This window comes from Arthrobacter sp. fls2-241-R2A-200, assembly GCF_030209745.1.
Taxonomy (GTDB): Bacteria; Actinomycetota; Actinomycetes; order Actinomycetales; family Micrococcaceae; genus Arthrobacter.
Map to the genome: position 1 here is coordinate 56,689 of NZ_JARVRJ010000006.1, position 57,671 is coordinate 114,359.

Genomic DNA, 57,671 nt, shown 5'->3' on the forward strand with positions numbered 1-57,671 from the left:
CTCCTGGGCTTGGCCGTCCTCGCTTCGATGAGCAACCTGTCCCGCAAGCTGGGACCGATCACCGTTACCGGGCCCGAAAGCACGTGGTGGCTTCCGCTCCCCCTCGACCGGCGTCCGATGGTTGGTCCCCGGTTCCTCCGCAAAGTAGCCCTTACCACCGTGGGCTCAGCACTCGCTTACCTCTTGTTCAGCGTGATGACTTCCCTCGGCCGCAGCCCCGGGGAGCATCTCATCGCATCGGTTGCGTTTGGTGCGGCCGGCATGATTGCAGTGCTATTGGCAGCGACGCAACAGCTCGGCATCCTCCGAGGACGGCTCGGACGATTCGTTGCCGCACTGGTACTGCTCCTGAGTGCTGTTGTGCCTGCCCTTGCGCCCGGGCCCCTACCCGTAGCGGGGCTGTGCGTGGCCGCCGTCGGGCTCTTGATACTCGTCGCACCCAGAGCCGGGCTGGTGAGCGCCGAAGAGCTGACTCGGGGAGGAGCGCTGGCCAGCCAGGCCAGTGCGTCGCTGTTCGCAATGGACTCCAATGAGGTGTTGCGCGCGCTGGGCAGTGGGAAACTGCCGTCCAAGAACGACGGCGGTCGGGCGGCTGCTTTCTATGGCAAGCCTGTCCGCGGGCCTGCCGCGGCCTTGATCCGTGCCGACATAGTGGCCTTCCTGCGTTTGCACCCACCCCTGCTTCCGCCCTTCGTTTGGCTCGGAGCGTGCGTGGCTTCGCTGCTGGTGGAAGGGGGGCTGCCGGAATTCGTACAGCTGGCAATCATCGTCATTGCCGGTTGCGCCACCGCCGCAGGGATGGGCAGCATTGCCCGACGTGCCGCACTGGTACCGGAACTTGATGCTCTGCTGCCGTTGAACGGGGCAGTGGTCCGGACCAGTAGGATACTAATGCCTGCAGCTGCCATGGCTCTTTGGATGACGGTTCTCAGCGCACTATTGGTGTTGCTCGGCGCCGCTGATCCTGCCCTCGTCCCCTAGGGAGCCTTGGCAGGTGTCGGGATGGGCGCCGGGACGCTCCGCGCGGCCACGAGACCAGGGGCGGACTGGTCGATACCACCGATTGAAACGCCTTTCGGACCGGTTCCCCGGGCTCAGCTCACATCAGTTATGCGGGGACTGGATGTGACCATCCTGGCGATGATTCCCGTGGTCTTCTCCCTGTACTTGGGACGTGTCCTGTTGCCGGTCATGGCGGTCCAGGCGGTGTTCAGCGCGGGTATCTTCCTGGTGGTTGTTCTCTCACGTCCGCGCCGTAGCCAGGGCGGGGTTTAGTCCGTTCCCAGAGCAGTACTGCATCAGAGCATGACGGTGCCCTCGATGCACGTGCTCGACGCTCCGCCGACCCACACCACCCCATCCACGGCCTGGACGTGAATCCGGCCTGCCCGGCCCAGCACCGTGCCCTGCGCCGCGACGTACTCTTGGGGCGCACGGCCACTGCCGGTCAACCACTGTGCCGCCCCGGCATTGAAGCTGCCGGTCACCGGGTCCTCCGTCATGGCATCCCCGGGGATGAACGTCCGGACCTCAAAATCGACGCCGGTTCCAGCCCGATGCGGTCCGATCACGCCTACTTTGAGCTCGCCCATCTGCGCAAGGTCCGGGTCGATGGCGAGCACTTCTTCAGCTGAACCCAGGAGTACTCCGATCCACTCGGGTCCGTTGACTAACCAGGCAGCGTCGAGCATGGATTTTGCAGGAATCCGCAGACTTGCAGCCAACCTGTCCCGCAGCGCGTCGCTTACTGCCTCAAAACGTGTCAGTGGGGGCGCCGCAAACGCCAGCCGCCCGGCGTCGTGCTTGATCCGCACCAAACCGGCGGCGCATTCCTGGACCACCACCCCGTCGGCCTTGGGCGTACCGCCTGCACGGAGCCAGGTGTGCGCCGAACCCAGTGTGGGGTGGCCTGCGAACGGGAACTCCTCGCTGCCAGTGAAGATCCGCACCTTGTAATCCGCGGTAGGGTCTGTGGGCGGCAGCAGGAACGTCGTTTCCGAAAGGTTGGTCCAGTTGGCAAAGTGCTGCATCGTTGCACTACTCAGCCCCTCGGCGTCGACGACGACGGCCAGCGGGTTCCCGAGGTATGGCACCTCTGAGAAGACATCGACTTGGTGGAACGGACGGATACGTGTGGATTCTGGGCTCACTGCTGCAGGCTACCATCGGCATGGTTGGACCCGGCACGGATGGACCCAGTGCTGTTGGACCAGGCGCGCTTGGAACCGGCGCGGTTGCAGGTGACGAAAGCAAAGGACCCCCACCTCCGGAATCCGGCGGCGGGGGTCCTTTTTTGCAGTCTGGGACTACTTCCCTGCTACGACCTCAAGGTCGATCACAGCGGAGACGTCCTCGTGCAGGCGAACGTTGGCTTGGTACGAACCGACAGACTTGATGTGGTTCGGCAGTTCAACATTGCGCTTGTCGATTGCGCCGAGGCCAGCGGCCTCAACAGCAGCAGCGACGTCAGCCGGCTTGACCGTGCCGAAGAGACGACCGGACTCGCCGGCCTTCACCTCGAGCTTGACCTTCTTGGAGGACAGCGCGGAAGCCTGAGCCTGTGCAGCTTCAACCGAAGCGTGCGCACGAGCAGCACGGGCTGCCGTGATGGACTCGACCTGCTTCTCGCCACCCTTGCTCCAAGTCAGAGCGAAGCCGCGGGGCACCAGGAAGTTACGTGCGTAACCGTCCTTGACCTCGACGACGTCGCCAGCAGCACCGAGACCGGTTACTTCGTGGGTCAGAATGAGCTTTGCCATGTTAGTTACCCTTTCCCTTAGCCGCGGCCAGCGCCGGAGTAAGGCAGCAGTGCAACTTCGCGGGCGTTCTTGATTGCCTGGGCGATCTTGCGCTGTTCCTGAACGGTAACGCCAGTGACGCGACGAGCGCGGATCTTTCCGCGATCGGAGATGAACTTGCGCAGCAATGCTACGTCCTTGTAGTCGATGACAGTGATGTCAGCGGCCTTCAAGGGGTTGGACTTTGGTTTGGGCTTACGGAGTTCAGCCTTAGCCATCGTGGAGCTCCTATTCTATGGAGCCCGTGGATATTGATCCACGGGATGGTGGTGTTCGACGGCCTTCCCCGCCCGGGTGCCTTTCGGCAAACTGGCGGCATCCGGCGTCGGACGATTTCTTGGTGTTTAGAAGGGAGGTTCTGAATCCGGGCCGTTGCCCCAGCCGCCTGCATTGCTGACACCGGGCGTAGCCCAAGGGTCTTCCTGCTGTGCGGGCTGGTTGCCGCCCCAGGTTCCTCCGGAGTTGCCGCCACCCTGGTTTCCACCAGGAGCGCCGCCTCCAAAGCCACCGGAATTACCGGCGTTACCGCCACCGAAGCCACCCTGACCCCCGCCGGAGCGCTGGGTACGGTTGACCTTGGCGTTTGCGTAACGCAGGCTGGGGCCGATTTCGTCGACCTCCAGCTCGATAACTGTGCGCTTTTCGCCTTCTTTTGTTTCGTAGGAACGGCTCTTCAAACGGCCGGAAACAATGACGCGCATGCCCTTTGTGAGGGACTCGGCCACGTTCTCAGCTGCCTCACGCCACACCGATGCGCGGAGGAACAGGGTTTCCCCATCCTTCCACTCATTGGACTGGCGATCGAAGGTCCGGGGAGTAGACGCAATGGTGAAGTTCGCTACCGCCGAACCTGACGGTGTGAACCGCAGTTCGGGGTCATTGGTGAGATTACCGATGACCGTAATAGTGGTTTCGCCTGCCATCTACTGCCTCCTTGTTCGTTCCTGCGGGGTAAAGATTGAAAGCCGGGAGCTGAAATTACTCAGCTACAACCTTCTGCTCTTCGGGGCGGGTGATCTTGGTGCGCATGATGGTCTCGTTGAGACTCAGCTGGCGGTCAAGTTCCTTGGCGGTTTCAGGCTTGGCGGTGAAGTTCACCACGGCGTAGATACCTTCGGACTTCTTCTTGATGTCGTAAGCGAGGCGACGGCGGCCCCAGATGTCAACCTTTTCGATGGTTCCACCATCGGTGGTGATGACATTCAGGAACTTCTGAAGCGACGGCTCTACGGTACGCTCTTCGACCTCGGGGTCGATGATTACCATCAATTCGTAAGGACGCATATGTGAACCCACCTCCTTTGGGCTAAGCGGTTACGGCATTTCCGTAACAGGAGGTTCATTTGCGATGCTGCGCACACGCCCCCACCGAAAGACCGGCAGAGGGCGTAACACAGACTTCAACATCTTAGTGCATCTCCTGCACTCAAAGCTATTCGGCAGGATTGGGCCGTGGAAGCGGACAAGTTGTCTATGTGGATAACGGTTCGGGCCACCCGTGATACTTGGACCATGACCGTCTTGAAGTCCATCACCCTCTTCATCCTTGCTGCGGCGGCGGAAATCGGCGGGGCGTGGCTCATCTGGCAGGCCATCAGGGAGGGCAAGGCCTGGTGGTGGGCTGGCCTGGGTGTGGTTGCGCTGGGAATCTACGGGTTCTTCGCTGCCTTCCAGCCCGAGGCCCACTTTGGCCGCGTTCTCGCTGCGTACGGCGGAGTGTTCATCGCCGGGTCTCTCGCGTGGGGAATGCTGGTGGATGGTTTTCGGCCGGACCGCTGGGACGTCATTGGCGCCCTGGTCTGCATGGCTGGAGTGGCCGTGATCATGTTCGCACCCCGCGCTGGCAGTTAATCCTCACAGCTGCGGTTAATCCTCACACCGGCACGGTGTCCGAACACGACGAAACCCCCGGAAGATTGTGGATCTTCCGGGGGTTTCACACTGTGCGCGGAGGGGGACTTGAACCCCCACCCCCTTTCGAGGACTAGCACCTCAAGCTAGCGCGTCTGCCATTCCGCCACCCGCGCAGGTGGTCAGGAGAAGCGTGTTTCATTTTCTCCTCGACAGCAGCAAAGACACTAACACGAAGAGCGGCAATCCACAGATTCGGGAGTTCGGCACCCTGGGACGGGCATGGTGCGGGCAGCGCGGGGCGCGCGTATCTACCACCCCGAAATGGTTAGGGTGAATAAATGAACAACGTCAGAGAGAGACGCAGCCGGTTGCGGTTGGTCATTATGTTGGTGGCCGGAGCGGCAGCCTTCGTTGCCGCCGGAGTGTTGTGGGGCTGGGTGGACGCCCCCGCGGTGGGTTGGGCGGTGGCCGCGCTGATCTACGTAGTGTGGGTGTGGCTCGTCATCGCGCGCATGGACCCTGACGAAACCCGCCTCCACGCGACCTCCGAGGATCCGTCCCGCGCAGCTACGGACCTCCTGATACTGATAGCTAACCTTGCCAGCATTGCCGCGGCCGCCGCCGTGATCGTCAACTCACATATCGACGGCTCGAACAGCCGCGTGTACGCGGCCGTTCTGGCTTTGGTGTGTGTAGCCCTTTCCTGGATGCTCGTCCAGACGCTTTTCACGCTCCGGTACGCCGAGCTTTACTACAGTTCGAATAAAGGCACCGGCGGGAAGCCGGGCGGCATCAGCTTCAACCAGGACAGGCCACCGCAGTACACCGATTTCGCCTACCTGGCCACCAGCCTGGGCATGACCTACCAAGTGTCGGACACCAATCTGGAAAACCATCGGATCCGAGCCGAAGCCATGAAGCATGGCTTGCTGTCCTACCTCTTCGGCACGGTAATCCTCGCCGTCACCATCAACTTGGTCATCGGACTGGCCCAGTAGCCATCCGGCAAGTCCACTGACAACCAAAAACCCAGCAGCCGCCGTCGAACGTTCGACGGCGGCTGCTGGGTTAGGCGGTTGGTGCCAGGGATTACGACGTCGGCCCTGCGCCGACCCCTGCGCCCTCGGTTTCGGTGCTGCTCGCACCGGTGTCCAAGCGGCTGTTCCGGCGGCGGTACCGCACGACGCCGATGACGACCACCACGGCAGCCAGCGCCAGCGAGAGGAACAGGGATTCCCGCGTGGATTCAATAATGATCATTCCGATGATGAGCGCCACGATGCTGCCGATGGAGATCCAGGTGAGGTACGGGAAGAGCCACATCTTGAGTTCAAGTTGCTCGGCAGCGGCTCCCATTCGCCTGCGGAGGATGAGCTGGGAGGCGGCGATGACGAGCCACACGAACAGCGCAATGGCACCGGAGGTGTTCACCAGGAACAAGAACACTGTGTCCGGGGCAATGTAGTTCAGGCCCACGGTGATGAACCCAACCACGGTGGAAGCCAATACTGCTGCAGCCGGAACGCCCCGCTTGGAGATCTTCATCCACGACTTGGGCGCGTCACCGCGCTGGGAGAGGGAGAACAGCATGCGGCTGGCAGTGTAGAGACCCGAGTTCAGGCAGGAGAGCACCGAGGTCAGGACAACGATGTCCATGATGGTGCCGGCTCCCGGGATTCCGTAGAGCTCAATGACGGCCACATAGGGGCTCTTGGCAACGGAAGCGCTGTTCCACGGCAGTAGCGTCACCACAATGGCGATCGAACCGATGTAGAAGATCAGGATGCGCCAAACAGTGGACTTCACGGCCTTTTTGACGGCGTCCACGGGGTTCTCGGATTCTCCGGCCGCGATGGTGGCGATTTCCGCGCCGAAGAAGGAGAAAACCACCACGAGGATGCCGGCGAGCACCGCTCCCGGACCGCTGGGCATGAAGCCGCCCTTATCCAGGAGGTTGCTGACGCCGGGCGCCGGAACGCCTGGGATGAGGCCGAGGATGGCCGCGATCCCGGCGAGGAGGAAGATGACGATTGCCGTGACCTTGATGGAGGCGAACCAGAACTCGAACTCGCCGTAGGATTTCACGGATCCAAGGTTGGTCAGTGTCAGGAGGACCATCAGCAGCAGCGCCCAAACCCACTGATCCACGCCGGGAACCCAGCGGTGCATGATGGCCGCACCCGCAGTGGCCTCGATGCCAAGAACAATGATCCAGAACCAGGCATAGAGCCAGCCGATACTAAAACCGGCCCAGCGGCCCAGGGCTTTGTCTGCGTAGGTGGAGAATGAGCCGGTTTCCGGGTTGGCTGCAGCCATCTCGCCCAGCATGCGCATCACGAGGATGACAACCAGGCCGGCAGCGAGGTAGGCAACGAGGATCCCCGGGCCGGCTTGCTGGATGGCAGCGCCGGAGCCGACGAAAAGCCCTGCACCGATCACGCCGGCGATGGCGATCATGGAGAGGTGCCGCGGCTTCAGGGACTTGGAAAGCTGTTGGTCAGCGTGCATGGATTGGCGCCGTCCTTTAGGTTTGAGGTAGGCCACAGTGGTGTGCCACGGGCCACATGACTAGATCACGCTAACGTGCCGGGACCGAGCGGGTACTGTGCGACCAAACATTTTGCCTGTGCTCGAATTGGCACGCCCGCACAAAAAGTATGATTTTAGGAAACAGGTGTTTCATCAGGGGAATCGACATCCCCGCCCTGAAGCGAGTGCTTGATGCTTTGCCTCAGGCGCCTGCGCGGAAGAACACCTCAAGGACGTCGGTCAGGAACCGTGGATCCCGAACTCCGCAAAGTTCGCGTGCCGAATGCATCGACAGGAGCGGAACGCCGACGTCGACTGTTCGAATACCCAAACGGGTGGCGGTCAGCGGCCCGATCGTAGAGCCGCAGGGCAGATCGTTATTGGAGACGAACTCTTGGTACGGCACGCCGGCCGCTTCGCAAAGCTTGGCCCAGACAGCCGCGCCCGGGGCATCAGTGGCGTAGCGCTGGTTGGCGTTGATCTTCAGCAACGGCCCGCCGTTGAGAACCGGGCGGTTCACGGGATCGTGCCTCTCGGGATAGTTCGGATGGACAGCATGACCGGCATCCGCTGACACGCAGAACGACGCCGCAAGGGCCCGCCGCCGCTCGCTCACGGATGCACCAAGGCCGTCCGAGACGCGCGTCAAAATGTCCTCGAGAATAGGCCCGCAGGCGCCGGAGCGGGAATTCGAGCCGAGCTCCTCGTGGTCGAAAGCTGCCAGTACTGCGATGGGCCCGCTGGTTGGTTCGGTTGCGGCATGCGCGATCAAGGCGACCAGCCCGGCATGGGTCGAGGAGAGGTTGTCCAGGCGCCCGGACGCAAAGAACTCGCTGTTGGCCCCGAAAACCGCGGGGGCCTGCGTGTCTGCCACTACGACGTCGTACCCGGCGATCCGGGCCGGATCCACAGTGGCGCCTTGAACGCGATCGGCGAGCACCGCCAGCAGATCCGCCCCATCGGCACCTTCATCCCCGGCCTGGCCGAAGATGGGGTTCATGTGTTGCTGCTTTGACAGCAGCAATCCGTTGTCATTGACTCCCCGGTCCAAGTGGATGGCCAGTTGCGGGAAGCGGAGGAGCGGTCCAGTGGCGGTGAGGTGCTCGGTGCCGTCAAGTAGGACCAGGCGGCCGGCAAGCTGGAGCTCCCGGTCCAGCCACGAGTTCAGGAGTGGGCCGCCATAGACTTCGACGCCGGCCTGAAGCCAGCCGAACTTGGCAGTGGTGGGTTTGGGCTTGAGTTTGAAGGAGGGTGAATCGGTGTGGGCACCCAAAATGTTGAAACCGGTGGTTGGTCCTGCGCCTTCGGGGGTCAGCCACGCTACCAGCGCACCGTCCCGGACAATGTAGAACTTGCCGGCCCCGCCGGCCCACGGTTCCAACTCGTCCAAGCGTGTGAATCCGGCGGCATCCAGCCTGCGGGCAGCTTCGTGGACAGCGTGGAAGCTCGACGGCGACGCCGCCACATACGCGCCGAGGTCCTGGATGTGGGCATCTGCTGCGGAGGCATTCGAAGACATTCACCGAGTCTAGCCGCGCATGGTCTAAGGCACCTCAATCGTCAGGTATGTGCAGTATGAACATTTCCATATGCTTGTAATGCCCATCACAATGTGCCACGATAGCGCCAGCAGCTCATCTCGGAAGGCTCCTCATGAACATTGAACTAAAACAAGTCCGCAAGCTCCGCATCCATTGGCCCATTGAGGTTGGAACGATGACGCAGCTGGCCGGTGGCAACCTCACGGCGTTGGAAGCCGACGCCGGGATTGCTTTGCTGCTGCAAACTCTCGCGGACATCCCTGAGTTGGGCGGTTTCGGCAACTACCACCATGTTTTCGAGTCCTCCGCCGGGTTCGAAGGTTTCACCGTTGCCGAAGGCGCCAACCCCACCTTGGGGCTGGTGGGACAACGAACCATTTCGCCAACGTTCGTTTTCACAACGTACTTTGACTACGCCATGAGCGAGGCAGAGGTCCAGGACATGATCCAACAGATTGTCCGCATTCATCCATGGGAAGTTCCGGTTATCGAAATTTCCGGACCCATCAGCGTCTCCACCAGCGTTGAGGCACCGGCTTTCGGCATGCCGGCTGTCGAAAGCCGGGTGGCCTGATGCAGGGCACGTCTCCCCGGTTGTGGGCCGACTTGGCGGCGCTCTTGAAGGGCCGTACCTACACGGACCTTACCCATGCGTTCCACCCGGGCCAGCCACGGTTCGCGGCATTCCCCGATGAAACCCGCGAAGCCCTCTTCGACATAGAGAAGGGGGATGGCTTCACAGCCCATCGGTACTCGATCGTGGGTCAGTGGGGCACCCACGTCGATCCGCCGTCGCACTTCATCCGGGGCGGCTTGACCCTGGACAAGATTCCTGTCGAACAGATGCTGCTGCCGTTGGTAGTCATAGATATCAGCCAACGCGTGGACGCCAATCCTGATGCGACGCCCACCCTTGCGGACGTGCAGGGTTGGGAAGCCCGGAACGGGGACATCCCCGAGGGTTCGTTCGTGGCACTTCGCACAGGATGGAGCCGGCGGTGGCCGGACCCCGAGGCGATGGCAAACAAGGATGCAGCGGGTATCAGCCATACTCCTGGCTGGTCGCACGAGGTTCTCAAGTACTTGATCGAAACCCGGCACGTGTCCGCCGTGGGTCATGAGCAGACCGATACCGATCCCGGCATCGCGACCTCCCGGCAGGACTTCAGCCTGGAAACCTACGTGCTCGCCCAAGGAAAGTGGCAGATCGAACTCCTGGCTAATCTGGACGGTGTTCCAGAGGCAGGCGCGATCATGATCGCCACGTGGGCCAAACCGTTGGGAGGCAGCGGCTTTCCGGCCAGGGTCTTCGCGATCCACTGACGCGGGATGGGTGTGGCTAGAATCGAGCCATGTCAAAGACCTCCAGCATGGGCCGCGGGATGATGGCCATCCTCGCCCTCGGGGCCCGTCATGCGCAAGGGTACGACGGCGGTTCGGTCGCCGACATCGCGGCCCAGCTGGATAAAGACCGCAGCCAAGTGTCAAGGAGCCTCAAGGGTGCCCAGCTGGAGGGCTTCCTGGCCCGTAATGACCAGCGGAACTACAGCTTGGATTGGTCCATCCTGACGGACGCCCAGCTCGTTACGGAGCAACGGCTCCGGACCGACGGCCTCACCGCGCTGGAGGGCTTGGCCACCGAAACCAACGAGGCCTGCTTTTTGGGAGTGCTCAGCGGAAACAGCACCGTGACCATCGCTGAGCATGTTCCCGCGAGTGCCAACCTCGTGGGTTCCTGGCTGGGACGCCCCTACCCTGCCTACTGCAGCGACGCCGGCCAGGCCCTGCTATGGGATACGCCCGACCACGAGGTCCGCAAAGTCTTCGAATCCGTGGAGTTCCTGAAGCATGGACCCAACACCCCCCGCTCCGTGGATGACTTCCTGGACCGCCTCAGGACCTCCCGCGCCCGTGGCTACTCCATAGTTGACGAGGAAGCCGAACCCGGCCTGTATTCCCTCGCCGCTCCCATCCGGGATTTCAAGGGCGAGGTTGCCGCCGCGATACAGATCGTCGGCCCTAAGTCCCGCATGGAGCCACTGAGGGAGAGCCACGCCGTCGTACTGAACTCCTGGCGGGATTGGCTCGAATCAACTGTTGGGGGACCAGCAGATACCAGTCCGGATATTTTCGGGAGTTGAGCAGCGCTAGGAAGCCGGGTGCGTGAACGGAACGCGATCGAACGAAATGACGTCTGATGAGTCACCGGGATTCACGGTGACTTTCAGCCAGTCCTTGGCATTGTTGGAGCCGTCCACCGTGACCCGGGTCAGGTTCTTCGCTGCCGTGGCTTGGCCATAAAAGGACAACCACGACGAGCCGGCCGCCAAAGGGTGGTCCTGGTTATAGACGTGGCTGTCTCCATTGATCAGGTAGACCGGCCCTCCGAAGGAGTTCGATTCCTCGATCAGGGTCTGCACCAGGGGCTTGAAAGCGCCAAAGTCCGCCTGGCTCGGGGCAGCGACCGTAGGGTCGAACATATCCGCCTGAGTCATCACGACGACGGCACGGTCACCGTTGTTTCGTGCGGTGCGGAAGGTGTCCTTCAACTCCTCGATGTCGGCCCGGGTCCGCGTCTGAACCTCACTCACTTGGGCGGTGGTGGGCTGGGTTTGGCCAAGGCCCGTCCAAGGCAACATCGAGTTGTCGCTGCCGGGGATATTGACGGCTGTGAAGGCAACCTCGTGCTTGCGGAAGCTGACGTTCTCGGGGAAGCCCTCCTTGGCTTGCGACTTCACCTGCATCGGTGCGCCAAGCGTGACGCCGGGCTTGGGAAAGAAGGTTTCCCGGACCTTGGCCAGCCTTTCAAGGGGGTTGTAGGCTCCGTTGTTCGGGCGATGGCAATCTGTCCATTCGTTGTCCCCCGGAGTGTAGACAAGCGGGGCCGTGAAGCTGTCAAAGTTGCTTTTGATGGCGTCGAAGTACTGGTCTGTGCACTGGGAAGACCCGTTCTTGATGTCACCTACGTGGGCGACGAAGCTCAGTTCCTTGTGCGCGTTGAGATCCTGGATGTAGGAAGGGAACGCTTGGATTTCGGCGGCACCATACGGCACGTCCCCGATCACTCCGAAGCTGAACCCATCCGTGTTGCCTTGGTGTCCGTTCCCGTTCGGCTGTCCCGACGGGCCGCCGTCGTGGGCTGCAAGGGCGGGCGGGGCCAGCAGCGTCGCGGACAGTAGCGCGGCCCCGACCGTTGCTATGGCGACTCTAGTCATTGAACGCATGAAACTCTCCTCATCGTTGTCCGATACCGGGACGAGGCTATTGGGATGAGCTGAATGACAGGAGTCGCCCACGTGAATCTTTGCCCTTTGCCATGAAGCAAGATGTCATAACCTACGGTAGGGAAAGAGGGATTTGTGGTGATGACTGACGGAAAGGGTGCCACCTTGGAGAGCAACCGCTTGTTGCGTCGCGGGTTGGCCCTTGAATATGCCACCCTCGGCTGGAACGTGATCGGGTTGGGCATCCTGGCCGTGGCCGCCGTCGGTGCCTCCTCGCCGGCCCTGGCCGGATTCGGCCTGGATTCCCTGATCGAGGTCTTCGCCTCCGTAGTTGTGGTGTGGCAGCTTAAGGGTGTCCATGCTGACCGTGAGGCGCGGGCCATGCGGTTGATCGGAGTGGCGTTCGCGGTTCTGGCTGCATACTTAGTGGTCCAGTTGGTCATTGTGATCGCCAGTGGTGTCCGGCCTTCCGGCTCGGCCTTGGGCATTGGATGGACGGCGCTGACACTCGTAGTGATGCTGGGCTTGGCTTGGGGAAAGATCCGCACGGGCCGTGTCATGGGCAACCCGGTGCTGAGAGCGGAAGGCAAGATCACCCTGATCGATGCCTGCCTATCCGGCGCGGTCCTCATCGGGTTGGTCCTCAACGCATTGTTCGGGTGGTGGTGGGCGGACCCGCTGGCTGGGCTGGTCATCGTGTACTACGCCGTTCGCGAGGCTATGCACGCTTTGAAGCCTGAACCCGGGGCGCCCGGGGAAGCGACGGCATGAACTGGTGGGAACCGGTGATGGTTATCATCGGTGGCGTTGCGCTGATTTACGCGGTCCTACTGATCCTGCTGGCCGTTTACGCCCGGCGGCACCCGGAGACGGTAGGCATGAGGGAAGCACTCCGGTTGCTTCCCGACCTCCTCATCCTGTTGCGCCGGTTGACTGCTGATAGGACACTCCCGCGCGGCATCCGTATCCGCTTGGTCCTACTGCTGGTCTATCTCGCCTCACCGATTGACCTGGTTCCGGATTTCCTGCCCGTACTTGGATACGCCGACGACGTCGTCATCGTGGCCCTCGTGCTGCGCTCGGTCATCCGCAAAGCAGGTGCCGGACCATTGGAGAAGCACTGGCCCGGCACCCCGGCGGGTCTCGCAATGATCGAACGCGTGGCCGGCATGTCGGCGACGCCTTCTGCTGGGCCCGGGACGGATGACTCCGGGAGGCAGTAGGTTCCCGAACGCTACCCAGCACCCAGCCGTAGGGCAGCGGCGTGCAGGGCACCGGCGATGTCCACTTCGGCTTTTTCAATGCTGGTCCGCCCACCTAAAACGCTGATGGCAGCCACGACGCTGCCGGCGGGATTCCGAATCGGGACGGCGGCTTCCCATACGTCATGCTCGAATTCTTCCGCCGCCAGAACGAGTCCCCTCGGCCGATCCCGGTCCATAAGGTCACTGACCTCAGTGACTGAGTGGGCCGCCGCAGGACCGCCGACGCCGATGAAGTTGACGTCCCTGAGCAGGGAGTCGAGCTGGGCCCGGGAGTGGTCCCACAAGAGCGCACGCCCCGAGCCGGTGCACCAAACCGGCGTGACCATGCCCGGTTTGGCGAACCCGCCCAGTACTGAATTGTTGGTGGAAGAGCGCAGCAGGAGGACCCGGACACCCTCGCGAACAGAGAGCCGGGATCTCAGGCCAAAGGTAGATACCAGCGCCTCCATCTCAGCCGCTGATTCCCGGACCCAGCCGACATTGAGCGAGGCGGCCAAACTGAAAAACCGGGGGCCCGTCCGGAAAGGACCTCGCTCCACCCGTTCCAGCAGTCCCAGATCGCAAAGCTCCTGTGCCAACCGCGAAACGCGGCTCTGCTCCATGTCCAGCTCCGCCGCCAGCTGGGAAACACCTAAAAGCTGGCGTCCCTGCTTTTCGCGGTCCGTTACCATCCGAACGAGGCGAAGGCCCTGAGCCAACGAGGACGCCTCGGGTGATCCCTCCAAGAAACGGCTCCTTCCGAAAAGCGCTTCGGCCATTCTGACATGCCGCCAAACCTACGGGTGCCCAGCCAACCTACGAATGTTCAGCCAACCTGCGCCCTGCGGCCATAGCGGAAGTGGAAGAACGCATAGCACGCGCCAACGAACGGTACCCCAAAGTACAAAGCAGCTACCTGGTTTGGGTCCATGGCAATGCCTATGAGGGAGATGAAGCACAAGGCGAATGCAAGAATCGGTACCAGCGGAAAGAGTGGGGCCTTGTAGGCAAGGTCGCTGACTCGACCGCCGTTGCGGACGAACTGACGGCGATGGAAGAAGTGCGATGCGGTGATCGACATCCAAACCCCCACCACTGCGAAACCTGCAACGGAGACGAGGGCGAGGTAAACGGTTTCCGGGGCAACAATGCTGCTGATCAAGGAAGCCAACCCGCCGAGCATGCTCACGGAGAGTGCAGCCAGGGGTATTCCGCGGCGTGTCAGCTTTTTGAGGGCTTTGGGCGCTTGGCCCTCATCCGCCAAGGAGTAGAGCATGCGAGCACAGGAGAACAGGCCGCTATTGCCCGCGGACAGGAGCGCGGTGATGATGACGAAGTTCATGATGTCCCCTGCGAAAGGTATCCCCACCGAGGAGAAGACCGTCACGAAGGGACTCTCGTCCAGACCCACCTGGTCGAAAGGCACCGTAGCTGCGATCACTGCAATTGCGCCGACGAAGAAGATGAGAAGCCGAACAACGGTGCTGCGCATGGCTTTGGGAATGTTCCGCGCAGGGTCTGCCGTTTCGCCGGCTGCGACACCGATGAGCTCTGATCCGGAGAAGGCATAGAAGACAGCGAGGGTTGTTACAAGGACGCCGCTAAGGCCGTTGGGGAACAAACCGCCCGACGTGTTGAAGTTTTCGAAAAGGAACGGGTGATGGTCCGATTCCGACAGCGGGTGGAAGCCCAGGACAGCCGCTCCGCCGAACACGATGAGGGCAATAATTGCACCGACCTTGACAATCGAGAACCAGAACTCCGACTCACCGAAAAACCGTGACGACACCGCGTTGAGGCCGAAGAGAACCACAGCAAACACGGCACACCAAACCCAGACGTCCACGCCCGGAAACCAGCGTTGCATGAGCAATCCGGAGGCCGTGAATTCGGAGCCGATTGCCACGGCCCAGCACAGCCAGTAGAGCCATGCAGTGGCGAAACCGGTTGCGGGTCCAATGGAACGTGACGCGTAGATATGGAATGCTCCGGACACTGGGTAGGCAATGGCCAGCTCCCCAAGGCATGCCATCACCAGATAGACCACGAACGCCCCGATAAGGTAGGCGATGACCGCACCCAGGGGGCCGGCCTGGGAAATGGTGTATCCGGAGCTCAGGAACAATCCGGAGCCGATCACCCCGCCCATCGCGATCATCACGAGGTGGCGGGCACCCATTGACCGGCGAAGGCCGGTTTCGGGCGCCGGCGCCGCGTTGGTCGCTAGGGTGTCAGGTTCATGTTGCAGTTCCAAAGGGGCCGAAGAGGTTGAAGAATCCATGTGATGTCTCCGTTGTGTGACAGATGCTGACGGTACGCCTGGGACATCCGGGGTGTGGCTGCCTAAAAGGGCGTCTGTAGTGACGAAGGTAACACAAAGTTCTCACCCGTGGTCATTAAAGACATTTATTAATGCATATGTTGCACACGGTTACACGGAGTACGTATCCGAGCCGGACCTATCGTCAGTAGTCCGGATTGCTGGGCACCACAAGGCCTGTTTCGTAGGCGTACACCACGACCTGGACCCTATCGCGCAGTTGCAATTTGCTCAGAATCCGGCGGACATGGGTCTTCACAGTCGCCTCGGAGAGGAAGAACTTGTGCGCGATTTCCGCATTGGACAGGCCTTCAGCGATGGTCGTAAGGATCTCCGTTTCCCTCGGCGTCAGGCCATCAAGAAGGGGATCCCTGGGCGGCGTCTGCGGGTTACCCGGCACCGAACCTCCCCGGACATACGTCTCCAAGAGCCGTTGGGTCACGCGAGGGGCCACGACGGCGTCGCCACTGGCCACCACCCGCACCGCCTGCACGAGTTCGGCGGGCGCGACGTCCTTGAGCAGGAAGGCGGACGCGCCAGCCTGCAGGCCGCTGAACGCGTATTCGTCAAGGTCGAACGTGGTGAGGATGATGACCCGTGCTTCCGAGGATAAATCCGCAATTCGGCGCGTGGCCTCAATGCCGTCCATCGTTGGCATCCGGACGTCCATCAGTACGACGTCGGGCTGAAGCGACTCTACTTGGCGGACAGCTTCGGCTCCATCCGAGGCTTCCCCGACCACGGTGAGGTCTTCCTCGCCCTCAAGAATGAGGCGAAACCCCATGCGTAGCAGCGGTTGGTCATCCACCAACAACACCTTGATCCTGCTTTCGATCACGATTCCCCCTTTTCACCATTCCAGAGCAGCTCAGCGTGGACCGCCCAGCCTCCCCGTTTGCCCGGCCCGGCAGTAACCGTTCCGGCATAGATTCCAGCGCGTTCCCGCATCCCCGCGATCCCCTGCCCCGAGCCCAGGCCGCCGAGGCTAGCCATCCCGCCTGCGGGATCGGCGGACGCATCCCGGGTGCCGCGGCCGTCGTCGAGCACGTCTATGGTGACCAAATCGCCGTCGCGGGTAACGTGTACATCCACTCGGCCCAGGGACCGGCCGTACCGCAGCACGTTGGTCAGGGACTCCTGCACGATCCTGTAAACGGTCAGCTCCAATGCGGGATCCGCTGGGAGGGCCGGGCCCATGTGTGCGTAGTGCAGCGGAAGGCCTGCAGTACGGAATCCCTCCAGGAGCTTGGCCAGGTCCAGCCCCGAAGCGAGCGGGGTCAGGGGCGCGGGCTTGCCGGTATCGTCGCGCAACACCCCGAGGACCCGGCGCATGTCCGCCAAGGCTGCCCTGCCTGTCCGGGACAACTCGCCCAGAACCAGTCCGGCACGGTCCGGGTCTTTCTTGACCACAACCGCGGCGCCGTCGGAAAGACTGATCATCACGGTGAGCGAGTGGGCCACGACGTCGTGCATTTCCCGCGCTATCCGGTTCCGTTCGGTGACCTTGCCGAGTTGCGTGGTCCTGGCGGCCCAGGCGGCGATTTCGGCTTCATGCTCCCTGCGCTGCCGGACAGAGATCCCGATGCCCGTTGCCAGTAGGTTCGAGAGCATGATGGTCACCGCGGTGGCGATGTTGTTGATCAGGTGAAAATTTTCCGGGACGTCCTGGAGTGTCCCGGCGTTGGACGGACTCGTCCACATGAACAGGTAAAGAAGGCTTAGCGGCAAGCTCGCACCGACAAAAATTGCCAATGCCGAGGCCCTTGGCTTCGTGGCCGCCATCGCATAAAGCGCGAACCACAGTCCTGCCGAAACGTTGGAGCCCCACGGGTTGAGGATCGTCGCGGCCACTTCCAAAAGCGCGACTGCCAGCACCACCTGGACGGGGAGCTCGCGCCGGAAGACCAACGCTGTAGCAATCAGCAGGAGCAACGCAACCACCAACCACTTGCCTTCGCCAATCGAAGCGATGATGGTGGGCAAGGCCAAAAGCAGGTAGCAAAGGACCACGACGGCGTTCATGGCGCGGGGGTGCTGGTAGAAGTACCGCCGGATCCGGCCCCTGCGGCGTTGGGTAATTTCAGCGAAGGACGCGTCGACCGTCATGGCCGCCGCGTCCTTCTGCAGTGGAGCTTCACTCATGGAACGAGCCTAGACGGGCTGCCCTGCCTAGACGTCCCGCTTCTTGATAACCAGCAGAGCCGGAATCAGGAACAGGAGGACGTAGCCGAGGAAGATGAGGCCTCCCTGCCAGGGGTCAATGACGCCGTCCACGTGTCCAATGGCCAGGAACCGGCCGCCGGCCTCGCTGGGGATGTACTGGGGAACGTACTTCCAGAAATCCCCCGGGACCAATGAAAGGAATCCGGAAGCGATCGAGAGAACAAAGAACAGCGCGACCAGCACTGTGACCCCACCCGCGCTGTTGCGCAGCAAAGCCCCGAGCGAGAGCCCGATCAGGGCAACTCCGGCAACGTAGAGGCCACCGGTGAAAATGCTGTACATCACGCCGTCGGTGGACCATGTCAGGTCCAGGTTGTAGCCACGGAAGACCGGCATGGCAATGAGGAAAGTCAGGAATGCCGCAATGGTGGTGATAACGTAGGAAACCACCACCAGGAGGAGTGCCTTCGCCAAAAATGCGGGAATTCTTTTGGGAACCGCATTCATGGTGGAACGGATCATGCCGGTGGCGTACTCCGAGGAGATAAACAGCACGGCGAGGGATCCCAACACCAAGGTGCCGATCTGCAGGCCCGCGTTAGGCAGGTTGTAGAGCTCAAACCCCGAGCCCTTGGGGAATGCACTCGTCAACAGCTCCGGAGTGACGGTCTGGCCCGCCTCCTTGGCACGTTGCGCTATCTGGTTGATGAAGGAGTAACGGATCAGGACGGCCAGCGCCCCGATTCCCACGGTGGCCACGAGCGTCAGAATAAGGAGGATCTGCGTCGATGTCAGCGAGCGGAGCTTGATCCACTCGGACTTTACGACGCCGCCAAAGGTCACCCCGCCGGTGCCTGCGGAGGAGCGTGTTGGCACGCCTGCACGGTTCTCAGTAGTGGTGCTCATGGTGCTTACTTTCCTTCCGGTGCAGCGGCGAGTGCGGGTTCACCGGACACATGCGAGTGGTACTCGACTTCGTCCTTGGTGAGATTGAAGTAGGCGTCCTCAAGGGACGACACCTGAGGCGTCAGTTCATAGACCAGGACCTGGTTGTCGAGCGCAATCTGCGCAATCTGGCGCGCCTGCAACCCGGTAACCTCGAGGGTTTCAGTCTCGCTTTGGTCCACCCGGACGCCGTCGCCTACCAGCAGCGACGACAGGTGGCTCGTCGCGGACGTCCGCACCAGGACCTTCGCCTGCTGCGCACCGGCGATGATGTCCTTGACCGGCGCGTCCGCGATGATTTTGCCACGACCGATGACAATCAGGTGATCCGCGGTTTGCGACATTTCACTCATCAGGTGCGACGACAGGAAAACGGTCTTACCTTGGCTGGCGAGGTAGCGGACCAAGTTGCGGACCCAGAGGACGCCTTCGGGATCCAGCCCGTTGACAGGCTCATCCAGGATCAACGTCTGGGGGTCGCCCAGCAACGCTGCTGCGATGCCGAGCCGTTGTCCCATACCGAGTGAAAACCCGCCGGCTTTCTTCTTTGCGACGGCGCCGAGGCCGGTCATTTCGATGACCTCATGCACCCGTGAGGTAGGTATGTTGTGCGTCGCAGCCATGGCGAGCAGGTGGTTGTAGGCACTGCGGCCCGTGTGAACTGCCTTGGCATCGAGCAGGGCACCTACCTGGTGCAGGGGATCCCTGTGCTCGGAATAGTGCCGACCGTTGACCTTCACATCCCCCGAGGTGGGCCGGTCCAAGCCCATGATCATGCGCATCGTAGTGGATTTACCTGCGCCGTTCGGGCCAAGGAAGCCTGTCACCCGGCCGGCTTGGACGGTGAAACTGACACCGTCGACGGCGGTCTTCGCGCCATAGACCTTTGATAGGCCTCTTGCTTCGATCATGGAAGCGTTCCCTCCTCGGAGCACAGTGCGTGCAGATGAGTTTTTACTGTACTCACCACGCTAGTCACGAGGAGCCCGGAAATCGCCTGTCCCAGGGATGATTCATGGGCCACCCAGGGTAGTCCTCATGGATGACCCTGAGTGGCGGTTCTACTCCGTGACAGGAAGGGGCGAGTACACCGTGAGCTGCCGTGGCCTGACGATGAACTCCGCGCTCCGCACGCCGGGCTTGGGTTCGCCGTCGACCGCCAAGACCAGTGGTTCGCCGATCGCTTCCACAACCACCCTGGTTGCTTCGGTGAGGTGCGTGACCTTCGACGAGGCGACGGTGCCCGTCAGTACGGACCACAGGAGCCGTGCACGGGCAAACGGTTCATCCGCGGTAATCATGCGCAGGTCAAAGACGCCGTCGTCGAGTACCGGACGCCGCAGGGGAGCGTGGTCGCTGGGGTAGAACCGGCCACGGCCCATGTAAAGAATCCAGAGCGTGTGCTTCACACCGTCAACCAGGAGGGTCGTGGGCGAACTCGTGGCGAAGGTCCGCAGTGACGCAAGGACTCCGGCGAGCGGTTTACCCAGGGCCAGTTCAAGCTTCTCCCGACGGCGCACAAGGTTGGGATACAAACCGATGCTGGCCGTGTTCAGCATGGCCAACTCAAGCGTCTCGGGCGAATCGGGGAGCCCGCGTTGCACCACTACATGTCCCAGGTCGACGGACGCGGCATGGCCATTGGTGACGGCCTCGATAGCGTCATCGATGGAACTGGTGCCAAGGTCGCGGGCGAAATGGTTGAGGGTTCCCCCCGGGAGGACAAGGAGCGGGAGTGAATGCTCGACGGCGGCAGCGGCGGCAGCGCCCACCGTTCCGTCACCGCCCCACACGCCAAGCGCCACAATCCCGGTCCGGGTAGCCGCGGCATCTATTTCCGCAGCGACATCCTTATCTTCACCGATCTCATGAATATACGCCTTGGGGAATACTTTGAGGAGCAGCTCACTGGTTTCGGGCGTGTAGGAGCCGCCAAGCACGTTGACGGCGATGGCCAGCCCCTCGCCGTCGGCAATGGCTGGTGCTTCGGCAGGAGTACGCCGCGGACTGGGTTCAGCAGGCCGGGCCGGCCACCAGTTGCGTGTTAGGAGCGCCGCGCCCACCCCGATCGCCGACCCCAGGACAACGTCAGTGGGCCAGTGCGCGCCAGTATGCACTCGCGAGTACGCAACTCCCGCGGCCACGGGCACTAGGGCCGCTCCTAACGCTGGAGAGACCATGCCAGCACCAACGGCGAACGCCACAGCTGATGCCGAGTGGCCGGAGGGCATGGAGGAGCTCGAGGGCTGTGGATTGACGAAACGAAAGGTCGGAAGAATGTCCGGATGGGGACGCCGACGGGGCAACAGCGTCTTGAACACGAGGTTGGTCACCCCGGAAGCAACAGCCAAGGAAAGCAGGCCATGCACGGCAGCCCTCCTCGGCGTGCCAGGGATGGTTGCCATGGCGCCTGCTATGCCGAACCACAGCTTGCTCTTGGTCGCGGACGAGGAAAGCCTGCGGAAGAAAACATCGTGGCTGCCCTGGGGCTGGCGGGACACCGCCCGGACCAGGAACCGGTCAAAAGCTGAAACCTGTTGTGGGCCCATGCCCAAGAAGCCTCGCATGCCCTTACCCTAACGCTTGGACATCACCCGCAACGGTTTGGCAGCACCGGCCAATGCGAGGGCAACCAGCATGGGTGCCACGATCACGATCAGTGCCAAGTGGATTCCGGTGTGGTCGCCGAGGTAGCCCAGCAACGGCGGACCCGCCAGGAAGGCGACGTAGCCGATAGTGGACACTACTGAAACGCGTGCAGCAGCATGGTCGGGATCATCCGCGGCAGCTGACATCCCCACCGGAAAGGCCAATGCCGCGCCGATACCCCACAGCGCCGCGCCTGCACTGCCCAACACCACGTTGTCGGCAAATACAAACAAGGACAGACCCAAAGCGGCCGCGGCCATACTGGCACGAAGGACAGCCACCCGGCCAAACCTATCGATTGCCCTACCGCCAAAGAACCTCATTCCCGTCATCGCGGCGACAAAGAGCGCAAACATCAGCGCGCCCGTGGATTCCGAGACGTTCAGGCCATCCACAGCGGCCTTGGCGATCCAGTCGTTGCCTGCACCTTCGGTGAGTGTCGCACCGAGGACCACGACGCCGATAAGCAGCGTTCTGGAGTCCCGCCAAGCAGAAGGTCCCCGCCTTACGGGGGCACCGGCGTCGTGCGTTTCCACGGGGGTAGGCAGCCACGGGAGGAAGTACTTCGGTGCTGTCAGGGCCAGGACAACTGCGACTGCCGCAATAACGATCAGGTGCTCGGGCAGGCCGATGCCTGCCTGCGAGAGGCCGGCTCCGATCAGGGCGCCAAGAAAGGCGCCTCCGCTGAACGCGGCATGGAACTGCGGCATGACGGTGCGCTTCAGGCCGTGCTCAACATCGGTGCCTTCGATATTCTGGGCCACGTCCCAGAGGCCTATGCCAATGCCGAAGAAAAACAGGGCCACTGCCGTGCCGGGAATCGATACCGTCATCAGTGAGACGGCGATGGACGCCCCGGCGACGCCGGCCACAACCCCAGCCAAGCGAACGGTGTTGGCAGGGCCCAGCTTGCCCACCACCCATCCGGCGGAAGGCAACGCCACGAGCGAACCAACAGCGGTACAGAGCAGCAAGGTTCCCATCTGTCCGGACGTGAGGCTGAGCGCGTCCGCGACAGCGGGAATCCGGGCAGCCCAACTCGCGAAGACGAGGCCGTTGAGGCCAAAGATCAGGAATGTCGCTACCGCAGCGGCGTTCAGGCTGGCGGTGCTTCTTGAACTGATGGTCATCAGCGGGCACGCTCCACGCGCTTCTCGTCCCACACTGGTTCTTCGGACTCGTAGACCTTGCCATCGGAACCGAAGATCAGGAAGCGGTCAAAGGACCTCGCAAACCAGCGGTCGTGGGTCACTGCGAGGACCGTCCCCTCGAAAGCGTCGATCGCCCGCTCCAAGGCTTCGCCGGAGTGCAGGTCCAGGTTGTCAGTGGGTTCGTCCAGCAGCAGGAGAGTGGCACCGGAGAGCTGGAGCAAAAGGATCTGGAATCGTGCCTGCTGGCCACCGGACAGGGAGTCGTACTTCTGCTCGGACTGCCCGGCGAGGCCGTAGGAGTCAAGGGCGCCGGCAGCAGACTCGCGGGGGAGGCCGGAACGGTGCTCGTCGCCCCGGTGCAGGATTTCCAACAAGGTACGTCCCAACAAGTCCGGCCGGACATGTGTCTGGGCAAAGAAACCTGGCCGGATGCGGGCGCCGAGCTTAACGGTGCCTTCGTGCGGCACCTCAGCGATGACGACGTCGGATACCGGTAGGTGCTCGCGCTCCGGATCGGTGCCTCCGGTGGCCAGCAGCCGGAGGAAGTGGCTCTTCCCGGAACCGTTGGAGCCCAGTACCCCTACACGGTCTCCGAACCAAATCTCCGTGGAGAACGGCTTCATCAGGCCGGTCAGTTCCAGTTTCTCCGCCACGACAGCACGCTTTGCCGTTCTGCCGCCCTTGAGGCGCATCTTGACGTTTTGTTCTATGGGTAAGGCCTCTGGCGGCCCCGCTTCGAGGAACTTGGCCAGGCGCGTCTGCGCCGCCTGGTACCTGTTGGCCATGTCCGAGCGGAACGCAGCCTTGTTCTTGTACATGTTGACGAGTTCCTTGAGCTTGACATGTTCCTCGTCCCAACGCTTCCGGAGTTCCTCGAAGCGCGCGTTGCGATCCGCCCGGGCCTCGACATAGGAACCAAACCCGCCGCCGTGGATCCACGCGCCGGCGCCATTGATGCCCGGCTCAAGGGTCACGATGCGACCGGCAGCATTGTTGAGCAGCTCCCGGTCGTGGCTAATGAACAACACGGTCTTTTTTGACTCATTAAGCTTGGACTCGAGCCAGCGCTTGCCGGGAACGTCCAGGTAGTTGTCCGGCTCGTCAAGGAGCAGAAGCTCATCGGGGCCGGCGAACAGGGCTTCGAGAACCAGCCTCTTTTGCTCTCCGCCCGACAACGTCGAGGCACGCCGGAACTGGGCTTTATCGAATGGGATGCCGAGTGCGGCCATGCAGACCTCGTCCCACACCGTCTCGACGTCGTACCCCCCAGCGTCTCCCCAGTCCACGATCGCTTGGGCGTATTTCATCTGGGTGGGTTCGTCGTCGTGCTCCATCATGGCCAGCTCAGCGTCCTCCACCGCCTTGGCAGCGGCCGCCAGCCCCGCTTGGGCAGTAGAGACCAGAAGGTCACGCACCGTCGATTCGTCGCGAACCTGACCAACGAACTGCCTCATGATGCCCATGTTGCCTGACCTGCCCACGGCCCCCTCGTCGGGAGTGAGGTCACCGGAAATGATTTTGAACAGCGTGGTCTTCCCTGTTCCGTTGGGCCCGATCAGCGCGGTTTTAGTACCGTCGGGGACCTTGAATGTCACACCGTTGAGCAGCTGGGTGCCGTCGGAGAGGAAGTAGTCGATGCCGGAAACGTCTATATGGGCCACTGCCCCATCCTCCCACGGCGACGTATTTGGTACCCGCTTTGATACCCGCCGAACAGCTGAATCAGCCAGCGGCAGTTAGGAACGACTTCAGCAACGGGCCGCTGGTGGTGGCACCCAAGCCACCGTCTTCCACAAAGACCGCAACCGCCAAGTCACCATGCGTGGCAACAATCCAAGCATGTGTCTTGGGTGGGTTGTCATTGCCGAATTCCGCAGTTCCGGTCTTCGCACCTACTGGCAGGCCCGGCACCTTGGCTAGGAACCCTGCATGGCCGGAGGTAACAACCGCCCGCATCATGTCAGCCAAGCCGGCGGCCTCCGCCTTGGTGATCGGTTGGGTGGATGCTGGCGAGGGTGTTGCAGTGGGCGGGGCTGTTGCAGTGGGCGAAGCCGTGGAAGAGGCGGAGGCACCGGGGCTTTGTGTATTTTGCGCCTGGGTGGCCAAAGCGTCGGCATTCACCACGAGTTGCGGCGAGACGGGAGCGCCGTTGGCCACGGAGGCAGCCATGACAGCACCGGCGAGCGGGGACAAGAGCACCTTGCCCTGCCCGATCATCGATGCCGCGTGTTCCGTGCCTTCGGCGGCCGCCGGTACCGATCCCAAGAATGCATCGGCGCCCAGCTTTGGAGCGTCCACGGCCACGCCCAAAGCCTGTGCCGCAGACGCCAACTGCTCCTGGCTCACGGTGTCGCGTTCACTGATGAAAGCCGTGTTGCACGAGTGTGCGAAGGCATCGCGAAGCTCTATGGATCCAAGGGAGGTTTCGGGGTACCCCTCGGAGTTCTTGAATGTACGGCCATCCACCGTCAGTGTCGGAGTGCACTGCACCTTGGTGTCCGGGGTGGCCCCTTTACGGAACAACGCGAGGGAGTCGACAATCTTGAAAGTGGATCCGGGAGCGTACTGGCCCAACATTGCCGTGTTGTAGCCGTTACTGCCCGGACCGGAAGCTGCCGCCAGGACTGCGCCCGTGGACGGCCTTATGGCAACAATGGCCGACGCCGGCCCGACCCCTGCCAAAGTGTCCTCCGCCAGCTGCTGCAGCTTAAGATCCAGGGTGGTCTTGACGGCGGTTCCGGCAGTGGGAGGTACCGAGAAGAACACCTTGGCCGCCGGAGCCTGCCCCGCGGTCGTAGTCGCGGGCTTGCCCACCACCTCCACGCCGTCCTTCCCGCGCAGGGCGGAATCGTACTTCTGCTCCAGCCCGCCGGTGCCCGTGGTCTCCCCGGCGCGGAGGGCACCGTTTGACTTCTGGATTTGCTCGGCGCTGGCCTGGCCCACACTACCCAGAACAGCACGCGCAAACGTGCGTGTCGGCGCCAAGGACAAGGAATCGAGGATGCTTACGCCACCCGGTATTGCAACGATCTTGGCTTCGTTGATGTCGGCGGTGTAGGCACGGAGAACCAAGCCCTCAACGAAGGCCTGGGGACCGGCCGCTGCCACTTGTTTGGCGTATTCTTCAACGTCGAGTCCCAGAAGTGCAGCCATGGCACGCGCCGAGGAGTCGACTTGGTCTGCGCCCACCTTGGTCTTGTCGATCCCTACCCGGAAAACCGGGCGGTCCTGCACGATTGGAGCGTCACCGGCACCCAGGATCTGGCCGCGCGGTGCGGGCACCGTGGTGACAGACAACGTCTCCCCATCGGCCAATTGCGGCGCCAGCATGGCCGGGTTCCACTGCACAGCCCACTTGCCGCCCGATTTCTTGAGGCTGGCCTGGGAACTGTACTCCCATGCGGCTGAGCCGATGGTCCACGTGTACTTCAGCGGGAAGGTGGCGTTGTCGCCGTCGAGCTTTACATCACCGGACGTCACGGACGGCTTGGTTCCCAAACCTTGGAACACGGCCTTAAGTTGATCATTGGCGGCGGACGCTTCCTTGCCATCCACAGCCAACTGCCCGACGTCGAGCGCTGCCAAAGAGGAAGCGAGCTGTTTGGCCGCCGCGTCCGCGCCAGCACGCGCGTCATCGCAAGCGGAGAGCGACCCTGCCACCGCAAGGGCTACAAAGCCAAGGACCAGCTTCTTCTGCATTTTGCCGATATGCGACGTTTTCCCCATTTGCGACATTATGCCCCGTTACCACGACAGCTTTATGCCAAATACGCCTTCAACCATGAAGATGACCAGACTTGCGAGCTAGCTGGGGGAACCGATGAGGGTTTGGTCCTGCGCGTCGTCATAAGCGTCACGGGCCTCCAAAATCGCAGGGACGTGGCTTTCCGCCCATTCGCGCAGCATGGACAACGGCTCCAGGAGGGACATACCTACGGCCGTCAGCTCGTAATCCACTCGCGGCGGCACTTGGGCATGGACCGTACGCGTGATCAGCCCGTCGCGCTCCAACGTCCGCAACGTTTGAGTCAAGACCTTGGGGGTCACTACGTTGACCATCTTGCGGAGTTCGGAGAACCGCACCGGCCCGTCGCCGAGGACTTGGATCACCAAGGACGCCCACTTATCGCCAATGCGCTGGAAGATCACACGCGATGGGCAGTTGGGGTCCATCACGTTGGCAGGAAGGGTGTTGATATCCACGAGGTAACTCAGTTTCTTTGAAGCTATCAGTATCGAATAGATACTGTTGTCGTATTGCAAGCATACCAACCGCTAGGAGAGCAATGAAAATCGCAGTTTACGGCGCAACGGGCATGGTCGGCAGCCAGATCGTCAACGAATCCATCACTCGCGGCCACGAGGTCACGGCCATCTCCCGCAAGGGTGCGGAGGTTCCCGGAGCTACAGCGCAGGCCGCGGACCAAGCCAACGGGGAGACATTCGCGTCCATAGCAAAGGACCACGACGTCGTCGTGCTGGCGACGGGCCCGAGCCGCACCGGCGGGGACCATGGAGAATGGCTCGACGCGATGGCCACTGCCTTCAGCAACGCCGAAGGCACCCGACTCATGATCGTCGGCGGCGCCGGCACGCTGGAAATCGACGGCGTTCGACTGCTCGACTCTCCCGATTTCCCCGAGGCCTACAAAGCCGAGGCCACAACCGCTGCCAAGGCCCTTGAAGCAGTGAAGCAGAGCCCCGAGACGCTCGATTGGACTGTCCTTGCTCCGGCGCCGGTCATCCAGCCTGGTGAGCGCACCGGCTCCTACAACGTCGCCAAAGACTCTCCAGCGGGGAGCAGCATCTCTACCCAGGACTATGCAGTAGCCATGCTCGATGAGATTGAGAGCCCCGCGCACCGGCGCGCCCGCTTCACGGCGGCAAACTAAAGCCCGAGGCCTAGCCCGGGTACCTGCATCTGGAATATGTCTTTGAGGGCATGTTTCGCGGCATGGTACCCGGGCATCCCCGTGACGCCGGGGCCGGGTGGCGTCGACGACGAACACAAGTACACGCCCTTGACCGGAGTGCGCCAGGGAACGGTGGACACAACTGGCCGCTTGAGCAAACCGCGCACGTCGACCAGCCCGGCACTGAAGTCTCCACCCACGTAGTTCTCGTTGTACGCGGACAGGTCCGCCGCCGTCGTGGTTTTCGATGCAACAACAACGTCGCGGAAGCCGGGAGCGTAGTTCTCTATGCGGGCGGTGACTGCCTCAGCCATGTCGACGTCGGACCCCGCCGGTACGTGGCAATAGGTCCAGAGAATCTGGTGTCCCGCAGGGGCGCGGGTCGGATCAACCACGGACGGCTGGGAGACCAAGACGTAAGGATTGGCAGGGTGCTTGCCCGAGGCCACTTGGTTTTCTGCCTCGGCGATGGAAGCGCGGGAACCCCCCACGTGCACGGTGCCCGCCTTGGCAAGCCCGGCTGCTTTCCAGGGAACCGGTCCGGACAGGATGAAGTCCACCTTGCATGCTGCATTCCCGAAACGGAATGTTTCGAGTGCCTTCCTGTACCTGTCAGGGATTTCCGCTCCGCCCAAGCGGGCAAGCGTTGGCGGGGCCACGTCCAGGAGGATTGCCCGCGCCGGACGGACTTGGTCGAGGGAGTCCACGCGCTGGTCCGTGTGGATGGTGCCGCCGTGGGCCATGAGGTCCTCCGCCATCGCATTCGTGATGGACGCCGAGCCGCCAACGGGTACTGCCCAGCCACCTGAGTGCGCGAGGACTCCCAGTAGGAGACCTGCCCCGGTTGCGCTGAGGGAAGGCAGTGCTGAGACGGCGTGGGCCATGACTCCAGTGATCAGTGCAGGTGCTGCCTCTTCGCGAAAACGCCGGTTCCAGAATGGTGTGCCTTGATCGAACGTGGCAAGCCCGAATCGGATAGCGCCCAAGGGATCCCGGGGTAGTCGGAGCAGCTGGTTGGACGTCAGGTCCACCACGCCCTCCACATGTTCCAGGATCGGGCCCATCAACCGCTTGTACGCCGGACCGTCTGCTCCAAGCTCCGCCGCCGTCCGCTCCAGCGATTGAAATGCCAGCGCCGCTCCACCGACATCCAAAGGCGCCCCGTGCTGAACCTCGGGCACACGCAGCTCGACGCGATCGACAAGGTCGAAAGAGCGGAAGAACGGCGATGCCAAGGCCATCGGGTGGACGGCCGAACAAATGTCATGGAGATGCCCGGGCTCGATCAATTCCGTGGTCCGGGTGCCTCCTCCGATGGTCGCCCCGGCCTCGTAGACATGCACGTCCAACCCCGCGCGTGCCATGACGAGCGCTGCGGCAAGACCATTGGGACCGGAACCGACGACGGCGACATCAACCATTGCTGCTAACCTCCGTTGCTGGGCTGCTTGAGCGGCGACCGTGGATCACGAACCGACCGATCACGAACCGGTCGTCAGCGCCGTCGAAAGGACCGCCGTGCGGGTCATCCTGGCCGCCGACCCTGATCGGGTCGTTGGATGGGTTCCAGATTTCCAACGCCACGCGCGCCATGAGATAAGCGGTGGCAACCATGTGCAGAACCACGGCCAACACGTAGTAGGACATGTCGATATTGTGCTGCGCCGCACCGCCGCTCGTGGCTTGGCCGAGATACATCCAGATGGCCGCCCAGTGGAGTCCCTCGGCCGCCTGCCAGATCAGGAAGTCACGCCAGCGCGGCCGGGCCAGGGCGAGAAGCGGAATCAGCCAGATAACGAACTGCGGCGAATAGACCTTATTGGTCAGGATCAAGGCGGCCACAATCAGGAAAGCCAGTTGGGCCAACCGGGGACGGCGCGGCGCGGCCAAGGCCAGGGCTCCAATGAAGGCGCACGCCAGCAGGAACAAGGACAGCGCCAACACGTTGATGGTCCCCGCATCGATCTGTCCGCCATGAAGCCGATCCGCAACGAGGTTGTAAGCGAACCACGGTGAGCTGTAACCGGCCGGACGGTCGCGCGTAAACGCGAAGAAATAACCCCACCCGGAGGGATTTATGGCTGCAATGGGGAGGTTCACGGCCAGCCACGCGGCCAGCGTTGCACCGGCGGTGACCAGGAACGTCCGCAGCTTGCCGGTCCGCAGCGCTAGAACGAGAATGGCGCCAAGGATCAAGAGCGGGTACAGCTTGGTGGCAGCCCCAAGGCCAAAACAAACGCCGGCCAAAAGGACTTTGTCCCGTGCGAAAAAGTACATCCCCAGAGCCAGGAGCCCCACGGCCCACATGTCCCAGTTGATGAAACCAGCCAAGACTATTCCGGGTGCCAGAGCTACCATCGCAGCATCCCACGGGCGGTGCCTATTGATCCGGGCAGTGAGAAGTACCGTGACAATCCACACCGCGACGATCAGCGTTGCGTTGACATCGAAGTAGCCAAGGACTCGGTCATCGCCGGTACCGTGGCCGGGAACCAGGAGCGCCGTCACCCCGGCAACAATTCCCATCAGGACCGGGTATTCGAACTGACTACCCTGGGTGAAGAAGGGAAAAGCGCCGTCGCCGAGGCCACGGTTACGGAAGAGCTCAGGGAAGTCCGAATAGCAGGTGGCGTAGAACTGATCCGGGGTGTGCCAGCCGTTTACCCGGCAATAGTCCTTGGTCAATACCGCCACGAGGGCGGCGACCACCGTCAGGATAATAAGGACCAACTCGATGCGGAACAGGCCGGGGGAGATCCTGCCAGGCGACGCGTGCCTCCCCAGGGGACCACCCACAAGCTCCGTGAAATTACGGAGCAGGGGGTCGCTGCGACTGGGAACCACAAAGCGGGCACGTTGAGGTTGGCTGCGCGGCTTGGTCTGCTGCATGGGTCCGAGCTTACCGTCACGTAACCCGGCATCAGCGGATGAGTCCCAACTGGTGCAAGGCAACGTAGACGTCTTCACGGCGCTGGTCGAGTAATTTGTCATTGAATAGGGTGCGTTCCTTACGAGCTGTGACGGTCTTGAAGAAACGCATGTCTTCGGGGCGTTTTCGCATAGTTCACCTCCTTTCGGGGGAATAGCCTGCATTTGGGCGCAATAATTTGAGGCATTGATCTGTAGAGAAAATGCCAAAAGGGAATAGTTCAGGACGATAATGACGGGTATTCCGCATGCCGAAATCGGCCAATATTGATCCGTGACGCAATCTGCGTGCGTTTACAACCCACTACTCAGGACGCCAGCCATTCAAGATGGCGAACACAAACACCAGGGGCAAGGGCCGGCTTAGCGGGCCAGGAGCCTTAGTGAACCAGGAGTGTGTCAGAGAGAAAAACGGCGCCGATCAGCAGCAGAGGCGGGAGCAGCATTGACGGTCAACTTCCGTCCGCTAGTCAAAGTAATCATTTTCCCAACCTCCTTCCGGCCGTAACAGCCTGCTGTGGCATTCAATCGATCGACGAATCCGAAGAATGCGCGCCTTGTTCCCGGCGAGTCGCTGGGAACAAGATATAAGCTACCTCATCCCCAAGGACTTTGACCAGCACAATTCGCTAATTTGCCACAAGTTTTTCTGAATTGTTTTCTAGAGGCCCCAACGGACAATCGCAGGTGTTCTCTTATCCCATCCCAAAGTGCACACCTTCGCGGTTCCCAGGACAAAGTGCCGCCCCTCGCGGGCGTCCATTTCGAGCCATCGGGCCGTCAGGATCCTGGAGAAATGCCCATGGGCAACCACCAGCACGTTATCCATTCCGGACTCCAGCACCCGTCCGATGATTTTGTCGGCCCGGGCAGCAACCTCGTCGAGCGTCTCACCATTGGGTACTCCATCAGTCCAGATGAGGTACTCGGGGTTGTCCTTGCGGATGAGGTCCGAGCTGATGCCTTCGTAGTCGCCATAGTTCCATTCCACCGCGAGCGGCTCGTGGACGGCGTCGGGATATCCGGCGAGCTCCGCGGTGCGGCGGGCGCGGCGCAGCGGTGAGGTCAGGACGAGATCGAAGTCAATGCCTTCCAGCACTTTCCGGGCCTCTACGGCCTGCTGCTCGCCCTCCACTGTGAGGGGAAGATCGGTCAGGCCCGTGTACTGGCCGCTCTTGGACCATTCCGTCTCACCGTGGCGGAGGATCCAGAGCTGGGGGCGTGGTGAGGTCGAAGGGTTCATGAGGGCTCCTCTGTTTCTTCGCGGTCCGCCACTGTGGATGCTGTGGACAGTTCAGTTTCGGCCAAAGGCTCGACGACGGCAGACTCGGGTTGCGCTTCCCACCAGGACAGGAGCTTCCGCTCGGCTTCGTCCGGGGCGAGCGGACCGTGTTCCATGCGTTGCTCCAGGAGGAACTTGTAGGCCCGTCCCACCACCGGACCGGGTTTGAGTCCCAGAAGCGCCATGATCTGTGCGCCGTCGAGGTCGGGCCGAACGGCCGCCAATGATTCCTGCTCCAGAAGCGCCGTGATGCGATGCTCCAGGTCGTCATAGGCGAACGACAATCGATCGGCCTTGCGCTGGTTCCGTGTGGTTACGTCCGATCGCGTGAGCCGGTGCAGGCGTTCCAGCAGGGGACCGGCGTCGGTAACGTATCGGCGCACGGCTGAATCCGTCCACCCAGCATCGCCGTAGCCGTAAAACCTCATGTGCAATTCAACAAGGCGGGCAACAGCCTTGATGGAGTCGTTGTCGAAGCGCAGTGCTTTCATCCGCTTGGCGGTCAGCTTCGCACCCACGGCGTCATGGTGCCGGAAGCTCACCGCACCGCCTGGTTCGAAGCGACGCGTGGCGGGCTTGCCGACGTCGTGCATGAGCGCGGCGAACCTCAGCACAAAGTCGGGCCCGGGAACCGGCCCATCCGGTCCCGTTTCCAGTGCTGCCGCCTGTTCGAGGACCTGGAGCGAGTGCTGGTAGACGTCCTTATGCCGGTGGTGCTCGTCGGCTTCCAAGCGCAGGGCTGAGACCTCAGGAAGAACGAAATCAGCCAAACCAGTGTCCACTAGGAGGTCAATGCCTTCCCTGGGGTGGGCTCCGTTGATGAGCTTGACCAGTTCTTCCCGAATACGTTCTGCCGAGATGATCTTGATCCGGTCCGCCATCTGGGACATGGCGAGGCGGACGTCGTCGTGAACGGAAACGCCCAGCTGTGACGCGAAACGTGCCGCGCGCATCATCCGGAGGGGATCATCGGAGAAGGAAGCCTCAGGTGCGCCGGGTGTGGCGAGCTCGGAAGAGTGAAGGTCGCGGACGCCACCAAAGGGATCAACCAATTCCAGTCCGGGCAAGCGCAACGCCATGGCATTGATGGTGAAGTCCCGGCGCAGCAGGTCATCGGTCAGGGAGTCACCGAAGGCCACCACGGGCTTCCGGGAATCGGGATCGTATGCCTCAGCGCGATACGTGGTGATTTCGATCTGGAAGCCGCTCTTCTTCATGCCGATCGTGCCGAAAGCGCGGCCGATCTCCCAGAAGTTGTCTGCCCATTTCCTGATGACTGCAATGGTCTGGTCCGGCGTCGCGTCCGTGGTGAAATCCAGGTCCGGGGACGTGCGCCCGAGGAAGAGGTCGCGCACTGGGCCGCCCACCAGTGACAGCTCGAATCCGGCGTCGACGAACCGCTGCCCGAGGTCGAGCACCACCGGGTCAATGGTGAAGTTAACAGAAGAGCTGTGCAGTACGTGCGCCATAGTTCCTTAAGCTTGGCAGATTTTTGCGCCGCGTTGGGCCACTGTTCAATGTGAAATCCGGATGCGGCGCGGCGGCGGTCTCCTGCAGTCCACCCCGTGGCCATGTCCCGGTCATCACAGGAGGGCAAGAGTCGTTAGAGTGGACTTCATGGCCAACCCGATTCCGAGCGCTCCCGGCAGGAGGACAAACGCACCGTTGCCGTCGGCAATTGGAGCGCATGTCGCCCCTGTCCCACAGCACCCGGCACAGGCCTCCCTTCCCACCGTCGAGGAGGTTTCGGCCGGTGGCGTTGTTGTTGACACGTCCGACGACGACCTCCGGGTTGCGATCATTGCCCGCGTTAATAGGGGTGGCCGGCTTGAGTGGTGCCTTCCCAAGGGCCACCCGGAAGGCCGCGAAAACAACGAGCAAGCCGCCGTCCGCGAGATCGCGGAGGAGACGGGCATTGAGGGCAACATCCTGGCACCGCTGGGCAGCATCGACTACTGGTTTACCGTCAGCGGCCACCGGGTCCACAAAACGGTCCACCATTTCCTGTTGCAGGCAACAGGCGGAGAGCTGACCATCGAGAACGATCCCGACCACGAAGCCGTGGACGCTGCCTGGGTTCCCCTTCAGGAATTGGCCCGAAAACTGTCCTTCCCGAACGAACGCCGCATCGCCGATTTGGCGCGGGAAGTGCTTCCAGAACACCTCTGAGCCGGACGCATGGGACGATATAGACGATGTCTGTAGTCAAACAAACCCCCTCGGTTCAGTCCGGAGAAGCACGTTCCAGCGCCATCATGGCTGCAGGGACGCTCGTTTCCCGGTTCCTTGGCTTCGCCAAAACATGGATGCTCGGTGCAGCCTTGGGCTTGGGCTCAACGGTCAATGACACGTTCATTAATGCGAACAACCTGCCGAACCTGATCTTCCTCTTGGTGGCCGGCGGCGTCTTCAATGCCGTCCTCGTCCCGCAAATCATCAAGGCCAGCAACGCCCCGGACCGCGGCGCGGACTACATCAGCCGCCTGCTGACGCTGGCTGTTTTGGTACTTCTGGGGCTGACAACGCTGGTGACCATCGCCGCTCCCGGCGTCATCGACCTGACCACGCAGGGGTATTCAGAGCAGCAAAAGGCGTTGGCTGTCACGTTCGCTTTCTGGTGCCTGCCGCAAATCTTCTTCTACGGGCTGTACGCGCTGCTCACCCAGATCTTGAACGCACACGGAGCATTCGGACCCGCCATGTGGGCACCGATCCTCAATAACGTCGTGGCCATCGCCGGCCTCGGAATGTTCATTTGGATCTTGGGTGCCAACGTCACCAATCCGCACACACTGGATAACTGGGGGCCCACCCAAACCCTCCTGGTGGCCGGGTTCTCTACGTTCGGCGTCCTCGCCCAAACGGCTATCCTGCTGGTTCCTGTATTCCGGCTGCGGCTGGGTTTGCGTCCCCGGTTCGGTTGGCGCGGCGTGGGACTGGGCCAGGCGGCCAAGCTCAGCGCGTGGACGTTGGCGACTGCCGCCGTCGGGCAGTTGGCATTTCTGTACGTCATGAAAATCGCCACGATTCCTGGAGCTGAGCGGCTGCGCCTCAATGATGCGGGGGAGACCACCGCCGCATCGACGTTGCCCGGCAACGCGGTCCTGGAAGTTGCCAGCCAGCTGTACCTGCTGCCGCATTCGATTATTGCGTTGTCGCTGGCAACGGTCCTCTTTAACCGCATGACGAGGGCCTCGCAGGACGGAAACAAAGCCGAACTGCGTGACGCCTTGTCCCATGGTCTGCGCACCATGGCGGTAGCGACGGTTTTCGGGGCCTTGGCCCTCTTCGCGCTGGCCGGCCCGTTGGGCATGTTCTTCTCCGGCGGCAAACCGCAGGACGGCGTCATGCTGGCCCAGACCTTGACCATCCTGGCCTTGAGCACGCCGTTCATGAGCGCCAACTTCATGATGTCCCGTGTGTTCTACGCCAACGAGGACGCCCGGACACCCCTTTACGTCCAGCTGCTTCTCGCTGTGGTGTACGTAGTGGGCGCTTTCATCATTCAATTCCTGCCGGTGGGCCAGATCATCTACGCGATCGCCATCCTCTACACGCTCGGCAACATCCTTTCCGTGGTGATCAGCGTGGTGTTCCTGCGGCGGATGCTGGGCCACCTTGACGGTCCCCGGATCGCGAATGCGTACATCAGGATGGGCTATGCCGGCTTGGGATCGGCCGTCTCTGGTGCGCTGGCACTGTGGCTTTTGGGTAGTTACCGTGCCGACGGTTTCGCATGGAGCAGCCGCCCGGCCGCCCTGGTGACGGTGGTCGTCGTCGGGCCCGTCATGCTGCTTGCCTACCTCGCCTTGCTCCGGGTTTTCCACGTCACTGAACTCCGTGACCTCCTGCGGCCTTTGCTGGGACGTTTGGGCCGCGGCGTCCCGGTCCCCGCCGGGACCTCTGCTGAACCCACGACGGCGACACGCGCCACGGTCTCCGATGACACCGGGTTGATCCCGCGCATCTCGGGCGAGTTCGACGCCGCCTCTTTCAGGGCAGGACCCGCAGTGCAGCCGCAACGCCCCGACCACCAACCGTGCACTTCCCGTCATGAAAGTGTCGAGGTTCCCACCGAGTACCTTCCCGAGGAGAACGAACCCAGCACGGCGCGGGCCAGTAGGTTCCGTCCCGAGGTTCCGCTCCCGGGCCGGCGCACGTACCAAGGTCATGCCGGACAGAATCCCTATTTTCCTTCGCGCAACGACTCCGGTGAATGAGCCGTGCCGCCAACACGGGCCGCGGGCCGCAATCGGCTAGGCTAGAAACGAATATAGGTAGTTGCAAAAACGGTTGAACCGGCCCGGCCGGCCCAGCCGTGTGCAGGACCCGCAGCTCCCGGACAGCCTAGGAGGAACACGTGTCCCACCCGATCGACGTCGGATCAGTACTTGGCGGCCGCTACAAGGTCACAGCCAATGTGTTGACCTCGCATGACCAAGATCAGGTGCTCGACGGCGTGGACCAGGTCCTCAACCGTCCCGTGAGCATCCTCGTTGCAGGCCCCGGAAATGCCGAGCAAGTTGCACAGAGTGCCCGTGAGGTAGCCACAGGGGAGCGCCCGGGCCACGTCCAGATCCTGGACCTCGGTATCAGTGAGAACACCACATACCTGATCACAAACCACAGCAGCGCTCCTGACCTGTTGGACTTGGTGGTTGCCACCAACCCGCCGTATATCGAACCGTTCTTCACCGAGACACTCGGCAGCGAAATCTTCGGCGAGCCGCGCACCTATGAACCCGAGACGTACGACGGCCTCTACGAGGACGACGAGCACGAGGCCGAGTACATCCAGTACGACGAAAACGGTTACCCCATCCAGTCGCAGCTTGATCGGCAGCCCACATCTGAAGGTGCACCGTCGGGTCCTTCGGGCAACGTGCCACCCATGCCCGCCGCCAACCCGGCCCCCAAGGGCGGGTTCGCCGGCAAGCTGGCCGCAGCCGCTGCCGGTGCCGGTGCTGCGGGTGCGGCTGCCGCCGCTGTACTAAAGAACGCCGGTTCCAAGAATCACGACGCCGGTACTGCCGCGGAAACTACGGCCGCGGCATCAAGTGCCAATGACCTTTCACCTGCTGTGGCTGCCGCGCCGTCCGCCACCGCAGAACCTCAAGTCCAGAATCCGGCACCTCCGGCCCCGGTACAGCCTCCCACCGAGGTGGCTCCGATTCAGGCGCCCGCTCAAGCAGCGCCCACCCAGGCTGTTGCCCCTGTGGCTCCGCCCACCGAGGCGGCCCCGCCAGTGCGGCCCCAACCTGTCGCCAAGCCTGCCACGCAGCCCAAGGTCTCACTGTGGTCCGAAGAGGACTACGGTTTCGCTGGTGAGGACTCTGCTGCTGCGCCAGCAGGGGGTACCAGTGCCGCAGGTGTCGCCGGCGCTGCAGGTGCATCCGCCGCGCTTGGCTCCGCCCCGGGCAACGGCCCCGCAGATTCCGGGTACGACCGGAAAGCAAGCAACTTTCCGGCGTCGGCTGCGGTGCAGACCGACTACCAAGAGGACGAGACCTACGAGGATGACCGTCCGCAGAAGGAACCCCGTTCCATGCGCTGGTTGGTCGGGGGCCTCCTGGCGGCTGTTTTGATCGTTGGTCTCATTCTCGCGGTTACCAATCTTGGAAGCCTGATGCCCCACGCGGCTGCCCCGGCGGCGACGCAAACGGTGGCACCGCAACCCACAGGAGCAGGTACGGCGAGTCAGCCGCCGTCACCGGCACCAACCGCTCCGCCAGCGCCGCCTGCGATAGACGGAATCACCCGGCTTGGCGATTTCCCCTTCGCAGCCACGTTCGACAAGGACCTTGTGAAGGCCTTTGACGGCAATGCCGCCAGCTACTGGTCGGACATGGAGTTCGCCACCGCTGACTGGGGTGGGCTTTCCGGAGAAATGCCGCTCGTTATCAAGCTCAAGGAACCTACTACCGTCAGCTCCGTGGTCTTGGACCAGCTGGGGGGTTCTGGTGGAAGCATCAGTGTCTTCACCAACGATCGCCCAGCGATGGATGGGGCGAAGCTCGTCGGTACCAATAGCTTCACGTCCCCGGAACTGACGATGCCTCTTCCGGCACCGGTTCAAACCCAGTACGTGATCGTGGACATCAAGACTCTTCCCAAATTGGCCGTGCCCAAGACCCGTTACGGTTATGGCTTGCGCCTGGCTGAGGTACAGGTCCACTAACTACAGCATCCAGCTCCACCTCGGTCATAGGGAGTCGCGCTGCGGGGCGGTCAGCCCGCAGACGGTACCCTGAATGGTGGTGGCTTTTTGGGTCCCCAAAGCAAATCGGAATATTTGGGGCCCATCAGGGGTTGAGTCAGGTGGCTGCCCCGAAAGCCGCAGCATCGACTAAGGAAGAGGTTCACGCCAAGTGAGCAGTGCAGAAAACAACGCCTCGCAGGTGCGCGACGTCATCATCGTAGGTTCAGGCCCTGCCGGTTACACAGCCGCCGTTTACACCGCCCGTGCCAACATGAAGCCTCTGCTCATTGCCGGTTCCGTCACTGCTGGCGGCGAATTGATGAATACCACCGACGTCGAAAATTACCCTGGTTTCCCTGAAGGAATTATGGGCCCGGACCTGATGGAGAACTTCGAGAAGCAGGCTGCCCGTTTCGGCACTGAGATCTTGTTCGAAGACGTCACCAACTTGGAGCTCGACGGCGACATCAAGACAGTCACCATCGGCACGGGGGAGACCTTCCAAGCTCGGGCAATTATTCTCTCCACGGGTTCTGCCTACCGTGAGCTTGGGCTGGCCAACGAAAAGCGCCTCTCTGGCCACGGTGTTAGTTGGTGCGCAACCTGCGACGGTTTCTTCTTCAAGGACCAGGACATCGCGGTGGTTGGTGGCGGCGACTCGGCCATGGAAGAAGCCCTCTTCCTGACCAAGTTTGCCAAGTCAGTCACGGTGGTCCACCGGCGCGACACCCTCAAGGCTTCCAAAATCATGGCCGACCGAGCCAAGGCTCACGAGAAGATCACGTTCGCTTGGAACTCCGCCGTCGAAGACGTTCTGGGTGGCGACAAGGTCACGGGCCTGAAATTGAAAAACCTTGTTGACGGCACCGAGACCGAGCTCCCGGTAACGGGTGTGTTTGTTGCTATCGGCAACGATCCCCGCACTGATCTGGTCCGGGGGAAGGTGGCGCTGACTCCTGAAGGAACCATCGCTGTTGACGGCCGAAGCTCACGAACAAACATCCCTGGTGTCTTCGCAGCGGGGGATGTCATTGACCCCACCTACCGGCAAGCCATCACAGCTTCCGGTTCTGGCTGCGTTGCCGCGCTCGACGTCGAACACTTCCTCGCCAACCTGAACTCCTAAGCTGCCCACACCACCGTTCGAAAGGAAAAGTTATGAGCAACGCAAAAGACGTAACTGACGCTAGCTTCAGCACCGATGTCCTGGCTTCTGAAAAGCCGGTGATCGTGGACTTCTGGGCAGAGTGGTGCGGGCCGTGCCGCAAACTCGGTCCCATCCTCGATGAGATTTCCGTTGAATACAGCGAGAAGATCGAAGTCGTCAAGGTCAATGTCGATGACAACCCGGCCATCGCAGCCGAATACGGCATCACGTCCATCCCGGCCGTGTACCTGTTCAGCGGTGGCGAAGTTAAGAACACCGTCATTGGAGCTCGGCCTAAGCAGTACTTCGAAAAGGAATTTGCGGACGTACTGTCGTAATAACGCATCTCGTTCTAACCGCAGGAATCCCTGCTAGGTAAGAGCCGATGGCTAGGGACCCCTACGGATGTCTCCAGCCATCGGCTCTTCTACATTTCTACGTGAATGAAACCGATGGGGTGTTCTTTCCGGCTGCGGATGCTTCAGGAAGCGTTGGTTTACCCTCGTTCTGCTATATCCCGCTTTCCTTGGTGTGTGGGGTAGAGGAGCCTAGCGTCTGCTGCAGCGCAGCCGATCCTGCGTCAAGTCTTCCCCATTCGTGCGTCTTCCCCGTTCGTGCGGCGCGGGGCATGGGGCGGGGTCGTAGGAGGCGCCGACCCCGGGCCAGGTCGGGGAGGCCACCTCTTCCTTTGTCCGCTGAGCAGCCTGGGCGACCGCCCTCCGGTAATCCCTCGCCGCGTGGCGGGATCGTAGCCGGGCAGGAGGACAATTGCTCCGGCTGATGTACACCCGGAGCAGGGAAGTGGTTCATCTCCGGCGACCTTGTGTTTCACGTGAAACACAAGGCGATCGCTTAATCGGGCCGCCACCGACTCGAACCCTATGCTTCACACTCTCTTCACGGCATTTCTGTGTCTTCAACACTTCTTCCTGAACTAGAGAGCCAGGCCCTAGCCGGGCCCTTGCCCACCGGCGGGGAGGGCTCCGCCCTGGCCCAATATGGATGCGCCGCCATGTCCAGGCAGGCGACCTGCTTGGTACGGCACATCTATTCAGTTAGCCGCCGCGTACACTGGGGCGACCTGGGACGAGGCAATCGCGACGCTTTACAGCTAGCACAACTTCGATACGTTACCCACGGCATTCCCGGGTTCTCGGTAAGAACAGGCGCCCGCAGTATGGCTGGTCCGCCCTGAGTGCCGCTAGTCGACACCATCCCTTAAGAACGTAATTGGCGGGACGGCAACGTCCGAGTCCTCGCTATTCACCCATCCAGCAACAGAATCACGGTGCACCGCGGCCGGTTCCTCCGTCGGTTCAGTGCTTTGGTGGGTTCAAACTGGCGCATTCTCCCAGGCACCTCACATCGGCATAATTGGGCTCGTCGCACCCTGCGAGGGACGTTCAGGCGCCAGCGGTGCAACGATGAACGCTGCATGGGGATGACCACACTGCCCCCAGACACGAACGACACCTGTTGCAACTGGCGCAGGCGCATGCTCAATGCGGATTTAGGCACACAAGCGCGGCGTTTCACGTGAAACATCTTGGGTGCACTCTCTGGCGCGGTAGCCCTCGGAGGTTAACGGCATCATGGGCTGAATCAAGCCTTAGACCATAACGCCCCGCCCAGTGCGTGGAGATGTCCTCGATGCTCTGTCATTCCGATTCATTAGTCACTTACGTAAAAGGCGCCGTCCCCGGTCCACCGAGGCGCACGACATGGCGCAGATGGAACCGCGGGAAGGCGCCATCGACCAGAAGCGACATTCGAATGCACTGTGCGCCCGGGTTAGCCGCCAAAGACGTTGGAAGCGGTGGACGGCCCACCAAACATTGTTCCAGCTGCTCTTCACACGGAGTGGGCCTTCAGCCGGGGTAGTGGTTAACCCGCCCCCAACCGAGCACGTACGGTGAGTGAAGGGCAGCGTACTTCGCGGCGGAATGCAAGCACGGTCATGTTCTGTGGGATCACCTACCTACCGCTGTTTCACGTGAAACTGTGCCCTAAATGTACGCCGGGTTAGGCGGAAGCAGGGAACCACCAACGGGACCGCTACCGTGGCGAGCCTCGGACACAAACCACTGTGCTCGCAAAAGAGCGTTCAAATCAAGGTCTCCAGCCACACGAACGGCTAGGCCCTCCGTGCCCCGGCATTCGTTACGCAACGGCACCGAGGCTGAGAGCCGATGCCGTGTCTGAGTAGTCGAAGACAACTTGCCCTCCGGTAGAACTTGCCCCGGCTGGCCACATGTATGTTTCACGTGAAACATACTCAACCCTGAACACCGGTCCAAACGTTTCACGTGAAACATACGCAGGCCCGGAGGTAGCGACCCGCACGAGGACACTCTGCCCAACCGAGCCGTGGGAGAGAGCCCGTGGGAACCTGGTCCTATGGGGCAGCGTCCGGGTGACCAATGGATGTAGACCTGAGAGAGTCGTGCCTGACCACCGACCGGTGGTCGTGCCGCGCACTCAACCTCAAGATGAGCTGTCTCTACTCCACGGACACTCGCCGTCCGACCGGTCGGGCCAAACAACGAAGAATGAGTCACTCCCACCGAACACGGCGCGAGCGGGCCCCTCCGACGGTCTGAAGCGACCACATGAACTCCAGAGGCCGCGTACCTAAATCCTGACTTAGGTACGGATGCATAGTCCCGGTTCTTGGCAGACTCGCGAAGCCCACAATGTCCCACCCCCCCCCGCATCCCAGGCATCCTCCGGCCGGAGGTGATGACCGGGCTGCACGGCCACAATGGTCCACAGCCGCCAACCGCGACATCCCCAACGGCGGGCCAGCTCCGACGGGCCAGAAACTTGCTGCAGAAGTGGCCTCGGATTGCGACGATCATCTCCCACGAAACAGACCAGTCTGTTCAGCGGTGCGGGTACGAAACAATCTGTGCCGCCTCAAGACATCCGATCAATGCGCGCGGACGGACGTAGTTTGTACTGATCCTTTTCAGGGGAACAGTCGACTAGGGAGTTCCGGGGGGTTCCATTCACAAGGCGCCTTGGTCGCCGCCGCCGTCCAAAGCTTTGGGCTCACGACGAGATACAACATCCGAGACGAAACCGGGTACCGCCAAACGCGCCTATTAGATACAGATCAGTGTGCGAATCAGATGGCAGTCTCACCGCAACCATGAAATTGTGCACAGACTTATCCACAAGCGTTTCCACAGCCTTCGTGAGGGCATAGTGAATACCGGCTTGTCCGGTCCTTCAGCCCCGCGCGCCAACGCCACTGGAGCGCCGGTCAGAGCGTCAATCCTCATCCTCAAGGGCGGCGGCTGCGCTGCGTTTTGGATGCAAAAGTACGGAAACCTGCGTCTAAATGGCGCAAACTGAGCTATTTTGACCGAAACTCGGCGCGCTTGTCGGGAGACGCCAGCATGGCTAGTCGGAGGCGCGTGAAGAACACGGCGATCTCGTCGACGGCTGGTATAGCGGCTCTCCGTTGGCAACGGACGGGGCAGTTCGTCACCAATGGACCAGTCAGTATGCACAGGGTTTTCCCCAAAGTTATCCACAGGGTTTTCCACCGGGCCCGAGGTGGACAACAAGGCTCTTGACCGGCCTACCCTAGAGCTATTCGGAGGCACCACGTGCATCGTTTCACGTGAAACACTCAACCCTGTCGAGGGCTCCCGAATCCGGCGAGTTCCCGTGGCATGTGCTTCCGGGCTGCTGACCGTCTTTTGCCATTGGCTGGACTGCACCAAGGGTACACAGTCCATGCCGGACAACATCAGATGATTCATGCGACCCTACGCCTTGTACGTGCTTTCAGGTTCACTCCAGGATGCGGCTAGTTAGGCCTGCGCGAACGGGGCGCAGGACAGACGAACCCGACGACCACGGATCCGTAAGCCACCGCATATGGAGCTCCAAAGAACCTAAGTCTGAGCTTGGGCTGAGACCAACACTCATCCGGCACAAATTGCGGAGTAGCAGCGCACGGTCTAGTGGGACATCGAGAGCCCTTTCCATGGCTCAGAGAGAGGGTGCTGCTGCTCGTAGCTGCAGAACGCGCAGTCTCTGAGTCCACGAATCTGCCCTTGCTGAAGTGTGCCCTGGCAGATCTCATCCACGCGCTCGACCGCATCACCCGACGAGCCTGCCATGGGGGCGGCCAGCCGTGTTCCACCTGAAGCTCGCTGTGGGCGTCGGTAGATAGATCTGACAGCGGCTGCGAGGTAGTCCGGCCATATCCGCACACCAGTACCTCCGGATTTGATCCCACATACGAGGGAGCCGGGAAACCGGGGAGTGATGGGTAATCCAGGGGGTACACGGCGACCATCGCGGCAACTCGTTGCTGGCGCCGATGGCCTCGCTTATGGCAAGACGGGCCGCCTCGACAGCAGCGTCCTGCTTCCCCATGGCGTTGGACGATTCCCCGTGTGCAGCGTTGAAGTGGCTGTCCACGGCTCATGATCCAGTGGGCCATGGCGAGGACACCTGGTGGGACCTCCACGGGCGCCTGCATAGCTCCTCTCCATGGGCGCGGCAGAGATCCTGCAGCCGCGACCAAGGGTTCAAGGTCATAGACGAACTCGGGGGAGCTGCGAGCTACAGGACCGTGCACGTACCAAGACCCAACGGTGCCGGCGCCGCTTCCTTTGAAAGCCGAGATTCAACTCAGACACCGTAGATCGGCTCTGAATAACCAGACGGGCTGCTCGTCCTCGTCATCTGCAAAGCCTCACCCGCACCGTTACTGATATTGAACTCTCAGTAAGACCATCGCCCGATGTTTCACGTGAAACGCCATTGATACCTTGGTCATCCCGGGAATAGCGGGCTTGCCTGAGGGCCAGCAAAACACCATCTTGGTGTACGCGGACGTCGAGGTGCCGATGACTCGTCCATGGTGTTGTCAGCTCAGACGCCGTTGCAGTCCCGCGACACCCCGTGTTGGCGTGGGTTGTCGCGCCCTGACGGACCCGAACCATCGAGAAAGTGCCCGGCAGTCGAGCATCACGGGGCTGTTAAGGGACCAACGACTGAGGGGCCAACGACAGGGCGCAGAAAATGCCCATCGTTCCAGCCCTGTTGCGGGCGGAGCGGCCCAGTGTTTCACGTGAAACATGCAGCCTCCCGATCCTTCTTTCAGGTAATCAATCACCGCGTCCTGGAATGATCAACCTTCTGGTACCCGATACCAAGATCTGAGGCGCCCCTGACACCTGGAGGCAGGGCTTAGTCCACGCCGTTTCCATCAGGGGGAGCACGGGGCTAGCCGCAGAACACCGCCCGTCGCTTGTACAAGCTCTCACTGAAGCCGGCCAATTGAATAGCCCGCATTTGGCAAAACGGCCACGCCGTCGATACGAATGCCGGGTAGTATCCCACTCCCGCAGCAACTCATCAATGTTTCACGTGAAACGGCCACCGCTGTTACGAGACCTAGGGCGCGCAGCATGACCGCCCTTCCTGGCCAACACCCAAAGAAAAAGAAGGGCTGCCTGCAACAGACAGCCCCTCTCAAATCAAATAATCTTAGGCTTCGGCGCCAGGCCCGAGCACATCCATGATCCGGTTGAGATCTTCGACGCTGGCAAATTCGATACTAACCCTGCCCTTTCGAGCACCAAGGGTAATTTTTACGTTCGTGTCCAAGCGGTCAGACAACGATGAGGCCAGATAATCCAACCGCTCATGACGCGCGTTCGGCCTAGGAATCTTGCTCTTTTCAGGAGCTGTCGGATCTTGGTAGAGCGAGACGGCCTCTTCCGTTGCCCTAACGGACATACCCTCAGCAACGATCTTCTGAGCTAGGCGCTCCATGGCGGCCGCGTCGGGAAGTGCAAGCAGTGCCCGCGCATGGCCCGCCGAGATTACGTTCGCGGCGACCCTGCGCTGGACCAGCGGCGGCAGCTTCAGCAAACGGAGAGTGTTTGAAACTTGGGGTCTCGACCGACCAATGCGGTCAGCCAACTCCTCGTGAGTAGTTCCAAAGTCCTCTAACAATTGCTGATATGCCGCAGCCTCCTCCAATGGATTGAGCTGGCTCCGGTGGAGGTTCTCGAGAAGGGCATCACGAAGTAAGTCGTCATCTGTGGTATCCCGAACGATCGCGGGGATTGTTTCCAGGCCCGCGGCCTGAACCGCACGCCATCGACGCTCGCCCATGACCAGCTCGTACGGTTCTCCACCCTTTTCGGTTGAAGTACGCACAACAATTGGCTGGAGGACGCCTATTTCCTTGACCGAGTGAACAAGCTCAGCCATGTCGTCTTCATCGAAGACGGAGCGAGGCTGCTTTCGATTGGGGTGTATATCCCCAACCGGTATTTCCGCGAAGCGAGCTCCGGGGACTTCCACTAATTCCACGCCCGCGTCAGTGCTGGCAGAAGACCGTGGCTCGGCGTCCTTTACGGTTGCGGGGCGGCTTGAGTCCTTTGGGGCTCGTTTTGCCGGCGCGCCCTTAGCTGCAGACGGCACCTTAGCAGCTGTAGCGGCAAGGGGCCTCGTCACGGACTCAGCCTTGGAGTCGTCGGCGGCCGGCGAGCCAGGTGAAACTTCCTCAGGCGATTCAACACTCTTGCGGGCTTCAGGAAAAAATAGATCCACCGGTCGGGAGGTCGTGACACCGCCGCTTTGGGCACCGGCCGGCGAGCTAGGAATGAGAGCCCCAAGACCCCTGCCGAGGCCCCTTCGCTTTTCGCTCATGTAGTCATCCCTCCGATGGAAGCGTCGAGCACGGATCGGCCCAGACTGTTGCGGTGTTTCAAGAATTCTATCGTTCGGCGATTTCAGCGGCGGCTTCCATGTAGGAGAGGGCACCGCTGGATGATGGGTCATAGGTCATGACCGTCTGCTGGTAGCTTGGTGCCTCGGAGATTCGAACGGAGCGGGGCACCACCGCGCTCAATACCTGATCTGGGAAGTGCTGCCTGACCTCAGACGCCACCTGTGCTGCCAGATTGGTTCGGCCGTCATACATCGTCAAAAGAATCGTAGATACTTCGAGATCAGCGTTGAGATGCTTCTGAATCATCTCGATGTTCTTGAGAAGCTGGCTCAGGCCTTCCAGCGCGTAATACTCGCACTGTATAGGAATGAGGACTTCGCTGGCAGCGCAGAACGCGTTGACGGTGAGCAGACCCAGGCTCGGCGGGCAATCGATAAAGATGAAGTCCAACCGGTCCTCGCCGTTCTTCGCCCGTTCCTTGGCGTAGACGTCAATGGCCCGGCGGAGTCGCTGCTCACGAGCAACCAGCGAGACGAGTTCAATCTCGGCACCGGCCAAGTGGATCGTGGCCGGCGCACAGATCAGGTTAGGAATGTCGGGGCACTGAGCGACGACGTCCTTCAGTGGAAGATCATTAATGAGGACGTCGTAAATGCTGTCGACGTCGGCGTGGTGCTCGATGCCAAGAGCGGTCGATGCGTTGCCTTGGGGATCGATGTCGATAACAAGAACGTTAAGGCCGGCAGACGCCAAGGCCGCTGCGATGTTTACCGTTGTGGTGGTCTTACCCACCCCACCTTTTTGGTTGGAAACGGTGAAAATCCGCGTGCCATCGGGTTTGGGCAATTCCCGCCCGATCAGCCTCTCACGACGACGGGTCTCATTGGCCAACTGCCGCGCGATGGGGCTGGAGTCATCAATGGAATCCATGACGTTTTGCGCTCCGTTTGAGGCGGTTTCACGTGAAACGGCAGCGTTCTCAACTGACTTGGTTTGCACTATTGCGGACTGAAGGGACGAAGAGGGCGTAGCCATGGCGCGAGCCGACCCTAAAGACATAAAGGGGGGGATTCGCTGCGTGGAGGTTTCACTACTGCCCACTGGTCGCACTCTCACTCTCATTCGGCGCTTGCTGCCGATCTCTAGCCTAACCGCTCAATCGCCGACACGCGGGAACTCGAACGGGACCTACGGAGTCTTTCGGGGCTTGTTGACGATGATCCTCACCACGGTGGTGGGTTCCTCCAAAAGCTCCTGTCCGCAAACCACAACTGACGTCTGCACGCCCCCGAGTTTCCGGATGACCTTCTTGGCTTTCTCAATCTCTTCTGCGGCGCTCCGCCCCTTGATGGCCACCACTTCTCCATGGCCATCCAATAACGGAATAGTCAGGCCAGCCAGATTCGCCAAGGCGGAAACTGCCCGCGCGGTGACTACGTCCGCCGTCACCATTCCGACGGCGAGCTCAGCTCTGGTCCGCATGACAGTGACGTTATCCAGCCCGAGATCATCGACTACCTCTTGCAACCAAATGACGCGCCGCTCCAGCGGTTCGATCAGCGTCAGCTCCAAGTCCGGCCGGGCGATAGCAAGGCACAGCCCAGGCAGCCCGGCACCGGATCCGACGTCGGCAACGTGACTGCCCGAAGGTATGGCAGACTCAATAACCGCGCAATTCAAAACGTGGCGGCTCCACAATCTCGGCACCTCACGCGGACCTATAAGCCCACGCTCAGTACCGGATGTGGCCAAGTGCTCCACGTAACGCTTGGCGAGATCCAAGCGTTCTCCGAATATCTTTTGGGCTGCTTCCAGCTCAGCTGCGGTGATATCAACCATGGGCCGTCAGTCGGCCGAGACGACGATGTGGCGGCCTGCCCCTTCGCCCTCCGACTCGGAAACAAACCCAAGCTCGGCCACAGCGTCGTGAACGATCTTGCGCTCGTACGCGCTCATCGGTTCCAGGGCTACCGTCCCCCCGGCCTCCTTGACCTTGGCTACTGCGTCTTCGGCAATTTCCTGCAGAACGCCGGCGCGCTCCTTACGGTAACCGTTGATGTCCAACACCAAACGGGAACGATTCTCTGTTGCCGACAGAACAGCCAGGCGTGCCAGCTCTTGAAGCGCTTCGAGGACCTCCCCGTCGGGGCCCACGAGGCTATCCAGGGCATCGGACTCGTCGTCTGTGCCAATGGAGATGTATGTGCGCCCGTTGCGAACCTCGATGTCGATATCGCCGTCGATATCAGCGATATCAAGAAGTTCCTCGAGGTAGTCCGCTGCGATATCGCCTTCCTCTTCCAGTCGGCTTGCAGTCTTGGACTGGCTTTCCTCCTGCGAATCCTCGTCGGTCACAGCGGTAACAACTTCTTCAGTGCTCTCGGCAGACATTACTTCTTCTTCCTGTTCTTGCGTTGTGGCTGGACGCGCTGAGCTCGAATGTCAGCTGCGGCAGTCGCAGCAGCAGCAGCCGCCTCGGCCTCGTCGTCGCGCTTCTTCCCGCCCAGCAGCGGCGGCAATCCCTTGGCAGCGCGGCGCTGTTCAAGAGCCTTGGCGGCCGGTGAACCGGGGGTCGGCATGCGTCGGATAACGAAGAACTGCTGGCCCATGGTCCACAGGTTGGTGGTGGTCCAGTAGATGAGCACGCCGATGGGGAAGTTGATGCCACCAATGCCGAAGACGAGCGGCAGGATGTAAAGCATCATCTTCTGCTGCCGCATGAAGGGGCTGGCCATGGCGTCCTCGGACATGTTCTTGGCCATGATCTGCTTCTGCGTGATGAACTGCGAAGCCGTCATGGCAACGATCATCACGAGGCTGAGGATCACAACGGAGACGTTGCCGCCATGCAACAACGCGGACGACAGCGGTGCTCCAAAGATGCTTGATTCGTCGAACTCAACTACCTGCTGGGCGCTCATCGCTCCAATGCCGGTACCTGCGTTCTTGGCGCTTGAGATCCCTGAAAGTACCTGGAACAAGGCGAAGAAGAACGGCATCTGGATGAGCATGGGCAAGCAGGCCGAGAACGGGTTGGTGCCGTGGTGCTTGTAAAGCGCCATCTGCTCCTGCGCCATGGCCTGGCGGGAGAGCTGGTCCGTTTTGCCCTTGTACTTCGCCTGGAGTTTCTTCAGGTCCGGCTGCAAAAGCTGCATGCCGCGCTGGGCCTTGATCTGCTTGACGAAGACAGGAATGAGGGCTGCTCGGATCACCAACACCAAGCCGATGATGGAAAGAGTCCACGTCCAGCCGTTACCTGACGGCAAGCCGATGGTGCTCAACCCCTCATGGAAACCCACCATGATGATCGACACCAGCCATTTGAACGGGAACAAGATTGTCCCAATGAAGTCCATACGATTTCCCTATTCCTCAGGCCGCCGAGCGGCCTTCTTCATCAGCCTGAGCAGCCAAGAACTGGTCCGGATTGTTCAGTACAACAATTGTGGGCGTCCGGCCTTCAGGCCAATGACGATGACCAGCGGGGACATGGTCCACTCCGCCGGCGTTCCAGGGGTGGCACTTGGCGAGCCGCTTGGCTGCGAGCCAACTGCCCTTCACAGCACCGTGCACGGTTACTGCCTCGAGCGCATAGGCCGAGCATGAAGGAAAGAAACGGCAAACCTGGCCGTACAGGGGCGAGATGACCTTGCGGTACGCCTTCAGTAAAAAAATGATGATGTTTCGGGGCAGGTTCCAGAAAAATCCGGCCACCGCTGGCCAGCGGCTTGGTCCCGAACGCTTGGCCGTGGGCACGCTTGAGGAAGGAACGACGGCGGTGCTGTTGTTACGCACGCGGTGTCCCTTCCGTTGTGGTGCCGTTGTGGTTCGACGAAGCATTAAGCGGAACCGATCCGCCCAAACGCTTCGTCGTCGCTGCCAATGCGGCGTTGTAGTCGGAGAGAAGCTGCTCCCAGCCGGCTGATGCTGCTGCTGGCAGTGCCCTCACGACCACCGCCAGGCCCGTTCCGTGCTGACACAGGGAAAGGGCAGCCGCTTCCCTTAGTCTCCTCTTAACGAGGTTTCTAGTCACGGCGTTCCCGACGGCTTTGGAGACAATGAAACCGATACGACTCGGCTCCCCGACCCCCAAGGGGGCCGCATATAACACTAAGTTCCGGCGTCCATTGCGGACGCCGGAACGTACAGTTGTTGAAAAATCGGCAGAAGTCCTGAGACGGTTAGGGGTGGCTAGCACCGGAGAACCTTCAAAAAGACTCTGACCGACAAGTCAGTTGTATTTATGCCGACAGTTCGACGCGGCCCTTGCCGCGACGGGCAGCCAGGATGGCGCGGCCTGCACGGGTACGCATACGAAGGCGGAAGCCGTGCTTCTTGGCCCGACGGCGGTTATTCGGCTGAAAAGTCCGCTTGCTCACGTTAGTTACTCCAGTGGATCAAAGGTGCGCCCACCCGATCAGAAAAGGGGAAGAACTGGCCGACGCTAAGTTTTGTATGTGCCTGCCGCCGTTGCCATCCATACGTTGAACGTACGGACCTGCAACTCATCTCAAAAGCGGACACAAAGGACTTCACAACGTTAGGGCAAAAAGACCGCCACAGTCAAACCGGGAGCCTGCCGCAGGACTATCCACAGCTGTGTCCGGTGGTAGCTCACAGCCTGTGGATGAAGTGGCTCACAGAGGCATATGGCGAACCACAGCCGTGTAATTATCCACAAGCAACTTCCCAGCTATCTTCTACGGTTTTCATCCCCTAGAGTGGCTCAGTAGCCCAATCTCCACCCGCTGTGTATAACTCTGTGGATTATCACTGGAACAGCGCAGGACGGAGACACTCTGGCTGCCAGCATCGCCGGCAAGCAAGTATTTAGGAACAGATTGATGACAGTAGACGAAGCCAACCACGCCAACACTGTCGGAAGTTCCTGGCGCAGGGTGCTGAACCTGTTGGAACAAGACGATAGGGTCACCCCCCGCCAGCGCGGTTTCGTCATCCTCGCCCAGGCGCAGGGCCTGATCGGATCCACCCTCCTGGTTGCCGTTCCCAATGAGCTCACCCGCGAGGTTCTGCAGACCCAAGTCAAGGACGCCCTGGACGAGGCTCTCCGCAATGTCTTTTCGGATGACATCCGCTGCGCAATCGACGTCGACACGGACTTGGTGCCGGTCCACGTGGAGCCGGAGCCCGTCGTCGAACTGTCCGCTGTGTCGGACTTTGCCGACCCGAAACCGCAGCCGACGCCGCCCAGCACCTCCCACGAGTTTGGTCGCCTGAACCCGAAATACATCTTCGACACTTTCGTTATCGGCTCCTCCAACCGCTTCGCGCACGCAGCCGCCGTCGCAGTGGCCGAGGCACCAGCCAAGGCGTACAACCCGTTGTTCATCTACGGTGACTCGGGTCTTGGCAAGACTCACCTGCTCCACGCAATCGGACATTATGCCCGGCGCCTCTACAGCGGGATCCGCGTCCGTTACGTGAACTCAGAAGAATTCACCAATGACTTCATCAACTCAATTCGTGATGACGAAGGCACCAGCTTCAAGACCACATACCGGAACGTCGACGTCCTGCTGATCGACGACATCCAGTTCCTGGCCGGCAAGGACCGGACGCAGGAAGAGTTCTTCCACACGTTCAACGCCCTGCACAATGCCAACAAGCAGGTTGTTATCACCTCCGACCAGCCACCGAAGATGCTCGCTGGATTCGAGGACCGCATGACGTCCCGCTTCGAATGGGGCCTGCTGACGGATATCCAGCCGCCCGAGCTGGAAACGCGCATCGCCATCCTCCGCAAGAAAGGCCTCAGCGAAGGCCTCTCGGCACCCGACGATGCTTTGGAATACATCGCTTCGAAGATCTCGAGCAACATCCGTGAACTTGAGGGCGCGCTGATCCGTGTCACAGCTTTTGCAAGCCTCAACCGCCAGCCCGTTGACGTAGCCCTGGCAGAAATGGTCCTCAAGGACCTGATCACCGATGATGGCGCCCAGGAAATCACAGCCAAGCAGATCCTCGACCAGACTGCGGACTACTTCAAACTCAGCATGGAAGAACTCTGCAGTAAGTCCCGTACCCGGACGCTGGTGACCGCGCGGCAGATCGCCATGTACCTCTGCCGTGAGCTCACGGATATGTCCCTCCCCAAGATTGGCCAGGAACTCGGTGGCCGGGACCACACCACCGTCATTCACGCCGACCGGAAAATTCGCGAGCTCATGGCTGAGCGCCGTGTGATTTACAACCAGGTTACGGAGCTCACCAACCGCATCAAGCAGCAACAGCGCGACTCCTAGCCTCACACCTTCCCCGCCTCCACATACCTTATTAACAGGCACATGTGGATAAGCCTGTGGATAGTTAAGGGGACAAGCGCGGTTAATGGGCTTAAAACCCTTAAGCCGTCTGTGGATCGTCAAAATAGGCGTTGGGAGTTGTCCCCATCCACACCCTGTTTAAAACCCAGTTAACGCACAGTTCGTGAACAGGGCTTAACCGCGGAGGGTCGCGGCCAGAGCGGGTTATCCACAGTTTCCACAGCAGTTATTAACACTACGAATCCCAAAAAATTGAAATCCCTCAAATAACAATCTCGTTCTGCCGACCCAACCCAGTCCCAGAAACATCCCAAGAACCAGGGTGACGTGAACCCAGACTGTCCCCATGGGGTGTCCCGTCACGGCTGGAGATGGGTTAATCCCGGATCTTCCGGCTAAGCTGTCAGCAGCGCTCCCATCCCTGGGTCTGTTTGTGATTCCCTGAGTGGGAACCATGCAGGTTCCAGCCCAGGCGAATGCAGATTTGGCGGGCTCGATCACGAGTTCCGCAGCGATGTTTTGGTACCAGCAATGAAAGGCGGCACCCCTCCGTGAAGTTCAGAGTCGACCGTGACGTCTTGGCAGAAGCCGTTACCTGGACCGCACGGTCACTGTCTCCGCGGCCGCCCGTACCCGTGCTTTCGGGTCTGCTCCTCAAGGCTGAGGCGGGAACGGTCAGCCTCTCAAGCTTTGACTACGAAACCTCGGCCCGCCTCGAGATTCCGGCGGACATCGCCACCGAGGGAACCATCTTGGTTTCCGGACGCCTGCTGGCTGACATTTGCCGCAGCCTTCCTTCAGCTCCCGTGGATGTGGAGACCGACGGCAACAAGGTCACGCTGACCTGCCGCCGGAGCAGCTTCCACCTGGCAACGATGCCCGAATCCGAGTATCCCGCCCTCCCGTCGCTGCCCGCGGTCAGTGGCACCTTGCCCGGAGACGCGTTCGCTCAAGCGGTGTCCCAAGTCATCATTGCCGCGAGCAAAGATGACACCCTTCCGATTTTGACCGGGGTCCGCATGGAGATCGAGGACGATCTCATCACCCTGTTGGCGACCGATCGGTACCGGCTGGCCATGCGGGAAGTTCCTTGGAAACCAGTAACACCGGGCATCTCCACAAGCGCGTTGGTGAAATCCAAAACGCTCAATGAGGTAGCCAAAACCTTGGGCGGTAGCGGGGACATCAACCTTGCACTTGCCGATGATGACAGCCGTCTTATCGGCTTTGAAAGCGGTGGAAGGACCACCACGTCGCTTCTGGTCGACGGTGATTACCCCAAGATCCGTTCGCTGTTTCCCGATTCGACTCCGATCCATGCCACGGTGGCAACACAGGACCTGGTTGAGGCCGTTCGCCGCGTCTCACTTGTGGCTGAGCGCAATACTCCGGTCCGCTTGGCCTTCACCCAGGGCCTACTGAACCTCGACGCCGGAACCGGAGAGGACGCCCAAGCGTCCGAAGAACTCGAAGCGCAACTTTCCGGTGAAGACATCACCGTAGCTTTCAACCCGCACTACCTCGTTGAAGGCCTGGGTGTCATCGAAACCAAGTACGTTCGGTTCTCATTCACCACGGCTCCCAAGCCGGCCATGATTACGGCGCAAGCCGAAGCCGACGGCGAGGACCAGGACGATTACCGTTACCTCGTGATGCCGGTCCGCCTGCCTAACTAACCTCTTCATAACGCGCGGCATCCATCAGTTTCCTCCGTCCCATCGCAGAAAAGAGTCACCCCCTATGCACATCGGACTTATCGGCCTTGGAAAAATGGGTTTCAACATGCGTGAGCGTTTGAGGCAAGGCGGTGTTGAAGTCACGGGCTTGGACCGCAACCCGGACGTGACAGACGTTGCCTCGGTGGACGAACTGATCGCAGCACTGCCCACCCCGCGCATCATTTGGGTCATGGTTCCCTCCGGCGATATCACGGATTCCGTCATTTCCGAGCTCGGCGAGAAGCTTAACCAGGGTGATTTGATTATCGACGGCGGCAACTCACGCTTCACCGAAGACCAAAAGCATGCAGCCGCCCTCGCCGAAAAAGGCATTCGGTTCGCTGACTGCGGCGTTTCCGGCGGCGTTTGGGGCCTCCAGAATGGCTACGGGCTCATGGCCGGTGGAGCTGCCGAGGACATCGAACTGGCCTTGCCGATTTTCGATGCCTTGCGTCCTGAAGGTGACCGGGCGGACAGCTTTGTCCACGTCGGTGGAGTCGGAGCGGGCCACTACGCGAAGATGGTCCACAACGGCATCGAGTACGGCCTCATGCAGGCCTACGCCGAAGGCTACGAGTTGCTCGCGGCCAAGGATATCGTGACAGACCTCCCGGGAACTTTCCGTGCGTGGCAAAAGGGGACCGTTGTCCGGTCTTGGCTCCTGGACCTCATGGTCAAGGCACTCGACGAGGATCCGGGCTTGGCCTCCATAGATGACTACGTGGAAGACTCGGGCGAGGGCCGCTGGACTGTTGAAGAGGCCATAGCGAATGCGGTTCCTGCGCCGGCCATCACGGCAGCACTCTTTGCGCGGTTCGCTTCCCGCGAAGACACATCGCCGGCCATGAAAATGGTTTCGGCCTTGCGTCACCAGTTCGGCGGACACGCCACGCGTCCGGCCAGCTAGGACGCGGGAGTCCAACAAACGGCGTGTACCTCGAACATCTATCGCTGACGGATTTCCGCAGCTACGCCCAGGTTGATCTCAAGCTGGGGCCCGGAGTGACAATACTGGTCGGCTCGAATGGGATTGGCAAAACCAATCTCATGGAAGCCATTGGATACCTGGCAACTTTGAGCTCACATCGAGTGAGCACGGATGGCCCTTTGGTCCGGTTTGGTGCCGACCGTGCCTTGATCCGGGCCCGGCTCGTCCGGGGCGAGCAATCGACAGTCATTGAGGTCGAGATCAACGCCGGCCGTGCAAATCGAGGGCGGATCAACCGAGGGAACCCGGTGCGCGCCAGGGATATCCTGGGGATTTGCCAGACCGTCCTTTTTGCACCGGAGGACCTGGCATTGGTCAAGGGTGACCCTTCGAACAGGCGGCGCTTCCTGGACGAGCTGTTGGTGAGCCTCGTACCGCGACATGCTGCCACACGTACGGATTATGATCGGGTGCTCAAACAGCGGAACGCACTCCTCAAATCGGCCCGAGCCGGCAAGTTCACCGCTGGCCACGAAGCCACGCTCGATGTCTGGGATCAGCACATGGCACGCGCCGGCGCTGAGTTGTTGCATGCCCGCTTGGAACTCGTGGAGCGTCTGGGCCCGCACCTCAATAACGCTTATGCCCAACTCACTGATGGTTCCAAGCCCGCTGCCGCCGTCTACCGATCCACTATCCAGGACATCCTGGACGACGACGGCGGTTCGGCCACTTCCGGGACTGAAGAGTCGCCGTCGGGCGAAGACCTCCGGCAACTGTCCGTCGACGAACTCACGGACCGGTACGTGCAGGCGTTTGCAGCATCAAGAAAAAAGGAACTTGAACGGGGCATATCCTTGGTTGGGCCCCACCGCGACGAATTGGAACTGGTGCTGGGGCAAGCCCCCGCCAAGGGGTATGCCTCCCACGGCGAAACGTGGTCGATGTGCCTGTCCCTGCGCCTGGCGTCCTACTACGTCATGCTGGATGATGCCCGGACGGGTGGTACGGCGCCGATCCTCATCTTGGATGATGTCTTTGCCGAACTTGATGTCCAGCGGCGACGTAAACTTGCTGCAATAGTTGCCGGTGCCGAGCAGGTGCTGGTGACAGCCGCCGTCGAGGCCGACATCCCAGAAGATTTGTCCGGACGGCGCGTAACCGTTGTTCCGGGAGGCATCGATGGCGAAGGATAGCCGCGAGGGACTTCAACCTGGTCGAGACCCTGACGAAATCGACGCAGCCCAGGCGGCGCTTAATCGCATGCGCGAAGCGGCGGCTGCGCGTGGAGAGGTCCGGCAGCGGGCGCCGCGGCCAGGTTCAGTTCCCAAACGAAAAGGCCTGCGCGACACCAAAGGATTTTCCCAGTTCCACGGGACGGGGCGTGACCCGTTGGGATTAGGAAAAGTAGTGGGCCGACTGGTTGCAGAGCGTGGTTGGACCTCGCCGGTGGCTGTCGGTTCGGTCATGGCCGAGTGGGAAACACTGGTAGGAGCGGACATCTCCGCTCATTGCACGCCGGAGAGTTTTACCGATACCACGCTGCACGTGCGCTGTGATTCCACAGCGTGGGCAACCCAGCTCCGCCTATTGAGTACGAGTCTTCTTGAGTTGTTTCGCAACGAGCTGGGAGAAGGAGTGGTGACCAGCATCCAGGTGCTCGGTCCTTCAGCTCCGAGTTGGCGAAAAGGTGGGCGCAGCGTCAATGGCCGCGGTCCGAGGGATACCTACGGCTGAGGGGCGTACAGGGAGTATCAACGGCCCGGAGCCGTATAGGCACCCATCGGGACCACCGCGCGGCCGCTGAAGATGGGGCCAGCGGCCTCTCGTGGCCATATTCAGCTGTGGGCTGCCCTTGTATTTGCAAAGATTCCCGCGTTTCCACGATAGAATTGGCGTAGATCACTGAGCGCCGGTGGAACGTCGCCGGGAACCTGAATCCATCCTGTGGCATAAGGGCAACCTGGCGGCGGAGTAGCCGGCGCAATCAGTCACGTGCCCGTTGACGGCCGCACTCGTTGCGAACGTTGCCGGGAACGGCCGTCATCGAATACAGAGGAGTCGAAAGCGCCTGTGGCTAACGACAATGCAGAGACCTTGGCAGTAGAACCCGTAGAGGAGACTGCTCCCAAGCCTGATACGCCCGCAGCGACACCGAGGGAGTATGGCGCCAGCGACATCACGGTACTGGAGGGTCTCGAAGCGGTACGCAAACGCCCCGGCATGTACATCGGCTCCACTGGTCCCCGCGGCTTGCACCACTTGGTTTATGAAGTGGTGGACAACTCAGTTGATGAGGCCCTCGCCGGGTACTGCACCCACATCGAAGTCACCCTCCGCGCCGATGGCGGCGTCCAAGTAGTGGACAATGGCCGCGGCATTCCGGTTGATATCCACCCCACCGAGGGTAAGCCGACCGTTGAAGTGGTCATGACCATCCTGCACGCAGGTGGAAAGTTCGGCGGTGGCGGGTATGCCGTTTCAGGCGGCCTTCACGGCGTGGGCATCTCCGTGGTTAACGCGCTGTCACGCCGGGTTGAGACTGTAGTGCGTCGCCAGGGTCACGTGTGGAGCATGACATTCGCCGACGGCGGGAAGCCGCAAGGCGGCCTCGTGAAGGGCGAAGCCACGGACGAGACCGGAGTCTCCCAGACGTTCTACCCGGACGGGACCATCTTTGAAAGCACCGAGTTCGATTTCGAAACGCTGCGCGCGCGATTCCAACAGATGGCATTCCTTAACAAGGGCTTGCGAATCACCTTGACCGACGAGCGGCCTGCTGCTCGTGGCGGCGAACCGGATCTGGACCTTGACGCCGTCGCAACCGAGGGCGAAGTTGCAGCCGAGCACCGGACAGTGGTGTATCAGTACGACGACGGGCTCCTGGACTACGTCAAGCACCTGAACTCAAGCAAGAAGGTGGAGATCGTCCACGAAGACGTCATTGCTTTCGAAACTGAAGACACCGAACGGCACATGGCCCTTGAGGTGGCGATGCAGTGGACCACCGCATATTCGGAGAGCGTCCACACATACGCCAACACCATCAACACCCATGAAGGTGGAACCCACGAAGAAGGGTTCCGCGCGGCGATGACGTCACTCATCAACCGCTATGCCCGCGAGAAGAGCATCATCAAGGAAAAGG

The 57,671-nt window shown here is 61.3% G+C and carries 53 protein-coding genes and 1 tRNA gene (2 of these 54 only partly in view); 21 read left to right on the top strand and 33 right to left on the bottom strand.

Annotated features, from left to right (window positions below):
* On the top strand, positions 1-981 hold the 3' portion of the coding sequence (locus QRN42_RS07200) for a DUF6297 family protein (RefSeq protein WP_284978583.1). 288 nt of this gene lie to the left of the window's left edge; the window shows 981 of its 1,269 coding nt (coding positions 289-1,269); its start codon lies off the left edge, out of view; the stop codon is at positions 979-981.
* Between the two features lie 129 nt (positions 982-1,110).
* Positions 1,111-1,275, top strand: a complete 165-nt coding sequence (locus QRN42_RS07205; protein ID WP_284978584.1) for a hypothetical protein — start codon at positions 1,111-1,113, stop codon at positions 1,273-1,275.
* Between the two features lie 23 nt (positions 1,276-1,298).
* Here the strand turns inward: QRN42_RS07205 and QRN42_RS07210 are convergent, their stop codons facing one another.
* From QRN42_RS07210 to rpsF, 5 genes are all read right to left on the bottom strand, one after another.
* The gene (locus QRN42_RS07210; protein ID WP_284978585.1) at positions 1,299-2,150 is read right to left on the bottom strand and encodes a PhzF family phenazine biosynthesis protein; all 852 of its coding nucleotides are present in this window, start codon (positions 2,148-2,150) and stop codon (positions 1,299-1,301) included.
* Between the two features lie 156 nt (positions 2,151-2,306).
* Positions 2,307-2,759: a 50S ribosomal protein L9 gene (gene rplI / locus QRN42_RS07215; RefSeq protein WP_284976980.1), complete on the bottom strand. Its 453-nt coding sequence runs from the start codon at positions 2,757-2,759 to the stop codon at positions 2,307-2,309.
* A 17-nt stretch (positions 2,760-2,776) separates the two neighbouring features.
* On the bottom strand, positions 2,777-3,016 hold the full coding sequence (gene rpsR / locus QRN42_RS07220; RefSeq protein ID WP_003800144.1) for a 30S ribosomal protein S18: 240 nt from the start codon (positions 3,014-3,016) through the stop codon (positions 2,777-2,779).
* A 126-nt stretch (positions 3,017-3,142) separates the two neighbouring features.
* The gene (locus QRN42_RS07225; RefSeq protein WP_284976979.1) at positions 3,143-3,721 is read right to left on the bottom strand and encodes a single-stranded DNA-binding protein; all 579 of its coding nucleotides are present in this window, start codon (positions 3,719-3,721) and stop codon (positions 3,143-3,145) included.
* 55 nt (positions 3,722-3,776) lie between these two features.
* The gene (rpsF, locus tag QRN42_RS07230) at positions 3,777-4,082 is read right to left on the bottom strand and encodes a 30S ribosomal protein S6 (protein ID WP_028267876.1); all 306 of its coding nucleotides are present in this window, start codon (positions 4,080-4,082) and stop codon (positions 3,777-3,779) included.
* A gap of 228 nt (positions 4,083-4,310) precedes the next feature.
* On the opposite strand from rpsF, the gene QRN42_RS07235 reads away from it, so the two are divergent.
* Positions 4,311-4,649, top strand: a complete 339-nt coding sequence (locus tag QRN42_RS07235; RefSeq protein WP_284978586.1) for a YnfA family protein — start codon at positions 4,311-4,313, stop codon at positions 4,647-4,649.
* Positions 4,650-4,742: 93 nt separating this feature from the next.
* Here the strand turns inward: QRN42_RS07235 and QRN42_RS07240 are convergent.
* A tRNA-Leu gene (locus QRN42_RS07240) sits at positions 4,743-4,825 on the bottom strand.
* A gap of 165 nt (positions 4,826-4,990) precedes the next feature.
* Between QRN42_RS07240 and QRN42_RS07245 the strand changes: the two genes are divergently transcribed.
* A complete protein-coding gene (locus QRN42_RS07245; protein WP_284978587.1) occupies positions 4,991-5,650 on the top strand; it encodes a DUF1345 domain-containing protein in 660 nt (219 codons plus the stop codon).
* Between the two features lie 91 nt (positions 5,651-5,741).
* Here the strand turns inward: QRN42_RS07245 and QRN42_RS07250 are convergent, their stop codons facing one another.
* A complete protein-coding gene (locus tag QRN42_RS07250; protein WP_284978588.1) occupies positions 5,742-7,160 on the bottom strand; it encodes an amino acid permease in 1,419 nt (472 codons plus the stop codon).
* Positions 7,161-7,383: 223 nt separating this feature from the next.
* A complete protein-coding gene (locus tag QRN42_RS07255; RefSeq protein WP_284978589.1) occupies positions 7,384-8,700 on the bottom strand; it encodes a M18 family aminopeptidase in 1,317 nt (438 codons plus the stop codon).
* Between the two features lie 134 nt (positions 8,701-8,834).
* On the opposite strand from QRN42_RS07255, the gene QRN42_RS07260 reads away from it, so the two are divergent.
* The 3 genes from QRN42_RS07260 to QRN42_RS07270 are packed head-to-tail and all read left to right on the top strand — an operon-like array spanning position 8,835 to position 10,863.
* Positions 8,835-9,296 carry a hypothetical protein gene (locus QRN42_RS07260; RefSeq protein WP_284978590.1) on the top strand — a complete coding sequence of 154 codons (462 nt, stop codon included), beginning with the start codon at positions 8,835-8,837 and terminating at the stop codon, positions 9,294-9,296.
* Positions 9,296-10,045 (top strand): cyclase family protein, encoded by a 750-nt coding sequence (locus QRN42_RS07265; RefSeq protein WP_284978591.1) that lies wholly within the window; start codon positions 9,296-9,298, stop codon positions 10,043-10,045. Before QRN42_RS07260 ends, QRN42_RS07265 begins: the two co-directional genes overlap by 1 nt.
* A gap of 29 nt (positions 10,046-10,074) precedes the next feature.
* Positions 10,075-10,863 (top strand): IclR family transcriptional regulator, encoded by a 789-nt coding sequence (locus QRN42_RS07270; RefSeq protein ID WP_284976972.1) that lies wholly within the window; start codon positions 10,075-10,077, stop codon positions 10,861-10,863.
* Between the two features lie 6 nt (positions 10,864-10,869).
* Here QRN42_RS07270 and QRN42_RS07275 read toward each other — a convergent pair whose 3' ends face one another.
* Positions 10,870-11,946: a metallophosphoesterase family protein gene (locus QRN42_RS07275; RefSeq protein WP_284978592.1), complete on the bottom strand. Its 1,077-nt coding sequence runs from the start codon at positions 11,944-11,946 to the stop codon at positions 10,870-10,872.
* A 141-nt stretch (positions 11,947-12,087) separates the two neighbouring features.
* Between QRN42_RS07275 and QRN42_RS07280 the strand changes: the two genes are divergently transcribed.
* Together QRN42_RS07280 and QRN42_RS07285 are read left to right on the top strand one after the other, a co-directional pair.
* Complete coding sequence (locus tag QRN42_RS07280) at positions 12,088-12,717, top strand: cation efflux transmembrane domain-containing protein (RefSeq protein WP_284978593.1); 630 nt, start codon at positions 12,088-12,090, stop codon at positions 12,715-12,717.
* Positions 12,714-13,169 carry a YkvA family protein gene (locus QRN42_RS07285; protein WP_284978594.1) on the top strand — a complete coding sequence of 152 codons (456 nt, stop codon included), beginning with the start codon at positions 12,714-12,716 and terminating at the stop codon, positions 13,167-13,169. The genes QRN42_RS07280 and QRN42_RS07285 overlap by 4 nt, the downstream gene beginning before the upstream one ends.
* Positions 13,170-13,180: 11 nt before the next feature.
* On the opposite strand, the gene QRN42_RS07290 is transcribed toward QRN42_RS07285, so the two are convergent.
* From QRN42_RS07290 to QRN42_RS07340, 11 genes are all read right to left on the bottom strand, one after another.
* Positions 13,181-13,936 carry an IclR family transcriptional regulator gene (locus QRN42_RS07290; RefSeq protein WP_284978595.1) on the bottom strand — a complete coding sequence of 252 codons (756 nt, stop codon included), beginning with the start codon at positions 13,934-13,936 and terminating at the stop codon, positions 13,181-13,183.
* A gap of 80 nt (positions 13,937-14,016) precedes the next feature.
* Positions 14,017-15,471, bottom strand: a complete 1,455-nt coding sequence (locus QRN42_RS07295; protein WP_284978596.1) for an amino acid permease — start codon at positions 15,469-15,471, stop codon at positions 14,017-14,019.
* A 184-nt stretch (positions 15,472-15,655) separates the two neighbouring features.
* Positions 15,656-16,348: a response regulator gene (locus QRN42_RS07300; RefSeq protein ID WP_284978597.1), complete on the bottom strand. Its 693-nt coding sequence runs from the start codon at positions 16,346-16,348 to the stop codon at positions 15,656-15,658.
* Positions 16,345-17,652: a sensor histidine kinase gene (locus QRN42_RS07305; protein WP_284978598.1), complete on the bottom strand. Its 1,308-nt coding sequence runs from the start codon at positions 17,650-17,652 to the stop codon at positions 16,345-16,347. The genes QRN42_RS07300 and QRN42_RS07305 overlap by 4 nt, the downstream gene beginning before the upstream one ends.
* Positions 17,653-17,679: 27 nt before the next feature.
* Positions 17,680-18,579, bottom strand: coding sequence for an ABC transporter permease (locus QRN42_RS07310; RefSeq protein ID WP_284976964.1), 900 nt, complete (start codon positions 18,577-18,579; stop codon positions 17,680-17,682).
* A gap of 5 nt (positions 18,580-18,584) precedes the next feature.
* A complete protein-coding gene (locus QRN42_RS07315) occupies positions 18,585-19,529 on the bottom strand; it encodes an ABC transporter ATP-binding protein (protein ID WP_284978599.1) in 945 nt (314 codons plus the stop codon).
* A 150-nt stretch (positions 19,530-19,679) separates the two neighbouring features.
* Complete coding sequence (locus QRN42_RS07320) at positions 19,680-21,185, bottom strand: bifunctional phosphatase PAP2/diacylglycerol kinase family protein (RefSeq protein WP_284978600.1); 1,506 nt, start codon at positions 21,183-21,185, stop codon at positions 19,680-19,682.
* A 9-nt stretch (positions 21,186-21,194) separates the two neighbouring features.
* Positions 21,195-22,397, bottom strand: a complete 1,203-nt coding sequence (locus QRN42_RS07325) for an MFS transporter (protein WP_284978601.1) — start codon at positions 22,395-22,397, stop codon at positions 21,195-21,197.
* Positions 22,397-24,079, bottom strand: a complete 1,683-nt coding sequence (locus tag QRN42_RS07330) for an ABC-F family ATP-binding cassette domain-containing protein (protein WP_284978602.1) — start codon at positions 24,077-24,079, stop codon at positions 22,397-22,399. The genes QRN42_RS07325 and QRN42_RS07330 overlap by 1 nt, the downstream gene beginning before the upstream one ends.
* 61 nt (positions 24,080-24,140) lie before the next feature.
* Positions 24,141-26,144: a penicillin-binding transpeptidase domain-containing protein gene (locus QRN42_RS07335; RefSeq protein ID WP_284978603.1), complete on the bottom strand. Its 2,004-nt coding sequence runs from the start codon at positions 26,142-26,144 to the stop codon at positions 24,141-24,143.
* A 78-nt stretch (positions 26,145-26,222) separates the two neighbouring features.
* Positions 26,223-26,621 (bottom strand): winged helix-turn-helix transcriptional regulator, encoded by a 399-nt coding sequence (locus tag QRN42_RS07340; protein ID WP_284978604.1) that lies wholly within the window; start codon positions 26,619-26,621, stop codon positions 26,223-26,225.
* A gap of 83 nt (positions 26,622-26,704) precedes the next feature.
* On the opposite strand from QRN42_RS07340, the gene QRN42_RS07345 reads away from it, so the two are divergent.
* The gene (locus QRN42_RS07345) at positions 26,705-27,310 is read left to right on the top strand and encodes an NAD(P)-dependent oxidoreductase (RefSeq protein WP_284978605.1); all 606 of its coding nucleotides are present in this window, start codon (positions 26,705-26,707) and stop codon (positions 27,308-27,310) included.
* Here QRN42_RS07345 and QRN42_RS07350 read toward each other — a convergent pair.
* The 5 genes from QRN42_RS07350 to QRN42_RS07370 all read right to left on the bottom strand — a co-directional run bounded on the left by QRN42_RS07350 (position 27,307) and on the right by QRN42_RS07370 (position 33,010).
* Positions 27,307-28,752: a phytoene desaturase family protein gene (locus QRN42_RS07350; protein ID WP_284978606.1), complete on the bottom strand. Its 1,446-nt coding sequence runs from the start codon at positions 28,750-28,752 to the stop codon at positions 27,307-27,309. The genes QRN42_RS07345 and QRN42_RS07350 overlap by 4 nt on opposite strands.
* On the bottom strand, positions 28,745-30,220 hold the full coding sequence (locus QRN42_RS07355) for a glycosyltransferase family 87 protein (RefSeq protein WP_284978607.1): 1,476 nt from the start codon (positions 30,218-30,220) through the stop codon (positions 28,745-28,747). The genes QRN42_RS07350 and QRN42_RS07355 overlap by 8 nt, the downstream gene beginning before the upstream one ends.
* Positions 30,221-30,251: 31 nt before the next feature.
* Positions 30,252-30,392, bottom strand: coding sequence for a hypothetical protein (locus QRN42_RS07360; protein WP_284976950.1), 141 nt, complete (start codon positions 30,390-30,392; stop codon positions 30,252-30,254).
* 528 nt (positions 30,393-30,920) lie between these two features.
* Positions 30,921-31,502 carry a histidine phosphatase family protein gene (locus tag QRN42_RS07365; RefSeq protein WP_284976949.1) on the bottom strand — a complete coding sequence of 194 codons (582 nt, stop codon included), beginning with the start codon at positions 31,500-31,502 and terminating at the stop codon, positions 30,921-30,923.
* Positions 31,499-33,010 (bottom strand): CCA tRNA nucleotidyltransferase, encoded by a 1,512-nt coding sequence (locus QRN42_RS07370; RefSeq protein ID WP_284978608.1) that lies wholly within the window; start codon positions 33,008-33,010, stop codon positions 31,499-31,501. The genes QRN42_RS07365 and QRN42_RS07370 overlap by 4 nt, the downstream gene beginning before the upstream one ends.
* A 196-nt stretch (positions 33,011-33,206) precedes the next feature.
* Here QRN42_RS07370 and QRN42_RS07375 point away from each other — a divergent pair, with 196 nt between their 5' ends.
* From QRN42_RS07375 to trxA, 5 genes are all read left to right on the top strand, one after another.
* Positions 33,207-33,710 (top strand): NUDIX hydrolase, encoded by a 504-nt coding sequence (locus tag QRN42_RS07375; protein WP_284977018.1) that lies wholly within the window; start codon positions 33,207-33,209, stop codon positions 33,708-33,710.
* 26 nt (positions 33,711-33,736) lie between these two features.
* Entirely contained in the window at positions 33,737-35,761 is a 2,025-nt protein-coding gene (gene murJ / locus QRN42_RS07380; RefSeq protein WP_284978609.1) for a murein biosynthesis integral membrane protein MurJ, read from the top strand.
* Positions 35,762-35,901: 140 nt separating this feature from the next.
* Positions 35,902-37,719: an ABC transporter substrate-binding protein gene (locus tag QRN42_RS07385; RefSeq protein WP_284978610.1), complete on the top strand. Its 1,818-nt coding sequence runs from the start codon at positions 35,902-35,904 to the stop codon at positions 37,717-37,719.
* 190 nt (positions 37,720-37,909) lie between these two features.
* Complete coding sequence (gene trxB, locus QRN42_RS07390) at positions 37,910-38,866, top strand: thioredoxin-disulfide reductase (protein ID WP_284978611.1); 957 nt, start codon at positions 37,910-37,912, stop codon at positions 38,864-38,866.
* Between the two features lie 32 nt (positions 38,867-38,898).
* Positions 38,899-39,225 (top strand): thioredoxin, encoded by a 327-nt coding sequence (trxA, locus tag QRN42_RS07395; protein WP_284978612.1) that lies wholly within the window; start codon positions 38,899-38,901, stop codon positions 39,223-39,225.
* Between the two features lie 5,173 nt (positions 39,226-44,398).
* Here trxA and QRN42_RS07400 read toward each other — a convergent pair.
* From QRN42_RS07400 to rpmH, 8 genes are all read right to left on the bottom strand, one after another.
* Positions 44,399-45,571 (bottom strand): ParB/RepB/Spo0J family partition protein, encoded by a 1,173-nt coding sequence (locus QRN42_RS07400; protein WP_284978613.1) that lies wholly within the window; start codon positions 45,569-45,571, stop codon positions 44,399-44,401.
* A 67-nt stretch (positions 45,572-45,638) separates the two neighbouring features.
* Positions 45,639-46,652, bottom strand: coding sequence for a ParA family protein (locus QRN42_RS07405; protein WP_410550945.1), 1,014 nt, complete (start codon positions 46,650-46,652; stop codon positions 45,639-45,641).
* A 129-nt stretch (positions 46,653-46,781) separates the two neighbouring features.
* Entirely contained in the window at positions 46,782-47,432 is a 651-nt protein-coding gene (gene rsmG, locus QRN42_RS07410) for a 16S rRNA (guanine(527)-N(7))-methyltransferase RsmG (RefSeq protein ID WP_284978615.1), read from the bottom strand.
* A gap of 6 nt (positions 47,433-47,438) precedes the next feature.
* Complete coding sequence (locus QRN42_RS07415; RefSeq protein WP_284978616.1) at positions 47,439-47,984, bottom strand: Jag family protein; 546 nt, start codon at positions 47,982-47,984, stop codon at positions 47,439-47,441.
* Complete coding sequence (gene yidC, locus QRN42_RS07420; RefSeq protein WP_284978617.1) at positions 47,984-48,949, bottom strand: membrane protein insertase YidC; 966 nt, start codon at positions 48,947-48,949, stop codon at positions 47,984-47,986. The genes QRN42_RS07415 and yidC overlap by 1 nt, the downstream gene beginning before the upstream one ends.
* A 16-nt stretch (positions 48,950-48,965) precedes the next feature.
* Positions 48,966-49,433 carry a membrane protein insertion efficiency factor YidD gene (yidD, locus tag QRN42_RS07425; RefSeq protein WP_284978618.1) on the bottom strand — a complete coding sequence of 156 codons (468 nt, stop codon included), beginning with the start codon at positions 49,431-49,433 and terminating at the stop codon, positions 48,966-48,968.
* A complete protein-coding gene (rnpA, locus tag QRN42_RS07430) occupies positions 49,381-49,791 on the bottom strand; it encodes a ribonuclease P protein component (protein WP_284978619.1) in 411 nt (136 codons plus the stop codon). Before rnpA ends, yidD begins: the two co-directional genes overlap by 53 nt.
* A 43-nt stretch (positions 49,792-49,834) precedes the next feature.
* A complete protein-coding gene (gene rpmH, locus QRN42_RS07435) occupies positions 49,835-49,972 on the bottom strand; it encodes a 50S ribosomal protein L34 (RefSeq protein ID WP_011776797.1) in 138 nt (45 codons plus the stop codon).
* A 465-nt stretch (positions 49,973-50,437) separates the two neighbouring features.
* Here rpmH and dnaA point away from each other — a divergent pair, with 465 nt between their 5' ends.
* From dnaA to gyrB, 6 genes are all read left to right on the top strand, one after another.
* Positions 50,438-51,856, top strand: a complete 1,419-nt coding sequence (dnaA, locus tag QRN42_RS07440) for a chromosomal replication initiator protein DnaA (protein WP_284978620.1) — start codon at positions 50,438-50,440, stop codon at positions 51,854-51,856.
* 572 nt (positions 51,857-52,428) lie between these two features.
* Positions 52,429-53,553, top strand: a complete 1,125-nt coding sequence (gene dnaN / locus QRN42_RS07445) for a DNA polymerase III subunit beta (protein WP_284978621.1) — start codon at positions 52,429-52,431, stop codon at positions 53,551-53,553.
* A 19-nt stretch (positions 53,554-53,572) separates the two neighbouring features.
* Complete coding sequence (gnd, locus tag QRN42_RS07450) at positions 53,573-54,502, top strand: phosphogluconate dehydrogenase (NAD(+)-dependent, decarboxylating) (protein WP_284978644.1); 930 nt, start codon at positions 53,573-53,575, stop codon at positions 54,500-54,502.
* Between the two features lie 23 nt (positions 54,503-54,525).
* Positions 54,526-55,719 carry a DNA replication/repair protein RecF gene (gene recF / locus QRN42_RS07455; RefSeq protein ID WP_284978622.1) on the top strand — a complete coding sequence of 398 codons (1,194 nt, stop codon included), beginning with the start codon at positions 54,526-54,528 and terminating at the stop codon, positions 55,717-55,719.
* Complete coding sequence (locus QRN42_RS07460; RefSeq protein ID WP_284978623.1) at positions 55,706-56,260, top strand: DciA family protein; 555 nt, start codon at positions 55,706-55,708, stop codon at positions 56,258-56,260. The genes recF and QRN42_RS07460 overlap by 14 nt, the downstream gene beginning before the upstream one ends.
* A 336-nt stretch (positions 56,261-56,596) precedes the next feature.
* Positions 56,597-57,671, top strand: the 5' portion of a protein-coding gene (gene gyrB / locus QRN42_RS07465; protein ID WP_284978624.1) for a DNA topoisomerase (ATP-hydrolyzing) subunit B. It continues 1,004 nt past the right edge of the window; the window shows 1,075 of its 2,079 coding nt (coding positions 1-1,075); the start codon lies at positions 56,597-56,599; its stop codon lies beyond the right edge, outside the window.

What these genes read in the sequence shown, in the direction of transcription:
- QRN42_RS07460 (WP_284978623.1), top strand. Translation starts at nt 55,706, where the DNA reads ATGGCGAAGGATAGCCGCGAGGGACTTCAACCTGGTCGAGACCCTGAC.
- QRN42_RS07345 (WP_284978605.1), top strand. Translation starts at nt 26,705, where the DNA reads ATGAAAATCGCAGTTTACGGCGCAACGGGCATGGTCGGCAGCCAGATC.
- QRN42_RS07360 (WP_284976950.1), bottom strand. Translation starts at nt 30,392, where the DNA reads ATGCGAAAACGCCCCGAAGACATGCGTTTCTTCAAGACCGTCACAGCT.
- trxA (WP_284978612.1), top strand. Translation starts at nt 38,899, where the DNA reads ATGAGCAACGCAAAAGACGTAACTGACGCTAGCTTCAGCACCGATGTC.
- QRN42_RS07265 (WP_284978591.1), top strand. Translation starts at nt 9,296, where the DNA reads ATGCAGGGCACGTCTCCCCGGTTGTGGGCCGACTTGGCGGCGCTCTTG.
- QRN42_RS07370 (WP_284978608.1), bottom strand. Translation starts at nt 33,010, where the DNA reads ATGGCGCACGTACTGCACAGCTCTTCTGTTAACTTCACCATTGACCCG.
- QRN42_RS07335 (WP_284978603.1), bottom strand. Translation starts at nt 26,144, where the DNA reads ATGGGGAAAACGTCGCATATCGGCAAAATGCAGAAGAAGCTGGTCCTT.
- QRN42_RS07275 (WP_284978592.1), bottom strand. Translation starts at nt 11,946, where the DNA reads ATGCGTTCAATGACTAGAGTCGCCATAGCAACGGTCGGGGCCGCGCTA.
- QRN42_RS07255 (WP_284978589.1), bottom strand. Translation starts at nt 8,700, where the DNA reads ATGTCTTCGAATGCCTCCGCAGCAGATGCCCACATCCAGGACCTCGGC.
- rsmG (WP_284978615.1), bottom strand. Translation starts at nt 47,432, where the DNA reads ATGGTTGATATCACCGCAGCTGAGCTGGAAGCAGCCCAAAAGATATTC.
- QRN42_RS07310 (WP_284976964.1), bottom strand. Translation starts at nt 18,579, where the DNA reads ATGAGCACCACTACTGAGAACCGTGCAGGCGTGCCAACACGCTCCTCC.
- yidC (WP_284978617.1), bottom strand. Translation starts at nt 48,949, where the DNA reads ATGGACTTCATTGGGACAATCTTGTTCCCGTTCAAATGGCTGGTGTCG.
- yidD (WP_284978618.1), bottom strand. Translation starts at nt 49,433, where the DNA reads ATGCTTCGTCGAACCACAACGGCACCACAACGGAAGGGACACCGCGTG.
- QRN42_RS07280 (WP_284978593.1), top strand. Translation starts at nt 12,088, where the DNA reads ATGACTGACGGAAAGGGTGCCACCTTGGAGAGCAACCGCTTGTTGCGT.
- QRN42_RS07260 (WP_284978590.1), top strand. Translation starts at nt 8,835, where the DNA reads ATGAACATTGAACTAAAACAAGTCCGCAAGCTCCGCATCCATTGGCCC.
- QRN42_RS07295 (WP_284978596.1), bottom strand. Translation starts at nt 15,471, where the DNA reads ATGGATTCTTCAACCTCTTCGGCCCCTTTGGAACTGCAACATGAACCT.
- QRN42_RS07405 (WP_410550945.1), bottom strand. Translation starts at nt 46,652, where the DNA reads ATGTCTTTAGGGTCGGCTCGCGCCATGGCTACGCCCTCTTCGTCCCTT.
- murJ (WP_284978609.1), top strand. Translation starts at nt 33,737, where the DNA reads ATGTCTGTAGTCAAACAAACCCCCTCGGTTCAGTCCGGAGAAGCACGT.
- QRN42_RS07285 (WP_284978594.1), top strand. Translation starts at nt 12,714, where the DNA reads ATGAACTGGTGGGAACCGGTGATGGTTATCATCGGTGGCGTTGCGCTG.
- rplI (WP_284976980.1), bottom strand. Translation starts at nt 2,759, where the DNA reads ATGGCAAAGCTCATTCTGACCCACGAAGTAACCGGTCTCGGTGCTGCT.
- dnaA (WP_284978620.1), top strand. Translation starts at nt 50,438, where the DNA reads ATGACAGTAGACGAAGCCAACCACGCCAACACTGTCGGAAGTTCCTGG.
- rpsR (WP_003800144.1), bottom strand. Translation starts at nt 3,016, where the DNA reads ATGGCTAAGGCTGAACTCCGTAAGCCCAAACCAAAGTCCAACCCCTTG.
- QRN42_RS07415 (WP_284978616.1), bottom strand. Translation starts at nt 47,984, where the DNA reads ATGTCTGCCGAGAGCACTGAAGAAGTTGTTACCGCTGTGACCGACGAG.
- QRN42_RS07365 (WP_284976949.1), bottom strand. Translation starts at nt 31,502, where the DNA reads ATGAACCCTTCGACCTCACCACGCCCCCAGCTCTGGATCCTCCGCCAC.
- rpsF (WP_028267876.1), bottom strand. Translation starts at nt 4,082, where the DNA reads ATGCGTCCTTACGAATTGATGGTAATCATCGACCCCGAGGTCGAAGAG.
- QRN42_RS07245 (WP_284978587.1), top strand. Translation starts at nt 4,991, where the DNA reads ATGAACAACGTCAGAGAGAGACGCAGCCGGTTGCGGTTGGTCATTATG.
- QRN42_RS07315 (WP_284978599.1), bottom strand. Translation starts at nt 19,529, where the DNA reads ATGATCGAAGCAAGAGGCCTATCAAAGGTCTATGGCGCGAAGACCGCC.
- QRN42_RS07225 (WP_284976979.1), bottom strand. Translation starts at nt 3,721, where the DNA reads ATGGCAGGCGAAACCACTATTACGGTCATCGGTAATCTCACCAATGAC.
- QRN42_RS07205 (WP_284978584.1), top strand. Translation starts at nt 1,111, where the DNA reads ATGCGGGGACTGGATGTGACCATCCTGGCGATGATTCCCGTGGTCTTC.
- QRN42_RS07325 (WP_284978601.1), bottom strand. Translation starts at nt 22,397, where the DNA reads ATGACCATCAGTTCAAGAAGCACCGCCAGCCTGAACGCCGCTGCGGTA.
- QRN42_RS07400 (WP_284978613.1), bottom strand. Translation starts at nt 45,571, where the DNA reads ATGAGCGAAAAGCGAAGGGGCCTCGGCAGGGGTCTTGGGGCTCTCATT.
- QRN42_RS07250 (WP_284978588.1), bottom strand. Translation starts at nt 7,160, where the DNA reads ATGCACGCTGACCAACAGCTTTCCAAGTCCCTGAAGCCGCGGCACCTC.
- QRN42_RS07270 (WP_284976972.1), top strand. Translation starts at nt 10,075, where the DNA reads ATGTCAAAGACCTCCAGCATGGGCCGCGGGATGATGGCCATCCTCGCC.
- QRN42_RS07320 (WP_284978600.1), bottom strand. Translation starts at nt 21,185, where the DNA reads ATGCGAGGCTTCTTGGGCATGGGCCCACAACAGGTTTCAGCTTTTGAC.
- QRN42_RS07235 (WP_284978586.1), top strand. Translation starts at nt 4,311, where the DNA reads ATGACCGTCTTGAAGTCCATCACCCTCTTCATCCTTGCTGCGGCGGCG.
- QRN42_RS07305 (WP_284978598.1), bottom strand. Translation starts at nt 17,652, where the DNA reads ATGAGTGAAGCTCCACTGCAGAAGGACGCGGCGGCCATGACGGTCGAC.
- QRN42_RS07350 (WP_284978606.1), bottom strand. Translation starts at nt 28,752, where the DNA reads ATGGTTGATGTCGCCGTCGTCGGTTCCGGTCCCAATGGTCTTGCCGCA.
- QRN42_RS07355 (WP_284978607.1), bottom strand. Translation starts at nt 30,220, where the DNA reads ATGCAGCAGACCAAGCCGCGCAGCCAACCTCAACGTGCCCGCTTTGTG.